45 protein-coding genes and 4 pseudogenes are annotated in these 50,037 nt (G+C 67.1%); 37 read left to right on the forward strand and 12 right to left on the reverse strand.

What is annotated here, in order from left to right:
* The coding region (locus tag ACFE77_RS07845; protein WP_375421078.1) for an SDR family oxidoreductase at positions 1–869 on the forward strand (869 nt) is incomplete at its 5' end.
* Here the strand turns inward: ACFE77_RS07845 and ACFE77_RS07850 are convergent.
* Together ACFE77_RS07850 and ACFE77_RS07855 are read right to left on the reverse strand one after the other, a co-directional pair.
* Positions 823–1,959: a GDSL-type esterase/lipase family protein gene (locus tag ACFE77_RS07850; RefSeq protein ID WP_375421079.1), complete on the reverse strand. Its 1,137-nt coding sequence runs from the start codon at positions 1,957–1,959 to the stop codon at positions 823–825. The two genes, ACFE77_RS07845 and ACFE77_RS07850, sit on opposite strands and share 47 nt — an antisense overlap.
* Entirely contained in the window at positions 1,956–2,975 is a 1,020-nt protein-coding gene (locus ACFE77_RS07855) for a glycosyl hydrolase (protein WP_375421080.1), read from the reverse strand. Before ACFE77_RS07855 ends, ACFE77_RS07850 begins: the two co-directional genes overlap by 4 nt.
* A 139-nt stretch (positions 2,976–3,114) precedes the next feature.
* Here ACFE77_RS07855 and ACFE77_RS07860 point away from each other — a divergent pair, with 139 nt between their 5' ends.
* Together ACFE77_RS07860 and ACFE77_RS07865 are read left to right on the forward strand one after the other, a co-directional pair.
* Positions 3,115–3,315, forward strand: a complete 201-nt coding sequence (locus tag ACFE77_RS07860; RefSeq protein ID WP_375421081.1) for a hypothetical protein — start codon at positions 3,115–3,117, stop codon at positions 3,313–3,315.
* 107 nt (positions 3,316–3,422) lie between these two features.
* Complete coding sequence (locus tag ACFE77_RS07865) at positions 3,423–3,590, forward strand: hypothetical protein (protein WP_375421082.1); 168 nt, start codon at positions 3,423–3,425, stop codon at positions 3,588–3,590.
* A gap of 10 nt (positions 3,591–3,600) precedes the next feature.
* Here ACFE77_RS07865 and ACFE77_RS07870 read toward each other — a convergent pair whose 3' ends face one another.
* Together ACFE77_RS07870 and ACFE77_RS07875 are read right to left on the reverse strand one after the other, a co-directional pair.
* A complete protein-coding gene (locus ACFE77_RS07870; protein WP_375421083.1) occupies positions 3,601–5,736 on the reverse strand; it encodes a M3 family metallopeptidase in 2,136 nt (711 codons plus the stop codon).
* Between the two features lie 82 nt (positions 5,737–5,818).
* The gene (locus tag ACFE77_RS07875; protein WP_375421084.1) at positions 5,819–6,151 is read right to left on the reverse strand and encodes a hypothetical protein; all 333 of its coding nucleotides are present in this window, start codon (positions 6,149–6,151) and stop codon (positions 5,819–5,821) included.
* Positions 6,152–6,202: 51 nt separating this feature from the next.
* Here ACFE77_RS07875 and ACFE77_RS07880 point away from each other — a divergent pair, with 51 nt between their 5' ends.
* The gene (locus ACFE77_RS07880; protein WP_375421085.1) at positions 6,203–6,535 is read left to right on the forward strand and encodes a hypothetical protein; all 333 of its coding nucleotides are present in this window, start codon (positions 6,203–6,205) and stop codon (positions 6,533–6,535) included.
* 52 nt (positions 6,536–6,587) lie between these two features.
* On the opposite strand, the gene ACFE77_RS07885 is transcribed toward ACFE77_RS07880, so the two are convergent.
* The gene (locus ACFE77_RS07885; RefSeq protein ID WP_375421086.1) at positions 6,588–9,023 is read right to left on the reverse strand and encodes a TonB-dependent receptor; all 2,436 of its coding nucleotides are present in this window, start codon (positions 9,021–9,023) and stop codon (positions 6,588–6,590) included.
* Between the two features lie 204 nt (positions 9,024–9,227).
* On the opposite strand from ACFE77_RS07885, the gene ACFE77_RS07890 reads away from it, so the two are divergent.
* Genes ACFE77_RS07890 through ACFE77_RS07905 form a run of 4 tightly spaced genes read left to right on the forward strand, consistent with a single transcriptional unit; the run spans position 9,228 to position 10,850 of the window.
* A complete protein-coding gene (locus ACFE77_RS07890) occupies positions 9,228–9,473 on the forward strand; it encodes a glutaredoxin domain-containing protein (protein WP_375421087.1) in 246 nt (81 codons plus the stop codon).
* Positions 9,470–10,006 (forward strand): TspO/MBR family protein, encoded by a 537-nt coding sequence (locus tag ACFE77_RS07895; RefSeq protein ID WP_375421088.1) that lies wholly within the window; start codon positions 9,470–9,472, stop codon positions 10,004–10,006. Before ACFE77_RS07890 ends, ACFE77_RS07895 begins: the two co-directional genes overlap by 4 nt.
* Positions 10,003–10,365 (forward strand): thiol-disulfide oxidoreductase DCC family protein, encoded by a 363-nt coding sequence (locus ACFE77_RS07900; protein WP_375421089.1) that lies wholly within the window; start codon positions 10,003–10,005, stop codon positions 10,363–10,365. Before ACFE77_RS07895 ends, ACFE77_RS07900 begins: the two co-directional genes overlap by 4 nt.
* On the forward strand, positions 10,362–10,850 hold the full coding sequence (locus ACFE77_RS07905; protein ID WP_375421090.1) for a DUF427 domain-containing protein: 489 nt from the start codon (positions 10,362–10,364) through the stop codon (positions 10,848–10,850). The genes ACFE77_RS07900 and ACFE77_RS07905 overlap by 4 nt, the downstream gene beginning before the upstream one ends.
* A gap of 52 nt (positions 10,851–10,902) precedes the next feature.
* Here ACFE77_RS07905 and ACFE77_RS07910 read toward each other — a convergent pair whose 3' ends face one another.
* On the reverse strand, positions 10,903–11,451 hold the full coding sequence (locus ACFE77_RS07910; protein ID WP_375421091.1) for a hypothetical protein: 549 nt from the start codon (positions 11,449–11,451) through the stop codon (positions 10,903–10,905).
* Positions 11,452–11,574: 123 nt separating this feature from the next.
* On the opposite strand from ACFE77_RS07910, the gene ACFE77_RS07915 reads away from it, so the two are divergent.
* Complete coding sequence (locus ACFE77_RS07915; RefSeq protein ID WP_375421092.1) at positions 11,575–12,240, forward strand: response regulator; 666 nt, start codon at positions 11,575–11,577, stop codon at positions 12,238–12,240.
* Positions 12,237–13,598 carry a sensor histidine kinase gene (locus tag ACFE77_RS07920; RefSeq protein ID WP_375421093.1) on the forward strand — a complete coding sequence of 454 codons (1,362 nt, stop codon included), beginning with the start codon at positions 12,237–12,239 and terminating at the stop codon, positions 13,596–13,598. The genes ACFE77_RS07915 and ACFE77_RS07920 overlap by 4 nt, the downstream gene beginning before the upstream one ends.
* Here the strand turns inward: ACFE77_RS07920 and ACFE77_RS07925 are convergent.
* Positions 13,595–14,005, reverse strand: coding sequence for a hypothetical protein (locus ACFE77_RS07925; RefSeq protein WP_375421094.1), 411 nt, complete (start codon positions 14,003–14,005; stop codon positions 13,595–13,597). The two genes, ACFE77_RS07920 and ACFE77_RS07925, sit on opposite strands and share 4 nt — an antisense overlap.
* 168 nt (positions 14,006–14,173) lie before the next feature.
* Between ACFE77_RS07925 and ACFE77_RS07930 the strand changes: the two genes are divergently transcribed.
* The 4 genes from ACFE77_RS07930 (at position 14,174) to ACFE77_RS07945 (ending at position 19,177) form a co-directional block, all read left to right on the forward strand.
* Positions 14,174–14,365, forward strand: coding sequence for a hypothetical protein (locus tag ACFE77_RS07930; RefSeq protein WP_375421095.1), 192 nt, complete (start codon positions 14,174–14,176; stop codon positions 14,363–14,365).
* Between the two features lie 189 nt (positions 14,366–14,554).
* Positions 14,555–17,161, forward strand: a complete 2,607-nt coding sequence (locus ACFE77_RS07935; RefSeq protein ID WP_375421096.1) for a PAS domain-containing protein — start codon at positions 14,555–14,557, stop codon at positions 17,159–17,161.
* Between the two features lie 94 nt (positions 17,162–17,255).
* Positions 17,256–18,542: a glycoside hydrolase family 130 protein gene (locus ACFE77_RS07940; RefSeq protein WP_375421097.1), complete on the forward strand. Its 1,287-nt coding sequence runs from the start codon at positions 17,256–17,258 to the stop codon at positions 18,540–18,542.
* Between the two features lie 44 nt (positions 18,543–18,586).
* A complete protein-coding gene (locus ACFE77_RS07945; RefSeq protein ID WP_375421098.1) occupies positions 18,587–19,177 on the forward strand; it encodes an NADPH-dependent FMN reductase in 591 nt (196 codons plus the stop codon).
* A gap of 19 nt (positions 19,178–19,196) precedes the next feature.
* Here the strand turns inward: ACFE77_RS07945 and ACFE77_RS07950 are convergent, their stop codons facing one another.
* Positions 19,197–21,014, reverse strand: a complete 1,818-nt coding sequence (locus tag ACFE77_RS07950; protein WP_375421099.1) for a DUF885 family protein — start codon at positions 21,012–21,014, stop codon at positions 19,197–19,199.
* Between the two features lie 181 nt (positions 21,015–21,195).
* On the opposite strand from ACFE77_RS07950, the gene ACFE77_RS07955 reads away from it, so the two are divergent.
* From ACFE77_RS07955 to ACFE77_RS08035, 17 genes and pseudogenes are all read left to right on the forward strand, one after another.
* Positions 21,196–21,684, forward strand: a complete 489-nt coding sequence (locus tag ACFE77_RS07955; protein WP_375421100.1) for a pyridoxamine 5'-phosphate oxidase family protein — start codon at positions 21,196–21,198, stop codon at positions 21,682–21,684.
* Positions 21,685–21,745: 61 nt separating this feature from the next.
* On the forward strand, positions 21,746–22,138 hold the full coding sequence (locus tag ACFE77_RS07960; protein ID WP_375421101.1) for a hypothetical protein: 393 nt from the start codon (positions 21,746–21,748) through the stop codon (positions 22,136–22,138).
* A 178-nt stretch (positions 22,139–22,316) separates the two neighbouring features.
* Positions 22,317–23,981, forward strand: coding sequence for an MFS transporter (locus tag ACFE77_RS07965; RefSeq protein WP_375421102.1), 1,665 nt, complete (start codon positions 22,317–22,319; stop codon positions 23,979–23,981).
* Positions 23,978–25,150 carry an HlyD family secretion protein gene (locus ACFE77_RS07970; RefSeq protein ID WP_375421103.1) on the forward strand — a complete coding sequence of 391 codons (1,173 nt, stop codon included), beginning with the start codon at positions 23,978–23,980 and terminating at the stop codon, positions 25,148–25,150. Before ACFE77_RS07965 ends, ACFE77_RS07970 begins: the two co-directional genes overlap by 4 nt.
* A 5-nt stretch (positions 25,151–25,155) precedes the next feature.
* Positions 25,156–26,541 carry an efflux transporter outer membrane subunit gene (locus tag ACFE77_RS07975; protein ID WP_375421122.1) on the forward strand — a complete coding sequence of 462 codons (1,386 nt, stop codon included), beginning with the start codon at positions 25,156–25,158 and terminating at the stop codon, positions 26,539–26,541.
* A gap of 210 nt (positions 26,542–26,751) precedes the next feature.
* Positions 26,752–27,378 (forward strand): annotated as a pseudogene (locus ACFE77_RS07980) (trypsin-like serine peptidase); the annotation flags it as partial.
* Between the two features lie 492 nt (positions 27,379–27,870).
* Positions 27,871–27,978: pseudogene (locus ACFE77_RS07985) on the forward strand (PEPxxWA-CTERM sorting domain-containing protein); the annotation flags it as partial.
* Positions 27,979–28,324: 346 nt separating this feature from the next.
* Positions 28,325–28,834, forward strand: a pseudogene (locus tag ACFE77_RS07990) (trypsin-like serine peptidase); the annotation flags it as partial.
* Between the two features lie 492 nt (positions 28,835–29,326).
* A pseudogene (locus ACFE77_RS07995) lies at positions 29,327–29,431 on the forward strand (PEPxxWA-CTERM sorting domain-containing protein); the annotation flags it as partial.
* 216 nt (positions 29,432–29,647) lie between these two features.
* Positions 29,648–30,892, forward strand: a complete 1,245-nt coding sequence (locus ACFE77_RS08000; protein WP_375421104.1) for a PEPxxWA-CTERM sorting domain-containing protein — start codon at positions 29,648–29,650, stop codon at positions 30,890–30,892.
* A 120-nt stretch (positions 30,893–31,012) separates the two neighbouring features.
* Entirely contained in the window at positions 31,013–31,456 is a 444-nt protein-coding gene (locus ACFE77_RS08005; protein WP_375421105.1) for a c-type cytochrome, read from the forward strand.
* A complete protein-coding gene (gene coxB, locus ACFE77_RS08010; RefSeq protein WP_375421106.1) occupies positions 31,453–32,481 on the forward strand; it encodes a cytochrome c oxidase subunit II in 1,029 nt (342 codons plus the stop codon). Before ACFE77_RS08005 ends, coxB begins: the two co-directional genes overlap by 4 nt.
* The gene (locus tag ACFE77_RS08015; protein ID WP_375421107.1) at positions 32,478–34,385 is read left to right on the forward strand and encodes a cbb3-type cytochrome c oxidase subunit I; all 1,908 of its coding nucleotides are present in this window, start codon (positions 32,478–32,480) and stop codon (positions 34,383–34,385) included. The genes coxB and ACFE77_RS08015 overlap by 4 nt, the downstream gene beginning before the upstream one ends.
* Complete coding sequence (locus ACFE77_RS08020) at positions 34,382–34,999, forward strand: heme-copper oxidase subunit III (RefSeq protein ID WP_375421108.1); 618 nt, start codon at positions 34,382–34,384, stop codon at positions 34,997–34,999. Before ACFE77_RS08015 ends, ACFE77_RS08020 begins: the two co-directional genes overlap by 4 nt.
* Complete coding sequence (locus ACFE77_RS08025) at positions 34,996–35,337, forward strand: hypothetical protein (RefSeq protein WP_375421109.1); 342 nt, start codon at positions 34,996–34,998, stop codon at positions 35,335–35,337. The genes ACFE77_RS08020 and ACFE77_RS08025 overlap by 4 nt, the downstream gene beginning before the upstream one ends.
* Positions 35,325–36,233, forward strand: coding sequence for a cytochrome c oxidase assembly protein (locus ACFE77_RS08030; RefSeq protein WP_375421110.1), 909 nt, complete (start codon positions 35,325–35,327; stop codon positions 36,231–36,233). Before ACFE77_RS08025 ends, ACFE77_RS08030 begins: the two co-directional genes overlap by 13 nt.
* Positions 36,223–36,633 carry a c-type cytochrome gene (locus ACFE77_RS08035; protein WP_375421111.1) on the forward strand — a complete coding sequence of 137 codons (411 nt, stop codon included), beginning with the start codon at positions 36,223–36,225 and terminating at the stop codon, positions 36,631–36,633. Before ACFE77_RS08030 ends, ACFE77_RS08035 begins: the two co-directional genes overlap by 11 nt.
* On the opposite strand, the gene ACFE77_RS08040 is transcribed toward ACFE77_RS08035, so the two are convergent.
* From ACFE77_RS08040 to ACFE77_RS08050, 3 genes are read right to left on the reverse strand one after another with little or no spacing between them, the layout of a single operon-like run.
* Positions 36,630–37,688, reverse strand: a complete 1,059-nt coding sequence (locus ACFE77_RS08040; RefSeq protein WP_375421112.1) for a hypothetical protein — start codon at positions 37,686–37,688, stop codon at positions 36,630–36,632. The two genes, ACFE77_RS08035 and ACFE77_RS08040, sit on opposite strands and share 4 nt — an antisense overlap.
* The gene (locus ACFE77_RS08045) at positions 37,681–39,342 is read right to left on the reverse strand and encodes a glycoside hydrolase family 43 protein (RefSeq protein ID WP_375421113.1); all 1,662 of its coding nucleotides are present in this window, start codon (positions 39,340–39,342) and stop codon (positions 37,681–37,683) included. The genes ACFE77_RS08040 and ACFE77_RS08045 overlap by 8 nt, the downstream gene beginning before the upstream one ends.
* On the reverse strand, positions 39,339–40,580 hold the full coding sequence (locus tag ACFE77_RS08050; protein ID WP_375421114.1) for an MFS transporter: 1,242 nt from the start codon (positions 40,578–40,580) through the stop codon (positions 39,339–39,341). Before ACFE77_RS08050 ends, ACFE77_RS08045 begins: the two co-directional genes overlap by 4 nt.
* A 212-nt stretch (positions 40,581–40,792) precedes the next feature.
* Between ACFE77_RS08050 and ACFE77_RS08055 the strand changes: the two genes are divergently transcribed.
* From ACFE77_RS08055 to ACFE77_RS08065, 3 genes are all read left to right on the forward strand, one after another.
* Entirely contained in the window at positions 40,793–41,824 is a 1,032-nt protein-coding gene (locus ACFE77_RS08055) for a LacI family DNA-binding transcriptional regulator (protein WP_375421115.1), read from the forward strand.
* Between the two features lie 134 nt (positions 41,825–41,958).
* Positions 41,959–45,021: a TonB-dependent receptor plug domain-containing protein gene (locus tag ACFE77_RS08060; protein ID WP_375421116.1), complete on the forward strand. Its 3,063-nt coding sequence runs from the start codon at positions 41,959–41,961 to the stop codon at positions 45,019–45,021.
* 179 nt (positions 45,022–45,200) lie between these two features.
* Positions 45,201–45,446 (forward strand): hypothetical protein, encoded by a 246-nt coding sequence (locus ACFE77_RS08065; RefSeq protein WP_375421117.1) that lies wholly within the window; start codon positions 45,201–45,203, stop codon positions 45,444–45,446.
* Positions 45,447–45,473: 27 nt separating this feature from the next.
* Here the strand turns inward: ACFE77_RS08065 and ACFE77_RS08070 are convergent, their stop codons facing one another.
* Positions 45,474–47,804: an FdhF/YdeP family oxidoreductase gene (locus ACFE77_RS08070; RefSeq protein ID WP_375421118.1), complete on the reverse strand. Its 2,331-nt coding sequence runs from the start codon at positions 47,802–47,804 to the stop codon at positions 45,474–45,476.
* A gap of 124 nt (positions 47,805–47,928) precedes the next feature.
* Between ACFE77_RS08070 and ACFE77_RS08075 the strand changes: the two genes are divergently transcribed.
* The 3 genes from ACFE77_RS08075 to ACFE77_RS08085 all read left to right on the forward strand — a co-directional run.
* Positions 47,929–48,189 (forward strand): hypothetical protein, encoded by a 261-nt coding sequence (locus ACFE77_RS08075; RefSeq protein WP_375421119.1) that lies wholly within the window; start codon positions 47,929–47,931, stop codon positions 48,187–48,189.
* A gap of 83 nt (positions 48,190–48,272) precedes the next feature.
* The gene (cyoA, locus tag ACFE77_RS08080) at positions 48,273–49,193 is read left to right on the forward strand and encodes a ubiquinol oxidase subunit II (RefSeq protein WP_375421120.1); all 921 of its coding nucleotides are present in this window, start codon (positions 48,273–48,275) and stop codon (positions 49,191–49,193) included.
* A 2-nt stretch (positions 49,194–49,195) separates the two neighbouring features.
* Positions 49,196–50,037, forward strand: an 842-nt coding sequence (locus ACFE77_RS08085) for a cbb3-type cytochrome c oxidase subunit I (RefSeq protein WP_375421121.1), incomplete at its 3' end; no start/stop codon positions are given.

Genomic DNA, 50,037 nt, shown 5'->3' on the forward strand with positions numbered 1-50,037 from the left:
ACGCGGTGTTCATCACCACCTGGCTGCGGCAGGACAGCGAGGCGGAGAACATCCGCGTCAATTCGGCGATGGTCCGCAACCTGCTCGACGCGTTGCGCCCCAGTGGCAGCACGCGGCACGTCGCGCTGGTCACGGGTCTCAAACATTATCTCGGGCCGTTCGAGGCGTACGGCAAAGGCGCGCTGCCGCAGACACCGTTCCGTGAGGATCAGCCGCGGCTCGACATCGAGAACTTATATTACGCGCAGGAGGACGAGGTCTTCGCCGCGGCCGAGCGCGACGGGTTCGGATGGAGCGTCCACCGGCCGCATACCGTGATCGGCAAGGCGGTCGGCAACGCGATGAATATGGGCACCACGCTCGCGGTGTTCGCCACGCTCTGCCGAGAGACCGGCCAGCCGTTCCGCTTCCCGGGGTCCGCCGCGCAATGGGAGGGGCTGACCGACATGACCGACGCGTCGCTGCTCGCCGAGCATCTCCTCTGGGCTGCGACGACGCCGACGGCGCGCAACGAGGCGTTCAACGTCGTCAACGGCGACGTCTTCCGCTGGAGCTGGATGTGGGGCCGGATCGCGGCGTGGTTCGGGGTCGAACCCGCACCCTTCGACGGCGAGGTACGGCCGCTGGAAACCCAGATGCAGGGCGCCGAGCCGATCTGGCGGGCGATCGCCGAGCGCGAGCGGCTCGTCGAGCCCGATCTCGCCCGGCTGGCATCGGCCTGGCACACCGATGCCGATCTCGGACGCCCGATCGAAGTGGTGACCGATATGAGCGAGAGCCGGCGGCTCGGCTTCACCGCCTACCAGCCGACCGACGACGCCTTTATCGACCTGTTCGAGCGGCTCCGCGCCGACCGGCTGATCCCCTGACCGCGGCGGCGCCGCGCCGCCACAGCCCGGCGTGCGTGTCGATATACGCGGCGATCGTCTGCGCGATCCGCTCGTCATCCACAACCGACGGATGTGAGTTGCAGCCGGACAGCGCGAGGCCGGTGACCGGCGCGAAGACGATGTTCTTCATCCCCTCCCCGCGCAGCCGATCGACCGTGCGGCGCGCTTCCGCGGCGATCTCGCCACCCGCCATGTCGGTCGCCCAGACCAGCACATGCGCGGCGGGATCGCGGGCACGCAGGCGGCGCAGGAAGGCGGCATAGCTCGCCTCGAAATCGGCATGCAGCGCGGCGCGCGTCCGCCACTTCTCGCCGGCGTGCAGGGGCGTGGTGAAGTCGTTGGTGCCGAGCGCGACGACATAGATTTGCGGGTGCCAGCCGCGATCCGCGGCACGCTCGGCCTTGTCGAACAGGACGAAGGGATAGGCTTCGGGCAGGGTGTCGGCCGCGAACCCGTTATAGTTGCGCACCACGCCGCGACCCGAGATCGCGTTGACGCGGTAATCGGCATCGTAGCGCCGCCCGGTGATGCCCGCGATGCCCTGCGACGTGTCGGTGGTCGACCAGACCTCCGCCTGGGTGCACTCGCGCTTGGGCGAGGTGTTGCCGTAGCCGACGGTGTGCGAATCGCCGATGAACTCGATCTGCCGCGCACGGGCCGGCGTCGGCCGAGCCGCTGCGGCGTAGAACCCGCCGAACACGGTCGGCGCGGCCTGGCTCTCGCTCGCCACTTCGACCCGCAGCCGGTGGGGTCCGCTCGCCAGATCGCCGATCCGGTAGAGGCCGGGCCGTGGCTTGACGAGCGTCGTCACGGTCCGGCCGTCGACCAACACGTGCAGCGTCGCGTCGCCGGGCCCGACCTTCATCAGCGCCTCGCGGCTCTTGAAGGACGCCTCGAAATAGCTGCCGGGCCATTGGCGCCGCAGCCCGTCCGCCGACGCTGCCACCCTGCCCCCGACATGCAGCGGCAGCGGCCTTGCGGTGCCGACCCCGGACGTCACAGGGGTGACGGTGACCACGGGCGCCGCAGCGGTGAGGCCGAGCGCGATCAGTATCGCGATGCTCCTCATGCCTTCAGCCATGCGGGGAGTTCGTCCTTGGTGACGTAGCGATCCGACGCGAAATACTGCTTGAGCAGTTCCGGCGTGTTCTGGTCGCGGCCGGTCAGCCAGCGGGTGTGCCAGGTCATGAACCACAGCCAGTCCGCCTTGGGACCCAGCAGCGCAGGATCGGGCACCGGCCCGTTTTCGTGCAGGCAGATCGGCACGCTGTCGCCGACGATCGCCTTCACCTGCGCGAACATCGGCGCGAGATTGCCGTGATCCTTGGCATAGATGTCCGCCCCCGCGATATCGACCGTCTCGCGGCCGGGATACCAGGCGGCGTCGACATTCTGCCCCGCCCAGCCCAGCACCCACACCAGGTTGTCGAGGCGATGAACCCGCGTGTAGCGATCGTACATCAGCGCCCACAGCGCCTTCAGCGCGTCGGGCCCATGCTTGCCCCACCAGAACCAGTCGCCGCTGAATTCGTGGAAGGGACGCCACAGCACCGGTACGCGGCGGTCGCGCAGCACCGCCAACAAGCCGGCGATATGATCCATGTCGCGCATCATCGCGACGTTGGCGGGCGTTCCGGGCTTCAGCGCGGCGGCGACGTCGAAGTCCTTCTTGGAATTCTCGTACCCGGTGCCGATGTCGGGTGCGCCCCAATGCCAGCAGATGCTGACGATCCCGCCCGATCGCGACCAGGCCGTGGCGCGTTCGTTCACCGCCAGTTCGTCCTTCGGCTCGATATAATCGAACCCGACCAGCGCGGGCTGCTCGCCGGTCACGCGCTGGAGATAGTCGAGCTCCATCCGCGAGCCCTGCGGCGTGAAGTTCTGCTCCTGCTGCCCGGTCAGCGTCTTGCTGCGGTACAGGCTCCACAGATAGGCATAGAGACGCCGCGCCTCCGGGCTCGCGCGGGGGTTGCTCAGCGTGCGCGCGGCCGGGCTTTCGAGCGGACGCGCGCCGAGTTGTGCGGGCAGCGCCAACGTCGCCGCGGCCCCTGCCATCCCGGTGATCGTGTCTCGTCTCGTCAGCATCCTGATCGTCCCGCTACGTGTCGTATGCCCGCTGTCATAGGCCGGGCGGCTGAAACCTGTCGACGGTTATGCGTTCGGCATCAATTGTTTGCACCCAATCGCACGCCTTGCCCGTTGTTATGTAATCGGGAGATTATCGATGTCTGCATCTGCGATCGAACAGCCACCCCAGGTCGAGGCCGTCGAGGGCATGGTGCTCGTCGACAGCCGGGACGGTATCGCCTTCACCATGACGGGCGAGGCAGCCGTCGAGCTGTCGGAACGGCTGAGCGAGATCGGATTGCGCGCGATCGGGCAGCGCAAGCAGATCGAATGGAAACTGGACAGCCACCGAATTTAAGTTCGACGCGTCACACTAATCTAGCGCAATACGAAAAGCGTCCAAGTTATACGTGGATCAAAGCACGCCCGTGCCGCCCGGCTAGTTCTTCACAGGGGAGAACGACCATGAACGAGTCGAACACGGGCAGCTACTTCGCACGGCGCGAGCAGAAGGAACGTGAACAGGCCGCTCGCGCGACCGATCCGCGTGCCGCCGCGATCCACAACGATCTTGCCGATAACTACGCGAGGCTTGCGCGGCAGCAGATGCGACCGCGGCTAAGCATCGTCTGATCTTGGCGGCTCACCCGGTCGGGAAGCCGCGCTTTTCCAGCAGCGCCTTCACGTCCGGAGCACGGCCGCGGAACTGCCGATATGCCTCGGCGCGGTCGGACGAATTGCCCGGCGCGAGGATGTATTTGCGCAGCTTGGCGGCGACCACCGGATCGTACGGGTTGCCGGCCTCGGTGAACGCCGCGCCGGTGTCCGCGGCCATCGTGTCCGACCACAGATAGCTGTAATAGCCCGCGGAATAGGCGTCGCTCGAGAACAGGTGATTGAACTGCGGCAGCCGGTGGCGCATCGCCAGTTCCCGCGGCATTCCGATCTCCGTCAACGTTTCACGCTCGAACTTGTCGGGATCGATGACGCCGTCGGGGATCAGGTGCATCTTCATGTCGACGATCGCGGAGGATAGATATTCCGCGGTCTGGTAGCCCTGGTTGAACTTCGCCGCGGCCTCGACCTTCTTCAGCAGCGCCGCCGGCATCGGCGCGCCGGTCTTGTAGTGCTTGGCGAAGCGATCGAGCACCGGCCGGGTCAGCACCCAATATTCGTTCACCTGGCTCGGATATTCCACATAGTCGCGCGGCGTGTTCCCGAGCCCGGGATACTTGACCTCGGACAGCAGCGCGTGGAGCGCGTGACCGAATTCATGGAACAGCGTCTGCGCGTCGTCGAGCGAGATCAGCACCGGCTCGCCGGGCGCGCCGCGAACGAAGTTGTTGTTGTTCGAACTCAGCACGGTCTTCTTGCCGTCGAACGTCTCGTGGCTGCGATACGCATTCGCCCACGCACCCGACCGCTTCCCGCCGCTGGCGAAATCGTCGCGATAGAACAGCCCGCGGAACGCGCCGGTCGCCTTGTCCTTCACCTCCCACACGCGGACGTCGGGATTGAAGGTCGGCACCTTGCCGGTGATCTCGGTGAAGGTGATGCCGTAGAGCTGCTCGGCAGACCAATAGGAGGCCTGGATCATGTTGTTTAGCTCGAAGTACGGCTTCAGCTCGTTCTGATCGAGGTCGTACTTCGCCTTGCGGACCTTCTCCGCATAATAGAGGTAATCCCAGGGCTCGACGGTGATCGGCGTGCCCTCCTTGGCGGCGATCGCCTGCATGTCGACGACTTCCTCGCGGACGCGCGCGACGGTCGGCTTCCAGACCCGCAGCATCAGGTCCATCGCCTTGGCGGGATCCTTTGCCATGGTGTCCGACATCCGCCAGTTTGCGTGCGTGGCATAGCCGAGCAACCGCGCACGATCGGCACGCAGCTTCATGATAGCGGCGATGTCGGCATTGGTGTCGTTGGCGTCGCCATTGTCGCCGCGGTTCTTGAACGCTTTCCACACCTTTTCACGCAACGCCCGATCCGACGCGAAGGTCAGGAGCGGATCGACGCTGGAGCGGGTATTGACGATCACCCACTTGCCCGCCAGCCCGCGCTTGTCCGCCGCAGCCTTCGCCGACGCCTTCTGACTGTCGGAGAGACCAGCCATCTGCGCGTCGCTGTCGACGACGATGAAGGTGTTCTCATCGGCGAGCACCTTGGCCGAAAAGCCGGTGAACAGCGACGCCAGCTGCTGGTTGTATTGGCCGAGCTGCGCCTTCTGCGTCGCGTCGAGCTGTGCACCCTGGCGCACGAAGCTGTCATAGATCCGCTCGGTCAGCCGCGCCTGATCGGGGGCGAGTTTCGCACGACCGGTATAGACCGCCTTGATCCGCGCGAAGAGCGGCTTGTCGAAGGTGATCTCGTCGTTCGCCGCCGCGAGCTTGGGCGACCATTCCTTGTCGAGCGCCTGATAGGCCGGCGTGGTCACGTTCGAGGTCATCACCCCGAACAGCGTGCTGACCCGCTGCAGGTCACGGCCAGCGCGCTGCATCGCGACGATGGTGTTGTCGAAGCTGGGGGCGGCAGGATTGGCGCTGATCCTCGCGTAATCGGCGCGGCGCAGCGCGATGGCTTGCGTGAAGGCGGCCGGGAACTGCTCGGGCTTCACCTGGTCCCAGGGCGGCACCCCGCCATAGGGCCCCTTCCATGGCGCGATCGCAGGGTTGGCGGCGTCGGCGGTCGTCGTGGCGGCGGCGTTGCCCTGCGCGGTCACGCTTACGACAGGCAGGAGGAGGCCGACCGCGGCGGCGGTGGCGAGGAACATGATGCGCATGGAGGCTCCGACATCGGGTGCATGGTTGCCGCCTTGGTAGAAGCTCGATGCGACTTTGCAAACGGCCTTGGCCGCGCCTGCGTCAGCCGATCGGCACGCGGCGCAGATCGGCCGAGCCGAGATGCCAGCGCAATTGCGCGGGGGTGGCCCCGTCGACATCGTTGACCCGGCGGACGACATAGCTGCCCACGAACCGCTGCCGCGTGCCGTCGTCGAGCGTCGCGTCGACGGTGACGGGCACCGGCTGGTAGATCGATCCGGCCCCGGCATCACCCGGTTCGAGCCGCCCGATCGTCACACGGGTCGAGCGGGTATGCGCGAAGCCCCTGACGAACGCGGCGTAAGTCTTTCCCGGCCGGCCGTCGTCGCCCCATGACGTCCAGGCGGTGGCATAATCGCGGGCGTTGATCGCCAATAATAGCGGCGGACCAGCTCGGCCGCCGCCGCCGGGCTCTTGGGAGCGGGCGTGCAACCCATGCCCTCGAACAATGCACAGCTGCGCGCGATCTCTCCCTCGATCATCGCGCAGCTGTTCGCCGCATTGCACGGGGGATGCGTCGCCGGCGAAACGTTGCGGCAGATCGTCACCCGCTTGGCCGCCGAGGCCGCGCCGATCTCCGCCGCGCACGACAACGTGCGCGGCGGTACCGTCGGCGGCCGTGCGACGCTCGTCGGGGCTGGCGACGCCGCCGCCCGAACGTCGGTCGCGGACTGCGGCGTCGGACCGCACGCGCTTGTCGCCACCACTGCGGCGACAAGCCAGATCCTGCTCGGTCGTGTCTTCATGCCCGCATCATAGAGCATTTCGACCTGTACCCACGATGATCGCGCCGATTACGATAGCGCGGCCGTCAGAAGCCGACGCTGATCGTGCCGAACACCTGACGCGGCGCCACCGGAAACTGGTTGAAGGTGCCCGACGCGGCGCCGATGCTCAGCGTCGAGGCCGCGCGCTTGTTGGTGATGTTGGTGACGTTGAGGCTGACGTTGGCGGTACGCAGGATGCCACCATCCTCCAGCGGGATCCGCGCGCCGAGGCGGCCCGACATCGTGAAATAAGCCGGCACCGACAGATCGTTGGTGTAGGTCGCGTAACGCTTGCCGATATAGTCGCCGACGAGCTGGGCGTCGAAGATCCCGTAATTGGCGCTGGCGACGAACTTGTTGAGCCAGTCGGGCGATCCGGGCACGTTCTTGCCCGCGGTGGCGACGGTGGCGGTGCCCGTCGCGTAATTGTCCTGATAGCGCGAACGGTTGTACGACACCGCGTCGTAGAACGAGAAGTGCGACCCGAAGCGCAGCGTGCCCGCGATATCGACGCCATCGGTTTTCACCCCGCCGACATTGGCGAGCAACGCCGCGCCGCTGACGATCGAGGCGATCACCGGCGTCGGGCTGGTCCCGAGCAGGCGATTGCTGAAATCGACATGGTAGGCGCTGATCTGGCCGTCGAAGCCGGTGATCGGGCCAAACTGGACGGTGCGGCGGGTGCGCAGGCCGGCTTCGTAGGTCCAGCTGGTCTCCGGCTTCACGTCGCGCTTGAACAGGTCGAACGCTGCCTGGCTGCCGAGCGCGAACGGCGAGAGGCCGGCAGCGGCGCTGGTCTGGAACTGGCGGATATTCTGCTGCGCGTTGGCGAAGATCTCCTCGCTGTCGGTGACGTTCCACAGCGCGCCGATCTGGGGCAGGAAGTATTTGTGGGTGTTGATCGCGCCGACCGGCAGCGCGACCGATCCGGCGAAGGATCCCGGGATCGGCTGCACCGGCACGCGCTGCCGCGCATTCTGGAAGGTCGACTTGAAGCCCGCGGTCACCGCCAGCGTCGGCAGGACCTGCCAGTTGTCCTGGATGTGGGTCTGGTATTCGTCGACGCGGATCTCGCTGTGATATTGGGTGATCAGCGGGGTGAGGTTCTCGCGCGGGCGCTGATACGGGGTCGACGGATCGTTGATCGGCAGCGGATACCAGCGACGATACGCCGCCGAGCTCTGATGTTCGTACCAGGCGCCGAATTCGATCTTGTGGTTGCCGAGATCGAGCTGGACGCTCGACACCAGCCCGCCACGGTCGATCCGATATTCGGTGGTGCGCGTCGCGAAGCCCGAGCCACCGAACACCTGGCTCAACCGCGCGAGATTGGCGGGCGAGGTCGGGCTGCCACCGGTGCCGGGAAAGTAGAAGGAGAAGAGCTGCGGCAGGCCGGCGACGTCGATCGGCCCCGCGACCACGCCGACGCCGTCGTCGTGATGATAATAGGCCTGGTTGCTGAGCGTGACCTTGTCGTCGACCCGCCAGTCGTACTTGGCGTAGCCGAGATAGTCGGTGCGCTGCGCGTCGCTGTAATAGTTGCGGTAGTTGGGCCCGGCCGCGCGGTACGCACCCGACGACAGATAGCGCAGCGCACCCCCGAAATCGGGATAGAGGAACGGCCGCGCATAGGGTGCGGTGGCGCGGTTCGCGACGGTGATGACGGTGGCGTCCTCGTTGGGCTCGATCTTGTCGGAGAATGCCGCGTAGAGCGTCAGCTTGCCGTTGCTATCGTCATGGACGAACTTCGCATTGGCCTGATAGCCGCCCTGGATGCCGTTGAAGTCCCAAGCCTTCGCCTTCTGGCGCAGGCCCGCGATGTAGAACGAGTTGCCGTTGCCGAAAGTGCCGGTGTCCAGCCGCGCGAACAGCCGCGAGGTGGAATAGCTGCCGAGCGTCTGCTGGACTTCGCCGCCCGCCTCGCTGCGCGGGTCGCTGGAGAAGGTGTCGATGGTGCCGCCGAGATTGCTGGTCGATGCGGTGCCGAGATCGCCCGCACCGCTCGCCAGCGTCACCCGCGAAACGTTCTCCGAGATGATCGCACGCTGCGGCGAGAGGCCGTTGTAATTGCCATATTGTTGGTCGCCGAGCGGCACGCCGTCCAGCGTGTAGCCGAGCTGCTGCGCGTTGAAGCCGTGGATGAACAGCGAGATATTCTGTTCGTTGTTGCCCCATGGATCCGCCGTCAGGAAGGTCACGCCGGGCAGCGTCTGCAACGCCTTCAACGGGCTGACGCCGGGCAGGATCTTCTGGATCTCGATCCCGGTCACCTGGGTGACCGACCGCGTGGCGGTGCCGGTGACGACGATATCGCTCTGGGTGTCGTCGCCATCGGCCGCCGCGACGGGCGCGGCGCGATCGGCGTCCGGCACGGCAACGTCGGACGGCCCCGCCTGGGCGTAGGCGGGTGCGGCATGCGACAAGGACAGAGCGGCGGCGCCGGACAACAGGCCGGCGAACAGCTTGGAGCGCGAATTCATGTGATTTCCCCTGACCGGCGCTCTCGATGAGCGTCCATGACCAGGCTCTGCTAGGCACCCGATGCTACTCGCCGGTGACAGCGAGGTTTCAATTCGAAGACAGCGCGATCGCACGACGACGAACACCGCCGACACGAGGAACGCTCGCTGCGCTGCTTCGCTATAGCGTCACCGGACCCGTCGTCCGCAGTGAGGATCGTGATCATGCCCGACGAGAAGAGCGCCACCTTGTACCGGATGATCCTGCCGGATCATGTCTGCCCGTTCGGTGTTCGCGCCAAGGAAATGCTCGAACGGCACGGCTATGCCGTCGACGACCGCGTGCTGCGGTCGCGCGAGGAGGTCGACGCGTTCGAGCAACAGGAAGGCGTCGCGACGACGCCGCAGGTGTTCATCGACGGCGAACGGATCGGCGGCAGCGACGATCTCGAACGCTATCTGGCGGCATGAGCACGCCTGTTCCGATAGCATCGCCGGGAATGTCGCGCGGGCTGGCTTTGGCGGCGGTCGCGGGTGTGCTTGGCGCGAGCGCGTTGCTCGGGCGGCGCAACGCCCCGGACCCGTCGCACCCCGGCATCCGCCGCTGGTACAAGCGGCTCGACAAGCCGAGCTACACGCCGCCGGATGCGGTGTTCGGCGCGGTCTGGCCGGTCTTGGAAAGCGGACTGGCGGTTGGCGGCTACCGGTTGCTTCGCAAGCCGGCCGATGCGCCGCGCAACCTCGCGGTCGGATTGTGGCTGCTCAACACCGCGATGATCGGCGGCTGGACCGAATTGTTCTTCCGCAAGCGTGAGCTCGGACCGAGCGCGCTTGCGTCGGGCGCGATGATCGCGAGCGGCGGCGGCTATGTCGCTGCCGCCGCCCGTGTCGATCGCACCGCCGCCGCGGTCGGCGTGCCGTTCGTCGCCTGGCTGGGCTTCGCGACGCTGCTGGCGGAGCGGATCTGGGAACGCAATCGCGCGCCGAACTACGCGACGACGTGAGCGGACTGACGGTCTGGCACGACGGATCGTGCCCGCTCTGCCGACGCGAGATCGCGCTGATGCGCCGGCTCGATCGCGTCGGGGCGATCGAGTTCATCGACGCGAGCGAAGCGGAATCGACCTGCCCCGCAGATCGCGACGCGCTGCTCGCTCGATTCCATGCGCGCGAGGACGGCCGGATGCTGTCGGGCGCGGCAGCGTTCGCGGCGATGTGGCGCGCGATCCCGTCGCTGCGCCCACTGGGCCTCGCCGCGCGCAATCCGCTGGTGCTGGCGGTCCTGGAACGTAGCTATCGCCTGTTCCTGCGGGTGCGACCGTCGCTTCAAGTGGTCGCGCGCAAGCTGGAGCGGAACGCGTGACGCCGGAGGTTGCCGAGCCGGGCCAGGAGAGCGTGTGGGATTACCCGCGTCCCGCGATCGCCGAGCCTGCGCGCCGCCGCGTACGCATCGAACACCGTGGCGTCGTGCTCGCCGATACCCGCGACGCGGTCCGCACGCTGGAGACCAGCCACCCGCCGAGCTACTACCTGCCGCCGGCGGACATCCTGATGTCGGCGCTCCGGCGGTCCGATCGCACCTCGTTCTGCGAGTGGAAGGGACACGCGATCTATTACGACGTGGAGATCGCGGGCGAGGTGTTCCGCGACGTGGCGTGGAGCTATCCGACGCCAAGCGCGGCATTCATGATCCTGCGCGATCACATCGCGTTCTACGCCGCGCCGTTCGACGCTTGCCTCGTCGATGGCGAACGGGTGAGCCCCCAGCCCGGCGGCTTCTATGGCGGCTGGATCACCGCCGATATCGCCGGTCCGTTCAAGGGCATTCCCGGCAGCCGCTTCTGGTAGCCGGCTGAAGAGGGCAAGGCGCGCCACCGGCCCGCCCTATCCTTTCCTCACCTCATTGCGCAGCAGAGGGCGGTGCAGCGGCGCCACGCGGCGCGGGCATAGGCGGTGGGCCATCGCGGCCGGGCCCATGATCGTCGCCAAGCGGGTCTCCGGAACCGTGGCGCCCCTGCCGAGGCCCGCCGAGCGGGCCCAGCGCGGTGATCTTGTTGCCCGGCGCGACCAGGAACGCCGCATGAACCACGCCGCGGTCGAAGCGGCCTTGCACGGTGACCGGCTCCCCGATCGTCACGAGCTTGCCGTCCTCGCCCTCGCGCCCGGTTTCGACCAGTGCCCGCCCGCTGGCATCGGCCATGATGAAATTGTTGCCGTAGATTTCGGCGACGCGACCGCGGATCGTGACGATCTCGTCGGAGGCCAGCGCACGGATCGCGATCGGCTGGACCGGCGCCATCGTCACCTGCGGGCGGCTCTCTGCCATCACCACGGCGCCTGCCGCGCCGCCGAGGGCGAGCAATCCTGCACCGACGAGCGCGAACTTGCCGCGGCGGCCGATCGGCAGCGGGCGACGGGCGGTTTCGGGATGGTTGATGCTATCGGTCATTGACGATTTCCTCTTGGTGTCGATGCGGTGCCTTCTACAGCGCGGCGCCACCGCCTCTCTGAACCGCGCCGTTCAGCTTGCATTGGGGATCGGCGGATAGGTTGCCGGCGAAGGGACGGGTGATTGCGGATTTTGCTGGTCGAGGACGATGCGACGCTCGCCGACGGCATCGCGCGCGCGTTGCGCGGCGAAAGCTTCGCGGTCGATGTTGCGAACAACGGCGAAGACGGCGCGCATCTCGGCGCGACCGAGCGGTACGATGTCGCGGTGCTCGATCTCGGTCTGCCCAAGAAGGACGGGGTGACGGTGCTTCGCGAATGGCGCGCGGCGGGCGTGCCGCTGCCGGTGCTTATCTTGACCGCGCGCGACGGCTGGTCGGAGAAGGTCGCGGGGTTCAAGGCGGGCGCCGACGATTACCTCACCAAGCCGTTCCGCGTCGAGGAACTGATCATGCGGTTGCGCGCGCTGGTCCGCCGCGCAGCGGGCCATGCCGGATCGGTCGTGATCTGCGGCCGCCTGGCATTCGACGCGCACCTGGGAACGTTCGAACTCGACGGACTGCCGCTGAAGCTGACCGCGCTCGAATGGCGCGTGCTGTCGGCGCTGATGCTCCGCCCGGAGGTGGTGATCGAGCGCGGCGAGCTGATCGAGCGGGTCTATGAAGGCGATGCCGAGGTCGATTCGAACTCGGTCGAGGTGATCATCGGGCGGCTCCGCAAGAAGATCGGCGCGACGATGATCGAGACCTTGCGCGGGCGCGGCTACCGCGTCACCGCGGGGGCGGCATGACGATAGTGCCGCGGTCGCTGTTCGGGCGGCTCCTGGCGCTGTCGACGCTGACCACGCTCGCGGCGTTGCTGTTCGCTGCGATCGGCATCGGTCATGTGCTGGAACGCTTCGTAATCCGCGGGCTGGATCAGCAGCTCGACGCCGAATTGTCGATGCTGGCGCGGGCGGTGCGACCCGACGGCACGCTCGACCGGACACGCATCGTCGACCTGCCCGTTTTTGCCGATCGCGCTTCGGGCTGGGGTTGGCGGGTCCGGGGCGCCGCAGGATCCTGGACCGGCGGCGACGCGATCGTGCTGCGGGAGCCATTTCCGGGGCGAAATCGAGAAGGCGCCGATCATCGCCACGCGCGTCCCGAACCGCGCGACGGCGTCGCCTCATCGGGCGAGCCGGTCCATCGCCGCGAGATGATCGTCGCGACCGATGCGGGGCCGGTGACGCTAGTTGCCAGCGGGCCGCGCCGAGTCGCGCTGGCGCCGCTACGCGAGGCGATGACACCGCTGCTCGTGTCGCTGGCGTTGCTCGGCGCCGCGCTGGCGTTGGCCACCGGCGTGCAGCTGCGCGTCGGGTTGCGACCGCTGCGCGCGATCAGCGCCGCGCTGGCGGACGTGCGGGCTGGACGCGCGCGGCACATCCCGGCCGACCAGCCGTTCGAACTCGCGCCGCTCGCGCACGAACTCAACGCGTTGATCGATCAGAACGAGGCCGGGCTCGCGCACGCGCGCCGCCATGTCGCCAATCTGGCGCACGGGCTGAAGACGCCGCTTGCCGCGCTCGGCGTCAGGTTGGCGGAAAGCGGAAGCGATCCGGACGGGAGCCTCAGCGCGATGGTTGCGCAGATCGATCGCAGCATTCGGCATCATCTCGGGCGCGCCCGCGCCGCTACGCCAGGCGTTTCGACGCGAGCCAGCACGCGGGTAGGCACGGCGGTCGATGGCCTGATCACGGCGATGCACCGGATCCATGCCGACGCGGCGATCGCGGTGACAGTGGATGTGTGGCCGGACGCCATGGTGACGGTCGACGCGCAGGACGTGGACGAGATGCTGGGCAACCTGCTCGACAATGCGTGGCGCCACGCACGCTCCGCGATCGCGATCGGCGTCGCAGCCATAGGCACCGCGATTGAAGTCCGGATCGACGACGACGGAACCGGCATTCCTGCTTCAGCGCGTGATGATGCATTGGCACCGGGTCGCCGTCTGGACGAGCGCGGCGAAGGCTATGGCTTCGGCTTATCGATCACCCGCGAGCTCGCCGAGCTGAACGGCGGTTCGCTCGCGCTGGCGACGTCTTCGATACTCGGTGGCCTGTCCGTGACGCTGCTCCTGCCAGGCGACCTGCGCCGCGATCGCTAGAGCTTCGCTGCGTTCGCGTCCGCCCATTTCTTGCCCGCATCGCCGCCCCAGAGAAGCCAGGCGATGAATCCGGCGGATGGGTCCTCATCCGAATCCCACTGATGCGCCGCGCCTTCCTTGTCGACGGCATGCCGCGCGAAATAGCTGTGCATCGATTTGACGTCGGCTTCGTCGAGTTCGGCGCCGTCGACGAGTTGCTCTGCGCGGCGCACCCCGACATCGGTGCCGCCACGGCCGAACTTCTCGCGCAGCTTCAGGCCGCGCTTGGCGGCCGCGGCCATTTCCTTGTTGGGTTTGAAGGTCGCTTCGGCCACTTTAATCTCCATCATCGATCGTTGCTGCCAACGGACTCGATCGACGAAGGTTTCCCCGTCCACGCAGGCCGGAAAAAGCGGCGCCCGCCGCAATACGCAACACGCGACGGGCGCCAGTACTAGGACGATCCGGTTGCAGTCGGATCGCATGGTCCCGCTAACCCCCCAAGCATTAACGCGAAGTGCCAAGATCGTTCATCCTGCGTTGCATTAGTCTGATTTCGCACCAAGCCAGCAAGCACAGCATGCTAAGGTCTGCCGATGTTCTTCGACTCCACGCTATGGCCACCGGCGCCCGATGGATCCGGTCCACCTGCCCGACCGCCGGCCAAGCTGACGCCGCGGGAGGAACGGTTGATGATGCGGATCATCGGCTGGTTGTTGCTGGTGCTGTTCATCGGGCCGTTCGCGGGATCATCGGTAATCGTGGCCGCGATGGCGCTCGTTCGATAGGCTAGCGGCGCGTCGCGACAACGCTCCGATCTTCGCAAACCTTCGCAGAACCAAGCTTGCTCGTCGGCGAAACTAGTCGATGTATTCGTCTACCTGTTTTCTTTCTGTCGCATGCGTGCAACCAGTGCGTGAGCGTTAAGATCGGCGAAGAACGAGCGGCGCGATCGACACCTAGATCCGAGCTCTCAGATGCGACCATTCGACCCGGCCGACCCTTCCGCAACGCTCGACTTTCTGTCGGGTGGCGGCGTCATGGGCGAGCTGATGCGCACGCACGATTGGCGAACGTCGGTGCTCGGCGATCCGACGGATTGGCCGCAATCGCTGCGATCGGTCGTCGGACTTCTCCTCAATTCGCGCTTTCCGATGTTCGTGGCGTGGGGCGCCGAACTCGGCGTGGTCTACAACGATGCCTATGCGCAGATCCTCGGCGCCAAGCACCCGCAGTCATTGGGCGCGCGCTTCCAGAATATCTGGGCGGAGATCTGGTCCGACATCTCACCGCTGGTCGACGCGGCGCTGGCCGGTGAGGCGATCTATCGTCGCGACCTGCCGCTGCTGATGCGGCGCAACGGTGACGACGAACAGACCTGGTTCACCTTCAGCTATTCACCGGTGCGGGACGAGAGCGGGCGGGTGGCAGGCATGTTCTGCGCCTGCACCGAAAGCACGTCGGAGGTGCTGGCGGTGCGTCGGCGCGACGTGTTGCTGGAGCTGGACCAGCGGCTTGGCGACGTGTCGACTCCGACCGAACTGGCGTTCGCGGCGTCCGAACTGCTCGGCGAGGCGCTCGGCGCGGTGCGGGTCGGCTATGGGATGATGAACCCGGGGGCGGGCACGATCACGGTAGATCGCGACTGGACCGCGCCGGGTTTCGCGAGTGCCGCCGGCGTCCACAGTTTCGACGATTACGGCAGCTACATCGACGAGCTCCGCGAGGGGCAGGCGGTCGCCTGCGCCGATGCGAACACGGATACACGGACTAGCGGATCGCGCGCCGCGTTCGCGGCTTTAGGGGTGCGTGCGTTCCTCGACATCCCGGTCGTCGAGCAGGGCCGCACCACCGCGCAACTGTTCGTGCACTCGGCCACGCCCCGGCGCTGGACCGACGAGGAGATCGCGTTCGTCCGCGCGTTTGCCGAACGCACCCGCGCCGCGATCGCGCGACGAACCGCGGAGCAGGGGCTGCACGTGAGCGAGGCGCTGTCGCGGATGCGCGCCGACGAGCTGATCGCGATCTACGATGCCGCGCCGGTCGGCCTTTGCGTGTTCGATCGCGAGATGCGCTTCGTCCGGATCAACGATCGGCTCGCGGAGATCAACGGCCGTCCTGCCGCCGATCATATCGGCCGCACGGTTCGCGAAATCGTTCCCGATCTCGACGAGCAGGCGCTCCAGGCGATGCAGCGCGTGCTGCAAGGCGAGGCACTGCACAATGTCGAGTTCGCGGGCACTACCCCGGCGCAACCCGGCGTGGTCCGGACGTGGCGGGAAAGCTGGCTGCCGCTGCGCGATGCCGCAGGCGAGGTCGTCGGCATCACGGTGTCGGCCGAGGAGATCACCGAAGCGAAGCGCGCCGAAGAGGCGTTGCACGAGCTGAACGCGACGCTCGAAACGCGGATCGCGCAGGCGATCCTCGAGCGCGAGCAGGTCGAAGCCGCGTTGCGTCAGGCGCAGAAGATGGAGGCGATGGGCCAGCTGACCGGCGGGGTCGCGCATGATTTCAACAATCTGCTCACCCCGATCGTCGGCTCGCTCGACATGCTCCAGCGCAAGGGGTTGGGCGACGACCGCGAGCGCCGGCTGATCGACGGCGCGCTGCAATCCGCAGAACGCGCCAAATTGCTGGTGCAGCGCCTGCTCGCCTTCGCGCGTCGCCAGCCGCTCCAGCCTAAACCGGTGGACGTCAGCGCGCTGATCGGCGGCATGGCCGACCTGATCGCCAGCACGTCCGGCCCGAAGACCAAGGTGATCGTCGATATCGCCGCCGACATCCCGACCGCGGTCGCCGACGCGAACCAGCTCGAAATGGCGATCCTCAACCTGGCGGTGAACGCACGCGACGCGATGATCGAGGGCGGCCGGCTGACGATCGCAGCACGCGCCGATACGGCGGACGCAGCGAACGGGGTCGGGCTCGCGCCCGGCCGCTATGTCCGGCTGTCGGTCGCGGACACCGGGGTCGGCATGGATGAGGAGACCGCCAGGTGCGCGGTGGAGCCATTCTATTCGACCAAGGGGATCGGGCGCGGAACCGGGCTCGGCCTGTCGATGGTGCACGGTCTTGCGGCGCAACTGGGCGGGGCGCTCGCGATCGACAGCAAGCCGGGCGTCGGCACGCGGATCGACCTGTGGCTGCCGACCACCGGCGAGCGTGTGGAGGGTGCGCCCGATGTCGTCGTCGCACCGATGAAGGTGCGCGCGGGGACCGCGCTGCTCGTCGACGACGAGGATCTGGTGCGCGCGAGCACCGCCGACATGCTCGCCGACCTCGGCTATGCGGTGGTCGAGGCAAGTTGTGCCGAAGATGCGCTGCGGCTGGTCGACAACGGGCTGGCATTCGACCTGCTGGTCACCGATCATTTGATGCCGGGGCTGAACGGCACCGACTTCGTCCACAAGGTGCGCGAGCGCTACCCGGCGACGCGCGCGTTGATCATCTCGGGCTACGCCGAGGTGCAGGGGGTCGCGCCCGACCTGCCCCGGCTGGTCAAGCCGTTTCGGCAGGCCGACCTGATGGCCAAGCTAGGCGAGATGGATCTGCCCGATGTCGTTCCGATGGCGGCGTTCGACTGATCGCCGCCTGGGCAACGCACGGTTTACCATGCCTCCTTGCAACGGACGCAGTGACCGCCCGTTATGCGCCGGGGCAACGAACCAAGGATAGCGAATGACCGAGCGCGCGCATGTCGATTTCTACGATGTCGTCCTGAAGCCCGATCCCTCGCGTACCGTCGTCCGCCCCTTCGAACCCGGCTATCCGCGCGGCTTCGATCAGGGCCGGACGCGCACGTCGGAAACGATCGAGATGATCATGGGGCTCGACGCGGAGGAGCTCGAGCGGCAGCTGACCGGGGTCACCGCCTCGTTGGACGAGCACCACCGCGAAGTCGACGTGACGCTGCAACGCCGGTTCGAACAGATCGCGCCGCAAATGCCGGCGGGGCTGACCCCCTCCCCCGAGCAGCAGCGGCTGATCGGTGCGTACTTCAGCCAGGAATATGCCTATGAGGCCGCGGCGCTGTTCAACCCCAGCGCGGTGCCGCATCCGGACCAGAGCGGCGTCCCGGCGGGCGCGGTGCGCTTCGTGCTGTCCTTGCGCGGGGTCGGCGAAGGCCATGTGTCGTCGGTGACGTTCCGGACCGGCGTCTGGGTGCCGGGCGGCGACCTGACGATCGACGATCCCGGCACGACATCCGTCCCGCCGGTGATCGCGAAGGGGAGCGGATCGGACGATGCGGTGCGGCTCGATTGCGGCGGATCACGCAGCATATCGGAGACGGTGTTGTTCCCGATCCTGCCGAGCCAGCGCCAGGGCATTGAGGACATGCGCCTCGTCCGCTTCGTCGACGACGACGGCAGCGTCGCCTATCACGGCACCTATACCGCGTTTAGCGGTGCCGAGGCACGGTCCGAACTGCTGACCACGACCGACTTCGCCCGCTTCCAGATGCGCGCGCTGACCGGCGACGTCGCCAGCGCGAAGGGCATGGCGATCTTCCCGCGGCGGATCGACGGGCGTTACGTGACGCTGGGGCGGCAGGACAACAAGAACATCTGGCTCAACGTGTCCGACGACCTGCTGCACTGGGACGGCGGCGCCAAGTTGATCGAGCCGCGCTTCCCCTGGGAGTTCGTGCAGATGGGCAATTGCGGATCGCCGATCGAGATCGACGAGGGCTGGCTGGTGCTCACCCACGGGGTCGGCACGGTGCGCAACTACTGCATCGGCGCCTGCCTGCTCGACAAGCAGGACCCGTCCAAGCTGTTGGCGCGAACGCCGCGCCCGGTGCTCGCGCCGAGCCCGCACGAGCGCGACGGCTATGTGCCCAACGTCGTCTATAGCTGCGGGGCGCTCGTCCAGCAGCGGACGATGCTGCTGCCCTATGCGGTCGCGGACAGCTTCTCCGCGTTCGGGACGCTGTCGGTCGACGATCTGCTCGCCTGCATGGACTAGCTCCGCGCTCGCCCCTTCCCGCACTGCTGCCCCTGGAGTCACCAATGGCCGACCGCATCCTCGTCTTCTACGGATCGTACCGCCGCGATCGGCAGGGCATCCGACTGGCCCGCTACCTGGTGAGCGCGTTCGCCGAGCGGGGCGCCGATGTCGAGCTGATCGACGCCAGGGAGTTCGACCTCCCGATGCTCGACCGCATGTACAAGGAATATCCCGCCGGCGAGGCGCCCGCCGCGCTGGAGGAACTCGCGGGCAAGATCCGCGGTGCGCACGCGTTCGTGTTCGTCGCGGGCGAGTATAATTGGGGCGTCCAGCCCGGCCTCAAGAATCTGACCGATCATTTCCTGGAGGAGTGGTTCTGGCGGCCCGCGGCGATCGCGAGCTATTCGGCGGGGCGCGTCGGCGGCGCGCGGGCGGGGCTCGCCTGGCACGGCACGCTGTCGGAGATGGGGATGGTGGTGATCTCCAGCTCGATCCTGGTCGGCGGCATCAGCCACGCGATCGACGCCGACGCGCGGCCGACCGGCGACGGCGGCGCAGCGCTCGAGAAGAGCTTTCCGCGCTTCGCCGACGACCTGGCGTGGTGGACCGAGGCTGCCCGCATCCAGCGCGAGCGACGCCCCGTCCCCTATTAACCAGCCCGCCCCGCGCGGGTCAGACCGCGCGGGCGCGCTCCTCGACGATCCGTTCGAGCATCGACAGCGGCATCGCACCCGATTCCAGCACGTCGTGGAAATGCTTGAGGTCGAACCGCGAACCCGCGATGCGGCGGGCATTGTCGCGCGCGCGCAGCCACGCCGCGTGGCCGATCTTGTAGCTGCAGGCCTGACCGGGCGAGACGCAATACCGCTCGATCTCGCGCTGCGACCTGCCGGGCGCGAAGCCCACGGTGTCGACCATGTAGCGGGTCGCCTGATCATGGGTCCACCGCTTGGTGTGGATGCCGGTGTCCACCACCAGCCGCGCGGCACGGAACAGGAATGACTGCAGATACCCCGCGCGCTCCACCGGCGAGGCGTAGCCGCCGAGCTCGTCCGCCAGCTGTTCGGCATAGAGCGCCCAGCCCTCCAGATACGCATTGAAGAACGCGATCTTGCGCAGCGTGTGGGTCGGCGCGCGCTGCGCGGTGGAGATCTGGAGATGATGCCCCGGCACGCCTTCATGATAGGTCAGGCTAGGCAACGTGTATTTCGGCCAGTCGTGGACGCTCTTGAGGTTGATCCAGTAGATCGCCGCACGCGATCCATCGAGCGGCGCGCGGAAATAATAGCCGTTCGGGGCACCATCCTGGATCTCAGGCGCGACGCGGCGGATCTCGAGCGGCGCGTTGGGCGGATTGGTGAAGGCCTGAGGCAGCTTCGTCTGCATCGAACGGACGCCGGCGTTGAGACTCGCAAGCAGTTCGGTACGGCCCGCATCGGTGTTCGCGAACAGCTGCGCCGGCTGACGGTTGAGCTGGTCGAGCCGCGCGCCGACGCTGCCCTGGGTCAGCCCCTGGCTGCGCAGGATCGGGTCGAGCTGCGCGGACAGCTCCGCGACCTGTTGCAGCCCCATGCGGTGCACCTCGTCGGGCGACAAGGTGGTGGTCGTCGCCTGCGCCAGCGCCGCGGCGTAGATCGCCTCGCCGTCCGGGATCGCCCAGACCCCTGCGGCGCTGCGCGCAGTCGGGCGCAAGGTCTTCACGAAGGCGATCTGGCGGTCGAGCGCGGGATAGACCTGCGCCTCGACGATGCGCGCGGCGCGCGTGCCCCAATCGCCCGCGAGACCCGCGGCAGTCGCCCGGCTGGTGAGCGACTGGACCAACTGGTTGTCCGCCGCCGCGGGCGCGCGCAGCTTCGCCATCTGGCCGAGTGCGAGATCGAGCGAGAAATCGGGCGCGACCTGCCCCTTCGCGGCCGCGCGGCGCTGCCCGGCAGTTTCGTTATCGAGCTGCTGGCCCATCAGCGACAGCCGATCGAGATACGCCTCGGCGTCCGCAACGGTCTTCACCGGGTGCGTGGAATCGAGGAAGTCGGGCAGCGCGAAATAGACGCCGTCCTGCTGGGTGATCAGATACGGCCCCTGCGGCGACGACACGCCGAAGCGCGACGGCCCGACCATCTTGGAATCGATGTTGTAGAGCACGACCTCGCGGTCGATCCGCGCCTGGGCGGACAGCGTCGCGGGATCGATCCCGGCGACCTTGGCGCGGGCGGCGCGGTTCTGCGCGAGATCCGCGGCGATCGCGCCTTCGCTATTGTCGTCGAGCTTGCGCCGCAGATCGGCGTTCGCGCCGGTATCCAGCCCCAGCGATGTGGCCAGTTCCGGTGCGGACCGCACGTCCTGCGCGAGCACCTGATCGAAGGCGGCGGTCAGGCGGGCATCGCCGGGCGACGGCGCGGCTTTCGCCGCTTGAGCCAGGGCGGCCCGCTCGCCGGTGAGGGTCAGCCCGGCGGCGGCGACGCCCGACATGAGGAAAAGCCGACGATCCATGCGCTCGATCCTTGCTAGCGACGTTACGCGCCACGTCTGGCGAGGTCGGCGCGGCGGTGCAACCCCGCTTGCCTCACCGCCGCCTAGGTACGCGATCATATCATACGTTAGCCTGGCGCCGCTTGGAACAGCGACCGCCACCGGCCGTTCTGCCCCGACTACCGCAACCAGGAGACGAGCGATGCCGAGCGACCAGGAAATCGAAGCCAAGTTCTGGAAAGCCCTGCGATCGGACCGCACGATCATGCTCGGGCTCGACGGCGTCGAGGACGGCCACGCCCGCCCGATGACCGCGCTGGTCGACGGCGACGAGAACCACGGGCCGCTCTACGTCTTCGCGTCGAAGGACAACACGTTGATCGACCTGCTCGCGCGGAACGATCGCGCGATCGCGACCTTCGTGTCGAAGGGGCACGACATCTGGGCGACGATCCATGGATCGCTGTCGGTGCACAACGACCGCGCCACGATCGACCGGCTGTGGAACCCTTATGTCGCTGCCTGGTACGAAGGCGGCAAGGACGATCCCAAGCTCGCGCTGCTCCGGCTCGACACCGAAAGGGCCGAGATCTGGCTCGACGGCTCTAGCCTGGTCGCCGGGGTGAAGGCGCTGCTCGGGGTCGATCCCAAGAAGGACTACCGCGACAACATCGCCGAAGTGACGCTCTGACCTCTTGCCACCGCTCCTGACCGCTAAGCCGCGGTTCAGGAGCGGCGAGGTATCCGGACCCATGCTCAAGACCTTGCTCCTCGCGGCAACGTTGGTTGCCACCCCCGCCCTGGCCGCTCCGCGCGACGATCCGGACACGCAGTTGCGCAAGGCGCTCGCGGGTCGCGATGCCGGCAAGCCGGTCAACTGCATCAGCCTGCCATCGACTAATTCGAGCCGGATCATCGAGGGCAGGGCGATCATCTACGGCAGCGGCGGCCGGCTCTACGTCAACGAACCGCGATCGGGCGCGGAGTCGCTCGACGACGACGACATCCTGGTCACGCGCGTGACCGGATCGCAGCTGTGCAGCATCGACACGATCGACCTTGTTGACCGCGCATCACGGATACAGCGCGGGTTCGTCGTATTGGGCGAGTTCGTGCCTTACACCAGGGCGGCGAAAGCCAAGTAGCGCTCTATTTCCTCCTCCGCCGCTAGGGGGAGGTGGCCGCGTACAGCGCTGACGAAGGGGCGGTAGGCGGTCAGCCCCGCCTTTGCGGCCCCGCCTTCGCTTAGTGAGCGGCCCCTTACCCCGCTCTGTGAGCGAGGATCACGTGCCACTTATCGGCAAGCCACGCGTATAAACGCCGATGCTGGTCGCCCGCCTCAAGCAGTTCTTCGTCGAGGAACATTGGACGTTCGCCGAACACGAGCGTCCCGCGCTGCCTGGGTCCCCGGCATCGCCCGAGCATCCCGTCGCGCGCCGCACCGCCTACGCCGCGATCGGAACGTTGCTCGGGATCACCGGCGGCCTCGGCACCGCGCTCGTCTCGGTCAACACCACTGCGCTGCAAGGGTCGCTCGGGCTCGATCCCGCGGAGATCGCGTGGCTGCCGACCGCCTATGTGATGACCAACGTGTCGGTGAACCTGCTGCTGATCAAATTTCGGCAGCAATATGGGCTGCGACCGTTCGCGATGATCTTCCTGGGGTTGTACGCGGCGCTGACGCTGGCGCATCTGTTCGTGCATGGCTTCGGCTCCGCGATCGCGGTGCGGGCCGCCAGCGGCATGGCGGGCGCGGCGGTGTCGAGCCTGGCACTCTATTACATCATGCAGGCATTGCCCGCGAAATGGCGGTTGAAGGCCGTGGCGATCGGTATCGGCATTCCGCAATGTGCGACGCCGCTGGCGCGGCTGTTCTCGCCCGATCTGCTCGCCGCGTCCGAATGGCGCACGCTATACCTGTTCGAACTCGGGCTGGCGGTGCTGTGCTTCGCCGCGGTCAGCCTGCTGCGTCTGCCGCCGACCGAGCGCCGTGCGGCGTTCGAGCCGCTCGACTTCGTCACGTTCACGCTCTTTGCAGGTGCGCTCGCGCTGATCGCGGCGGTGCTCGGCCAAGGGCGGATCCTGTGGTGGACCGAGGCGGCGTGGATCGGTTGGGCGCTGGTTATCGCAATCCCGATGCTGATGGCGGCGCTGGTGATCGAGCATGGCCGCGCCAATCCGCTGCTCAACACGCGGTGGCTCGGCAGCGCCGATATCGTGCGCTTCACGATCGTCACGATCATGGCGCGGGTGGTGCTGTCCGAACAAACCTATGCCGCGGTCGGCCTGCTGAACGTGCTGGGGCAGAACAACGATCAATTGCGGCCACTGTTCGCGATCATCCTGCTCACCTCGATCGCCGGCGTGGCGGCGAGCGCGATCACGCTGAACGTCCAGAAGCTCGCACATCCGGTTATGCTGTCGATCGGCCTCGTCGCGATCGCCGCCTATTTGGACTCGCATTCGACCAGCCTCACCCGCGCGCCCGAACTCTACCTCACCCAGGCGCTGATCGCGTTCGCGGCGACCTTCTTTCTCGGGCCGTCGCTGCTGTTCGGGATGACCAGGGCACTGCAGGCCGGGTCGGGCCATATCATCAGCTTCATCGCGCTGTTCGGCGTGATCAACTCGATCGGTGGGCTGGGCGGATCGGCAATGCTCGGCACCTATCAGAGCATCCGCGAGAAGGCGCACAGCGCGGCGATCGTGCAGACGATCGATCCCACCAACCCGATCGTGACCCAGCGGCTCGGCGCGGGGAGCGCCGCGGTCGGCCGTGTCGTCGGCGACCCGGCGCTACGGACCGCGGAGGGCGGCGCGCTGCTGTCACAGACCGCGACGCGCGAGGCCAACGTACTGGCTTTCAACGATGTTTTCCGCCTCATTGCCCTTCTTGCCGCAGCGACCACCGCCTATCTGCTCTTCCTCCTGATCCGCAGGGGCTGGCGCGAACGGCGCAGCGCCGCCGCCGCTGGAGTGCCCGCATGACCGACACGACCGTCTCGCCCGCTCCCGTCGCCACGGTCGCCGCGACGTCCCCGGTCGCCGCGACGCCGGCGACCGAGGAGCGGCTGGCCGAGGCAGCGCCGTCGCCGCCGGCCGCCTCGGGCTGGCGCCCGCCCGCGGTCGGCCGCAGTGCACTGATCGTGGTGATGGTGCTGACGATCGCGGGTGTCGCCGCGGTGCTCGCGGCGTGGCAATTGCCCCCGTTTAACACCGCGCAGCAGCAGACCGACAATGCCTATGTGCGCGGCCGCACGACGGTGATCAGCCCGCAGGTCAGCGGCTATGTCGCGCGGGTGCTGGTCCGCGACTTCGACACCGTCGCGCCCGGCCAGCCGCTGGTGGCGATCGACGACCGCATCTACCGACAGCGGATCGATCAAGCCGCGGCGCAGGTCTCCGCGCAGCAGGCTACGCTCGCCAACACCGCGCAGACCGCGCGATCGCGGACCGCATCGCTGGCGGTGCAGGACGCCGCGGTGGCGAACGCGCGTGCGCAGCTGATGCGCGCGCAGGCCGACATGAACCGCGTGAACGACCTGGTCACCGACGGATCGGTGTCGCTGCGCGAGCGCGACCAGACGCTGGCGGCGCTGCGCCAGGCGCAGGCCCAAGTTCTGCAGGCGCAGGCTGCGCGAGAGATCGCGCGGCAGGACATCCGCACCGTGCAGGTGGGGCGCGGCGGACAGCAGGCCGCGGTGTCGGGTGCGGAGGCGGCGCGGCGGCTGGCGGAGATCGACTTGGCCAATACCGTGATCCGCGCGCCGGAGGGCGGTCGGCTGAGCGAGATCGGGGTCCGCGTCGGGCAATATGTCACCGCGGGATCGCAGCTGATGTTCCTGGTGCCCGCCGAGACCTGGGTGATCGCCAACTTCAAGGAAGCGCAGACCGCACGGATGGCGGTTGGCCAGCCCGCGAGCTTCACGGTGGATGCGCTCGCCAACGAACGGTTGACCGGGCGGGTCGAGCGGATCTCGCCCGCGGCCGGATCCGAATTTGCGGTGCTGAAGCCCGACAACGCGACCGGCAACTTCACCAAGGTGCCGCAGCGGATCGCGGTGCGGATCCGCATCGATCCGGGCCAGCCGCTTGCGCAGCGATTGCGGCCGGGCATGTCGGTGCAGGCGCGGGTCGACACCGCAGCGGCGCAATGATCGACGTGCGGCGATCGGCAGCGATGGTCGCGCTCCTGCTGGCGTCGGCCTGCGCAGGGCCGCGTCCCGCGCCGCCCGCCGCCGCGGGTGTGACGCCGCCAGCCGGTTGGCGAACTTCGCTCGCCGCGGGCCAGCCGGTGAGCACCGACTGGTGGCGGTCGTTCGGCGATCCGGTCCTCACCATGCTGATCGAACGGGCGCTTGCAAGCAACGTCGACATCGCCGTCGCCGCCGCACGCGTCGAGGAGGCCCGCGCGACCGAACGTCAGGCACGCGCGCAACTCTCGCCGCAGATCGGCGGCGCCTTGCCGACCTCGGACGGTCGCGCGCTCAACCCGTTCGGCCTCGCCACGACCAACCTCGCGAGCCAACCCGCGCTGACCGCCAGCTACGATCTCGACCTGTTCGGGCGTCTCCGCCTGGCGAGCGAGGCGGCGCGCGCGCAGACCCTCGCCACCGCCGCCGCCCGCGATACGGTGCGCCTCGGTATCGTCGGCAGCGTCGCCAGCGGCTACATCACCCTGCGCGCGCTCGACGCGCGGCTGCTGGTCGCGCGCGAGACGCTGGCGGCGCGTGCGGAGGCGCTGCGGATCGCGCGGCGGCGGGCGGAGACCGGCTATACCTCGATGCTCGAACTGCATCAGGCGGAGGGCGAATATCGCGCCACCGAGCAGCTCGTGCCACAGGCGCAACTGGCGATCGCGCGGCAGGAGGACGCGATCGCGGTGCTCGTCGGCGCGAACCCGGGCCCGGTCGCGCGCGGCGCCGCACTCGCCGTGATCGCCGCACCGCCGATCCCTGCGGGATTGCCCGCCGATCTGCTGCGGCGGCGCCCGGACATCGCGCAAGCCGAACGGACCCTCGTCGCGGCGGATCGATCGCTCGACAGCGCACGCGCGGCATTCCTCCCCAATCTGAGCCTTACCGGGTCGGCGGGGCTGGTGCTGTCGACCGCGCTGTCGAACCCGGTCGGCGTCTTCTCGCTCGGCGGCAGCGTGCTCGCACCGTTGTTCGACGGCGGGAGACTGCGGGCGCAGGCCGATGCGGCGGCGGCGCGGCGCGATCAGGCGGCGTTTGGTTATCGACGCGCGGCGCTGAACGCGTTCCGCGAGGTCGACGACAGCCTCGCCGGCGTGATGCGCACGGGGGAACAGGAGACCGCACTCGCCGGCCAGCGCGACGCACTCGCGGCGGCGCTGCGCAACGCGGCGAACCGCTACCGCGCAGGCTATTCCTCCTATCTAGACCAGCTCGACACCCAGCGCGGCCTGCTCACGGCCGAACTCGCGCTGGTGCAGGCACGCGCGGACCGACTGAACGCCTATGTCGAGTTGTACCAGGCGCTCGGCGGCGGGTGGTCGCCTACCCAGATCGACGCAGCGCGACGCTGAGCTTCGCGGGTCGAAGCCCGATCGAAGGGCACCGGATCGATGATCGCTTCGGGCTGAGCCCCGTCTCCTGATAAACGAGCGAGTCTAGCCAAGTAATCATCTGACACCCAAGCCTGATCTATTGACTCCTATCAGGTTAATGCGTCATTCACCAATGATGACACGGGAAACAAGTCCAGTCGTATGGGGGTTTGCATGCATATCAAGTCGATGATCACTTTGATTGTTCTTGTAGCAGCGTATAGTTCGCCTGCCTATGCTTTGGGTAGCGTTCAATCCATCGCCGGCCCCAATGGCGCGAAATGGACCGCGAAGAGCAAGATCATCGGCCAGACCTCGACCGGCACGAATCCGTCGATCGATGATCCGAACACGACCCCCGGCGGCGGCGACCCGATTTATTTCGCGCCGAACAACAAGGGATACAGCGGCGTCGTCGGCCTGCTGGTAACAATCGAAGGGAACTTCACCTTCACCTGCTCGGGGACGCTGGTCGGCAATCGCTCGGTCGTCACCGCCGGCCACTGCGTCAGCACCGGCGGCGGCATCAAGGCGCCGGAGGTCATCCGCACTCAGGTCTTCTTCCAGGACGACACCAGCAGCAACCTGGACGAACGGGTATTCGGCATCCCCACCGGCAACCTTCCGGCCGGGGTCACGATGATCGACGTCTCCAACTATGCGGTCAGTTCAGGCTTCACCGGCGCGACGATCGATCAGAACGACATCGCGGTACTCACCCTCGCACAAGTCGCACCCGCCTATGCGCAGCGCTACGAGATCTACACCGAAGACCTGACTGGCAAGCAGTTCGACGTTACCGGCTATGGCACGCGGTCCAGCGTCGGTGGAGCGGAGGGGGAGACGCCCCCGTATGACTCGGCGGCGGGTTACCGTCGTCAAGGCGCCAATGTTTATGATTTCGCCTGGGGCGACGAGGCATTCGACGGCTTCTACACCGGTCAGGGGCCGGATGACGATTGGTATCTCGGCCCGGCCCAGATCGAATATTCCTTCGTGGCGGACTTCGATAACGGTCTACCCGCACAAGACGCATCCTGCTTGTTCGCCCAGGAGGCGGGTCTCAGCGCCGCCGAAGCGGATGGGCGCGGTTTCTGCACCCTCGGTGTTGGTGCCCGCGAAGCAGGCATCGCCGGCGGCGACTCGGGTGGCGGCGCGTTCATCGACGGCCGGCTGGCGTCGGTGACCTCCTACTCCCTGGGCTCTTCCGAACCCGATATGGGCGATCTCGGGGGTTATCCCAATTCCGGCTATGGTGAGTTCAGCGGTTACGTGCCGATCTTCATTCATGCCGACTTCATCCGCAACGCGATCGCCGCGGTGCCGGAACCGGCCACCTGGGCCCAGATGCTGCTCGGCTTCGGGCTGATCGGTGTCGTCACCCGCCGCCGCCGGCGGTCGGTCGCGCTCGCCTGAGGACAACAGGGTTCTCCCGCTCGGGCGGACGCACTGGTCTTCGATCAGTTCGCTCACCCTCACCCTTCCGCGGCTTTGCTGCCCCCTCTCTCCCGCCGGGAGGGAAAGACGCCGAAGGTGGCGCAGGGTGAGGATGAGTTCGGTGATCCGAAGAGGACCCAAGATCGACTTCAACTTTCCAACCGTCACGAACGGCGTCTGGATGAACAGGGGGGTTAGCATGCACAGCAAATCACTGGTCGCTTCGGCGATTCTCATGGCGGTTTATACCGCACCGGCTGACGCTACGGTCAGGATCCAGTCGGGATTCGGCTCCAACGGCATGAAGTGGACCGCCACCAGCTACATGGTTGGTACGACCTCGACCGGCGAGACTCCGTCGGAAGGCTCGCCCAGCACGACGCCCGGCGGCGGCAATCCGATCTACCTGGCGCCGAACCGTGCCGGCTACAGCGGCGTCGTCGGTCTGCTGATCACCCTCGAAGATGGCCGCACCGGCTCCTGTTCGGGCACGTTGGTCGGCAATCGTTCGGTCGTCACGGCGGGCCACTGCGTCAGCATGATGGACGGTGTGAAGTGGGACGCGATCGCCCGCACCCAGGTCATCTTCCAGGACGATGCCAGTAGCGAACGGGACGAGCGGTTCTATGATGAGTTCACCGGCGTCATCACCCCCGGACTGACCGCGATCGACGTCTCGAACTATACGATCAATCCGAATTATACCGGCGCGGCCATTGATCAGAACGATATTGCGGTGTTGACCCTCGCTGAAGTCGCGCCGGCTTATGCCCAGCGATACGAGATCTATACCGAAGACCTGACCGGCAAGCAGTTCAACCTGACCGGGTACGGCTTGCGGTCCAGCGTCGGCGGCGCAGAAGGCACGTCGGCCGCAGCCGAATCATCCGATGGGTTTCGTCGCCAAGGTGGCAATGTGTTCGACTTTGCCTGGGGTGATGAAGCATTCAGCGGCATCTTCACCGATCGGGACGCCGGGGGCTTCAATTACTTCGGCTTGGCCGAGATCGAATATTCGTTCGTGGCGGATTTCGACAACGGCTTGGCGGCGCAAGATGGATCCTGCTTGACCGCCCACAACTACGGAGGCGTCAGCATGGCCGATGCCGACGCGCGAGGCTTCTGCACCCTCGGCCTCGGAGTTCGTGAAGTAAACCCCGCCTCCGGTGATTCTGGCGGCGGCGGGTTCATCGACGGCCGTCTCGCCTCGGTGACCTCCTACGGCCTCGTCGTCGACAGCGATTTCGGGGGCGCTAACAATTCCGGGTTCGGTGATCTCGCCGGCTACGTACCGATCTTCATCCACGCCGATTTCATCCGCAATGCGATCGCCGCGGTTCCGGAACCGGCAACCTGGGCGCAGATGCTGCTCGGCTTCGGCATGATCGGTGTAGCTACCCGCCGCCGCCGACGGTCGGTCCTCCCCGCCTGACCCGCCCAATTCGACGCGAAGGTTCCGAGAACAGGCACAACCTCACCCCGCTTCGGCGGGGTGGGTGACCCTGCCGAAGCGTCGGCGCTGTGGTCAGGAGCGTACGAGTGAAGACTGGACCATTCGGGTCAAGCGACCGGGCTGGTGCTTCGACATGGACCGCCACGGACGGTCCAACCGTCACTGCCGACGTCCAGAACCAAAAAGGGGATCAGCGTGCACATCAAGTTGCTCATCACTTCGATCGCGCTTGCAGCGGTACATGCTTCGCCAGCCTGTGCATTGGGAAGCAGTCGATCCGGCATCGGACCTAATGGCCTGAAGTGGACCGCGACCTCCAACATCATCGGCCACAGCTCGACCGGGACATCACCGGTGCAGACCGATCCGAACACCAGGCCAGGTGGCGGCGACCCGATCTATCTGGCACCGAACAGCAACGGGTATAGCGGCGTCGTCGGCCTGCTGATCACTGTCAACGACGATGATTTCTACACCTGTTCGGGCACGCTAGTCGGCAACCGTTCCGTTGTCACCGCCGGGCACTGCGTCAGCTATGGCGGCGGCGTGAAGGCGCATGATATCACCCGCACCCAGGTCTTCTTTCAGGACGATGCCAGCAGCGCTGGGGACGAGCGGGCCTTCGGCATCCCGATCGGAAACCTGCCGCCCGGCGTGACGATGATCGACGTCGCCAACTATACCGTCAATCCGGCATACACTGGCGAGACCGCCGATCAGAACGATATCGCCGTGTTGACCCTCGCCGACTTCGCACCAGCCTACGCCAAGCGATACGAGGTCTATACCGATGACATCAAAGGCAAAGAGTTCAACGTGACCGGCTATGGCGTGCGGTCGAGCGGCGGCGGTGCGGTGGGCGATTCGGGTCCCTACGGCACGAGGTCGGGTTACCGCCGCCAGGGCGACAATGTCTATGATTTCGCCTGGGGTGACGGTACGTTCGACGGCTTCTTCACTGATCAGCCCGAGGACGGCGACTGGTATCTCGGTGGAGCCCAAGTCGAATATTCTTATCTGGCGGATTTCGACAACGGCTTGGGCGCGCAAGACTCATCCTGCGTGATCGCCCGGGCGGCTGGTCTCAGCGGAGCCGCCGCGGACGGGCTCGGTTTCTGCACCCTCGGGCTCGGTGATCTCGAAGTGAACCCTGCCGGCGGCGATTCAGGTGGCGGGGCGTTCATCGACGGCAAGCTCGCGTCGGTGACCTCCTACGGCATGAACTTCACGCTGGAGGGCTATGGCGATTTCGACGGTCAGCCCGACAACGGCTATGGCGAACTCACCGGGTACGTGCCGACCTTCCTCCATGCCGACTTCATCCGCAATGCGATCGCGGCTGTGCCGGAACCCGCGACCTGGGCGCAGATGCTGCTCGGCTTCGGCCTGATCGGCGTCGCCACCCGCCGCCGCCCGAGACCGGCCTGCGCACTGGCATGATCGACCGTCGGCGGTTCTTCGGGAGATTACCTTAGGTTAATATGGTCGTGGATTGACTGGCGGCAGCGGGCGGTCGATTTCCGGGTCGTGGCCAGATCGTTTCCAAGGTTGGCGCTCGCGTTGGCGCTCGTCGCTCCAGCCACGGGGTGCAGCAAGGAGGCGCGCACGCTCGGCCCCGATCTTCCGGCCACTGCGCCCAACGGGCCCGCTGATCCGCGGGCTGCGAAATACGAGGGCAATGTCTATCAGGTCGCGCAGGGCGACCGCTATTTCACCTGGTATGGCTGCGGGGGCTGCCACGGGTCGGGCGCGCAGGGTGCTGCGAACCTCGGCGACCAGCGATGGGCGCATGGCGGCGCGCTGGACCAGGTCTACGCCTTCATCGCGCGCGGCCACCGCGGCAAGCTTTCGGCCTATGGCGACCGGATCCCCGCCGAGCAGCTGTGGCAGCTCACTGCCTATGTCCGCAGCCTACCCCGGCTCGCGCCGGAACGGCGGCGGCGGCAGGATCTCGATCAGATCGGCGAGGCACAGGGCCGTATCTGGGCGGGGCCGGTGCAGTGAGGCTCTCCCCTGCCCTGGCCCCTGCCCTGGCGCTACCCGTCGCGCTGACGCTCGCGGCGTGCGCCGGTCGCCAGTCCCCGCTCGCGCCGGCGGGCGAGCAGGCGTCGAGCATCGCCTCGCTGTTCTGGCTGATGATGGCGGTGTGTGGCTTCATGTATCTGCTCGTGCTGATGTTTCTCGCCGCGGGACTATGGCGGTCGTGGCGCAGGCGTGAAGCGCAAGGCGACGACAGGCCGGAGATCGACCCGGCCGATCGCGCGCTGACGCGGACGCTGGTGATCTGGGGCGGGCTGGTCGTCGCGGGGCTGACGCTGCTGATCACCGGCAGCTTCCTCGCCGATCGCAGCATCGCGCAGGCCCGTTCGCGACAGGCACTCGAGGTCCGCGTCACCGGGCATCAATGGTGGTGGCGAATTCAGTATCGCGACGAGGCGACGGGCGGCTGGATCGAAACCGCCAACGAGCTTCATCTGCCCGCCGGACGGACCACGCGCGTGACGCTGGGCTCCGCCGACGTGGTGCATAGTTTCTGGGTGCCGAACATCGCGCAGAAGCTGGACGTCGTGCCGGGCTTGCAGAACGTGGTGGATCTCAGCCCGACGCGTACCGGGTGGTTCCGCGGCCAATGCGCCGAGTTCTGCGGGGCGCAGCACGCGCACATGGCGTTCGACGTGAAGGTCGACACGCCCGCCGAGTTCGACCGGTGGCTCGCCGGACAGGCCCGCCCTGCGCCTGTTCCGGCAGACGCTGTCACCGCGCGCGGCATGCGGATCGTCACCACCGGCACCTGCGCGATGTGCCATGCGGTGCGAGGCACCCGCGCGGTCGGCAAGCCCGGCCCCGACCTCACGCATATCGGGTCGCGCCGGTCGATCGCAGCGGGGACGCTGCCGATGAGCCGCGGCGGGTTGCAGGGGTGGATCGTGCAGCCACAGGCGGTGAAGCCGGGCACGATGATGCCGGCGATGCCGCTTTCCCCCGCCGATGCGGACGCGGCGTCGCGCTATCTCGCGAGCCTGCGATGACCGAGCCGCTGCTCACGCCGGCGATGCGCGCCCAACGCCTCGCGCAGACCTGGGGCGACGCTCCCGGCATCTGGGGCTTCCTCACTACCGTCGATCACAAGCGGATCGCCGCGCGCTACATCCTCACCGTCGTCGTGCTGCTGTTCCTCGCGGGGCTGCTGGCGCTCGACATGCGCTTGCAGCTCAGCCGGCCCGACATGAACCGCATGGGTCCGCAGCTCTACAACGAGAGCTTCACGCTGCACGGATCGACGATGCTGTTCCTGGTGTCGGTGCCGGTGATGGAGGCGATGGCGATCTGGCTGGTGCCGCTGATGCTGGGCCAGCGCGCGCTCGCCTTCCCGCGGCTCGCGGCGTTCAGCTACTGGCTCTATCTCGGTGGGGTGCTGATGCTGTGGGTGCCTCACGCGCTCGGCATCACGCCCGATCTCGGCTGGTTCGAATATCCGCCGCTGTCGGGCCCGGCCTATTCGCCCGGCCACCGCGCGGACATCTGGGCGCAGATGATCACCTTCACCGAGGTCGCGGCGCTGTCCGCCTCGGTCAATATCGTCGTCACGATCCTGAAGATGCGGCCGCCGGGGATGACGCTGCCGCGGATGCCGCTATTCATCTGGGCGATGCTGGTGGGGTCGCTGATGACGATCTTCGCCCTGCCCGCGGTGATGCTGGTGACGAGCATGCTGATCGCGGACCGGATGGTCGCCACCCAATTCTTCGTGCCCGGCGCCGGGGGCGACGTGGTGCTGTTCCAGCACCTGTTCTGGTGGTTCGGTCATCCCGAGGTCTATATCATCTTCCTGCCCGCGACCGGCTTCGTGTCGATGATCGTCGAGACCTTCTCGCGCCGGACGATCTTCGGCCATACCGCGATGGTGCTGTCGATGATGGGCATCGCCGCGCTCGCGTTCGGGCTGTGGGTCCATCACATGTTCGCGGTCGGGCTGCCGCGGCTGGGCAATGATTTCTACACCGCGGCGAGCATGGCGGTGGCGCTGCCGGCGGGGATCCAGGTGTTCTGCTGGATCGCGACGCTGTGGAGCGGACGGCCGCGGTTCGACACGCCGTTGCTGTGGGTGATCGGGTTCATCACGACCTTCGTGATCGGCGGGCTGTCGGGGATCATGACCGCGTCGGCGCCGCTCGACCAGCAACTGACCGACACCTATTTCGTGGTCGCGCACTTCCACTTCGTGCTGGTCGGCGGCGCGATGTTCCCGCTCTTCGGGGCGTTCAGCTATTGGTATCCCAAGGCGACCGGGCGGTTGATGTCCGAATTCTGGGGCAAGATCAGTTTCTGGCTGATCGTCGGCGGCTTCAACCTCGGCTTCTTCCCGATGCACATCCTCGGCCTGCAAGGCATGCCCCGCCGGGTCTACACCTATCCGGAGACGACCGGCTGGGGCACGCTCAACATGGTCGCGACGGTCGGATCGACGATCGCGGTCGCGGGCGGGCTGGTGTTCGTCGCCAACGCGGTGTGGAGCTTTTACCGGGGCGAGCGCGCCGGGGCGGATCCTTGGGGCGGATCGACGCTGGAATGGGCGACCACGTCGCCGCCGCCCGCGCATAATTTCGATCATACGCCGGTGGTCGACAGTCTCACCCCGATCTGGACCGGCAAGGGCGCGCTGCCGGTGATGGACGGGCTCGCGATCGATCGCCGCCAGATCCTGGTGACCTCGCTGGTCGATGCCGAGCCCGAATACCGCCACAAGAGCCCGCTGCCCGCCATCTCTCCGTTATTGGCGGCGCTTGCGGTGACGGCGCTGTTCATCGGCAGCATCTTCACGCCCTGGGCCCTCGTTTGGGGCGCGGTCCCGATCGGCGTCACCCTCACCATCTGGTTCTGGCCGCAGCGCGAGCGTGCGGACACCGGTCCGCTCAGGAAGCGCGCGCGATGACCGACGTCCTGCCCGGGCGGGTCGTCGGCGACCTGTCGCATCTGCCCGAAAGCGCGATGGGCGCGCGCAACATCGTCTGGTGGGGCAATATCGGCTTCATGGCGATCGAGGGGACCGCCTTTGTGCTCGCGGCCGGGACCTATCTCTACCTGATGAGCCAGAGCCCGGCCTGGCCGCCGCACGGAAACCGCGCGCCCGACCTGCTATGGGGCGGCATCTTCACCGCGGGACTGTTGCTCAGCGCGATACCCAATGCCTGGGTGATGCGCGCCACCCGCCGCAAGGATGCGAAGGCGGTACGCCGCAGCACGTTGCTGATGAGCGTGATCGGTGCCGCGCTGTTGATCCCGCGCGGCTTCGAATTGGCGCACCTCAACGTCGACTGGTATCACGACGCCTACGGATCGGTGCTGTGGATGCTGATGATCCTCCACACCAGCCACATCATCACCGACTGGGGCGACACCTGCGTCCAGGCGCTGTGGCTGTACACCCACCGGATCGGCGACGACCAGTTCGCGGACGTCGAGGACAATTCGAACTACTGGACCTTCGTCGTGCTCAGTTGGCTGCCGATCGCGGCTTTGGTCTATCTCGCACCGAGGATGGGATGAGCGAGGCGCCTCCGCTCTCCCGCGGCGCGCGCATTCGGCCGTGGCTGGCGCTGCTGCTGCCGCCCCTCGCCTGGTATGTATTCGAAGTCGGGCTCGCCAGCGTGCTGAAGGTGTCGTGCGCGCCGGTCGGGGCGTGGCTCGGCGTGACGTGGGGCGTGGCGAGCATCATCGTCTGCGCGGTCGCCGCCGCGCTGGCGTCGCGCGATGCGCGTGCCGGCGAGCGCACGGTGTCGCGCCCGTGGCTCGCGTGGGTGGCGTTGCTGCTATCGGGCATCTTCGCGCTGGCGATCTGCTTCCAGACGCTCGGGGTCCTGATCGTGCCGCCATGCGTGCGCTGACCCGCATTGCCGCGCTCGGTGCGCTGGCGCTTGCCGCGCCCGCCTTCGCGCATGCGGGTCACGATCATCGCGAGCCACCCGGCTGGACCTGGGATCCGTGGATCACGCTGCCGCTGCTGCTGTCCGCGCTCACCTTCGGGCTCGGCTGGCATCGGCTCTACGCGCGGTCCGCGAAGGGCCGATCGCGACTGCGGACGCGGGCCTGGTTGTTCGCGGTTGGCTGGCTGGCGATGGCGATCGCCCTGGTGTCGCCGCTGCACGAAGCGGGAGAGCGATCCTTCTCGGCGCACATGGTCGAGCACGAGTTATTGATGCTGCTCGCCGCGCCGCTGATCGTGCTCGCCGAACCGCTCGCGGCCATGCTCTGGGCATTTCCCGCGAACGCGCGTCGCGCGATCGGCGCCGCCGCCGCCAGCACGCCAGTGACCGCTATTTTCACTACGCTGACCGGCGCGATCGTGGCGACGATCGTCCAGGCCGCGGCGCTGTGGATCTGGCACATGCCCGCCCTGTTCGACCTCGCGCTCGCGAACGAAGGCTGGCACGCCGCACAGCATCTCTCCTTCGTGCTGAGCGCGCTGCTGTTTTGGACCGCGATGCTCGGGCGTCACGGGGCGGGCGCGAGCAGCACGGGTGCGCGCGCGCTCGCGGCGCTGTGTCTGCTCGCCACCTCGATCGTCACCGGCGCGCTGGGCGCGCTGATGGCGTTCTCCGACAGCCCCTGGTACGCGGGCTATGCGCGGCTGGCACGCGCGCCGTTCGGGCTCACCCCGGCCGAGGACCAGCAGGTCGCGGGGCTGGTCATGTGGATCCCCGGCGGCATGGTCCACGCGATCGCCGCGCTGCTGCTGTTCCGCACCCTGATCACGCCGCGAAGAACCGCCGATGCCCTATAGCCTGCGCTTCGCCCTGCTGCTGGTCGCACTGTCGATCGTCGCCGCGATCGCGTCGGGGATCGTGATCTACGGCCAGGATTACGCGCAGACGCGGACCACCGCCGAGCAGCTCACGCTCGGCCACGTCGATGCGGGGAAGACCGCGATCGGCCGATATGGCTGCGGCGCGTGCCACAAGATCCCCGGCATCCGCGGCGCGGTGGGCGAGGTCGGGCCGTCGCTCGCCGGGATCGCCACCCGGTCCGAGATCGCGGGCGTGCTCGTCAACGATCCGCCCAACCTCATCCGCTGGCTTCGCCATCCGCAACAGATCGTGCCGGGCAACGGCATGCCGGACCAGGGCATCACCGATCGCGAAGCGCGCGACATCGCCGCTTATCTGTACACGGTGAGGCGTTAGGTCCGGCGCTTGCGGTCCGTGTCCTGCCCGTCCATCTCGATCTGAAGCCGGTCGGCCAGCGCGGCCAAGGCCGCCGCATAGGTGGTTCGGCGTTTCGCGAAACGGCGTCGTGCGGCGTCCGCGTCGTTCATCAGATCGAACCCGGCGACAGCAAGCCGATGGCGATCCTCGTCGAACCGATCGTCGGCGCGCGTGTCGGTGCCTGCCGTGACGCGGAACTGATCGCCGACGTCGGTAACGAGACGAGCACCCGTCCGCAGGAAGAAGTGAGCGCCTGCCCGCGCGCCGGGCGGGGCATCGACGACCGCCGCGTCGAGCAGTGCGGCAGCGTCGAGCACCGCGCCCAGTGCCGCCAGCCATTCGCACCGGCTATCGTTCGAGCGGAAGAAGACCAGGATGGGGAAGGCCCGGTGGCTGATCGCGACTTCGGCCGCCCATTGTTCCCAGGCGTCGAAGAAGGCGCCGAGCCGCTCGACCACCCCCTCGCTCGCGAAGGTTTCGAGGATCGCGATGCCGGTCGGCGGCAGCGGCACATGCGCCTCGAGCCGCAGCACCATCGCCTCCCGACGGCCGAGGCCGCTCTGTAGCGAGATCAGGAACGTCGCGACCACGGTGACGATCGCGAGCCCGCTGATCGAACAGACCAGCACCATCAACCGGGTGAGCGAGTTCGAAACCTCGTTGTTGATCCCGAGCGTCGAGAAGGCCGAGCCGGAGGCGTAGATCGCGTCTCCCAGGGTCTTGAAGCGCGGTGCGAAGTCGGCGCGGTCGGCCCAGAACAGCAGGCCGAAGCCGATGATCAGCAATGTCGCCCAGATCACCAGCAGCAGGACCAGCATCAGCGGCGCGAGGCTCGCCCGCATCGTCTGACGGAGCTGTCGGTCGCCGATCCGGCTCGACGCAGCTTGCCAGCCCGCGAACAGCGTCATGGTGAGGAGCGGACCGACCCGCAGCCACCGTGCGCTCGCCCGCGGCACGAGCAGCGATCGGAAGATGTCGAGTGCGACGACCGCGACGATCAAGCCGCCGAGCAGGCCGATCGCCAGATCAGGCACGGATCGTCAGCTCTGCCTGCTGCGCGGCCACGCTCTCATCCTCCGCCTGGCGTTCGGCATAGGTGAAGTGCGCGAAGTCGGCAGGTAGCCCCGTGCCGGCCATGTCCTGGCACGCCATGCCGACGAAATTACCGGTGAAATTGGGCAGACCGGGCAAGGTCGCCTCATCGGACAGGATGCTGGCATCGAACGTCTCGTCCAGCCAGCACCAGTCGCCCGCACCTTGCAGCCTGTACGCGAACCGCAGCGCCTCGTTGTCGACATCCACCCGTAGCTCGACGATGCCCGGGCCGATCGCCACCGGATCGGTCAGGACGCTGCTGCCGAGTTCCTGCGGATAGGCGGACAGGACCTGGATCTGCCGCCCGCCTGCGCCGTCCGCGGTGACGTGCAGGAAGTGGAACTTGGTGCTGTTGTAATAGCAAACCAGCCCCGCCGCCTGCTGGTAGTTGGCGGGCGCGAAATCCAACGCGGTGTCTGCGGTGAAGCGGAAAGCCTGCTGCCGACGCGCGACCAGCGCCTGGCAGAACTCGCTGCCGATCGACTCGCGGCCGTGAAGCCGGAGGTGGCCAGGCCGTTCCGACAGGCTGAACAGATGCTCGGGATAGGGCGTGCGCAGCCATTGCAACGCCGCGGGCAGATGCGGTGCGTCGAACGCGTGGCGCTCGGCGACGTCACCCGCGGCCGCGGGCACGCGCGGGCCGTCGATCTCGAGCGACGGATCGCCGCTGCCGTCGAGCGTTCGCAGCCAGCCATCCTCGCCCCAGCGCATCGGCTGAATCGCGGTCTCGCGGCCCATGATGCAGCGGTCGCTCTTGGGCAGCGGGCGACCGCACAGATACACCATCCAGGTCTCGCCCGACGGCGTGTCGACCAGATCGCCATGCCCCGTTCTGGCGAGCCCCGCCTGATCCTTGCCGCGGGTGGTCAGCACGGTGCCGTCGGGATGGACTTCGTACGGGCCCAGCAGGTTGTGCGACCGTGCCATGACCACCGCGTGGTCGCGCCCGGTGCCGCCCTCCGCGACCATCAGGTGATACCAGCCGTCGCGCTTGTACAAGTGCGGGCCTTCGGTGAAACCGAGCGAGGTGCCCTCGAACACGACGTGGCGATCGCTGATCAGGCGACCGGTTTCGAGGTTCATTTCCTGCACGACGATGCCGGCGAAGCGGCGTTGCCCCGGCCGATGATCCCACAGCATGTTGAGCAGCCAGCTGCGTCCGTCGTCGTCATGAAACAGCGCCGGGTCGAAGCCGCTGCTGTTGAGGTGCACGGGATCCGACCAGTCGCCGTCTATCCTGTCGCTCCACACCCAGTAATTGTGGAAATCGCGCAGCGACATGCCCGACTGGCCGTCCGCGGTCGTCCGTCCGTACCGCTTCACGTCGGTGAAGATCAGGTGGAACCGGCCTTGGGCGTAGGTCAGGTCGGGCGCCCAGACACCGCACGAATCGGGGTTGCCGCGCATGTCTAGCTGGCTGGCGCGCTCCAGCGGCCGTTTGATCAGCGTCCAGTTCGCGAGGTCGCGCGAATGGTGGATCTGCACGCCGGGAAACCATTCGAAGGTCGACGTCGCGACATAATAATCGAGCCCGACGCGCACGATCGACGGATCGGGGTTGAAGCCGCGAAGGATGGGATTGCGGATTGTCATGCGGCCTTACGTATCATCGTCCAGAGTAAAGCCGCGCCGACCAGATCGAGCAGCCCGAGCAGGATAAAAAACGGTTGGTAGCCGACCTCATCGACGAACCTGCCGAGCACCAGCGTGAAGATCAGCACCCCGAGGTTTGCCGCGGTGCCGCCGATGCCGGTCGCGGTGGCGACCTGATCCTGCGGGAAGAGGTCCGACGACATGGTGATCACGGTGACGGACAGCGTCTGATGCGCGAACCCGCCGAGGCACAGCAGCGCGATCGCGACGACGGGGCTGGAGGCGCCGCCGACAAACATCATCCCGGTCATCATCACCGCGCCGAGGGTGAAGGCGACGCGACGCGCATCGATCAGGTGCATCCCCCGGCGCTGCAAAGCTGCCGCGACCGCGGGGCCGAACAGGCAACCCAGATCGGCCGCGAGGAACGGCAGCCATGCGAACAGCGCGATCTGGGTGAGGTCGAAATGCCGGACCTGGACGAGGTAGAGCGGCATCCACAGCGACAGCATGCCCCACACCGGGTCGGCAAGGAAACGGGCCGACGCGATCGCCCAGAGGTCACGGCGAGCCAGCAGTTCCTTAACTGGGGGGCGTGGACGGTGCTTGGCGAGCGCGCCTTCCTGGCCCGTCAGGATCAAGGCGCGTTCGGCGTCACCCAGCGCGCGGTGCCGGCGCGGCGCGGCGTACCAGAATAGCCAAGCGACCAGCCATACCAGCCCCAGCATCCCTGCGACGAAGAACGCCGCCCGCCAATCGTGATTGAGGATCGCCCAAGCGACCAGCGGCGGGGCGAACACCGCGCCGAGCGATGCGCCGATATTGTAGATGCCGCCCGCCGTGCCGCGCTCGCGGGCGGGGAACCACTCCGCCACCACCTTCATGCCCGCAGGCTGCGCTGATCCCTCGACCAGCCCCAGCGCGCCGCGCAACCCGGCGAACGCCAGCCACCCGGTCGCCAGGCCATGCGCCATCGTCAGCAACGACCAGACGGCGACGAACAGGCCGAAGCCGAGCTTCAAGCCGATCACGTCGAGCACATAGCCGCACACCGGCTGCAGCATCACGCCCAGTTGGAAAGCGCCCGTGATCCACGAATATTCGGCCGAGGAGATATGCTGTTCGGCCATGATCGTCGGCGCCGCGACACCAAGCACGCTGCGGGTCAGATAGTTGATGATCATCGCGCCGACGAACAGGCCGATGATCGTCCACCGGACGTAAGGAAACTGCTTCACCTGCCCCCGGCGCCATTGTTATCGTTACCATCGATCTGGCATCTTTTGTGGATCAGAGCAACGCCGTGCGGCACGAGCAAGCTCATCAGCGGCAAAGAGCGTGCGATTTTGCTCATTTCGGATCGATGCTAACGTTACCTGACGTTCATGCCGGCTTGCGTTGCAATGTCGATCATCTAGCACAGGTACCGGGGCAGCAGGGGGAGCATAGCGTGGCCAGGAGCGGCAGACGCGCGCGTGGCGCGACGATCATCGATGTCGCCGCGCATGCCGGGGTATCGCCGATGACGGTATCGCGCGTGATCAACGGCCGCCCGGGCGTGCGCCCGGCGTCGCAGGCCGCGGTGCTCGCGGCGATCGATGCGCTCGCCTACACCCCGAACGCCGCCGCGCGCAGCCTGGTCACCTCGAGCGAGCTGAAGATCGGGGTGATCTATTCCAATCCCAGCGCCGCGTTCATGAGCGAGTTCCTGACCGGCGTGTTCGAGGAAGCGTCCGCGCGCGGCGCACGGCTGATCCTGTTGAAGGGAGCCGAGGGCAAGCCGCCGCCGGACGCCGCGGTCGAGGATCTCGTCGCCTCGGGCGTCTCGGGCCTGATCCTCACGCCACCGCTCGGCGAGTCGCCGGCGCTGCTGCGGGTGCTGCGCAAGGCCGGGCTGCCGATGGCGGCGGTCGGTGCCTATGGATCGGAGGACGCGATCTGCGTGCGGATCGACGATCGCCAGGCTGCCTACGAGACCACGCGCCACCTGCTCGACCTGGGACATCGCCGCATCGGCTTCATCGTCGGCAACCCCGACCAGACCGCGACCGCCGAGCGTATGGCGGGCTTCTACGCTGCGGTGCGCGAGGTGGAGGCGGTCGAGGCAAGCATCGCACAGGGCGATTTCAGCTATGCGTCGGGCTTGGCCGCGGGCGAACTGTTGCTGAGCAAGACGCCGCCGCCCACCGCGATCCTCGCGAGCAACGACGACATGGCGGCCGCCGTGGTGTCGGTCGCGCATCGCCGCCACCTCGACGTGCCACGCGAGCTAAACGTCGCGGGCTTCGACGACACGACCGCAGCGGTGATGCTCTGGCCGCCGCTGACGACGGTTCATCAGCCGGTGCGCGCGCTCGCGGCCGAAGCGCTGCGGTTGCTGGTCGCGGAGATCGGCTCGCAGGCGAAGGGCCCGCGCCCGACCCAGGATCACGTGCTCCCGCATACCCTGATCCAGCGCCAGTCGACCGCTCCCTGCACCTGACAACCGGTGGCGCGCAAGTTCGCCGACTTACGACCATAGTCGTATATGGTAACGATACCAATCTCGCTAGAACGGCCGGGTAACAATGGCGGCCGAGCCGATGAACGGCGGACCGCGTACAGCAGGGATGACGGATGATGGGCATGGCGACGGGCGACCAGAGCAGTCTGCGGGTTCTACGCAGGAGCGCGACCAGTCTGGCCGTGCTGGCAACGGCCTTGGCCGCGACCTCCGCGATCGCGCAGACCGCGACGCCAACGCCAACGCCCGAGGTTCCCGCCTCGACGCGCTCGGCCGATCCCGCAGCGCCCGATCAGGCGATCCAGCCGCAGACCACCGTTGATGGCGTGGTGGGCGACAATCAGCCGGCGGCGTCGAACGGCCCGGAGATCATCGTCACCGGATCGCGCATCACCTCCAGCGGCTTCAACGCGCCGACGCCGACGACCGTAATCGGCGAAGACCAGATCCTGAAAAACGCGCAGCCCAACATCTTCAATGCGATCGCGCAGTTGCCGTCGCTGCAAGGATCCACCGGCGCCGCGACCGGCACGTTCAGCACGTCGAGCGGTACGCAGGGCCTCAGCTCCTTCTCGCTGCGCGGCCTCGGCCCGATCCGCACGCTTACCTTGCTCGACGGCCAGCGCGTCGTCGGCGCGAACGTTACCGGCGTGCCCGACATCAGCATGTTCCCGCAGTTGCTGGTCAAGCGCGTCGACGTCGTCACCGGCGGTGCATCGGCCTCCTATGGCTCGGATGCGGTCGGCGGCGTCGTCAACTTCATCACCGACACCCGCTTCACCGGCTTCCGCGCCAACGTCCAGGGCGGCATCACCAACTATGGCGACGACCAGCAGGCGCTGGTCCAGGCGGCGTTCGGCACGGCCCTGCTCAACGACCGCCTGCACGTGATCGTCAGCGGCGAATACGACCACGAGGACGGCGTGGGCCCGGGCGATTTCGGCACCGATCTGGCCAAGGGCCGCGACTGGTATCGCGCGACCACCCTGCTCAACACCGGGCAGACCAACAACGGGCTGCCGCAGTTCAACTACCGCGATTTCGCGCAGCCGTATCAATATTCGCGCTTCGGCCTGATCAACAACGGTCCGCTCCAGGGCATCGCGTTCGACCAGAACGGCGCACCGTTCAACTTCAACTATGGCTCGAACGGGCAACCGACCGGCACTGGTGGCGTCACCAACTGCTTCCCCGGCAACAGCTTCTGCGTCGGCGGCGATCTGTCGGGCGCGCCCGGATCGGGTGCCTCGCTGAAATCCGCGCTGGAACGCCTCAACGGCTTCACCCGCGTCGGCTTCGACTTCGCGGAGAACAACGAGGCCTATGTCACCGTCAATCTGGCGCAGGTGAAGACCAACAACCAGCCGAGCCCGGGGTACAACCGTCCCAATCTGACGGTGCAGTGCGCGAATCCGTTCCTGCCCCAGCTGGTCCGCGACCGGTGCACGACCGCCGGCATTACCCAGTTCAACTTCGGCACCAGCAACGCCAACTTCCCGGATCCGCGGGTCTTCACCGACCGCCGCCAGTATCGCTTCGTCGCCGGGCTGAAGGGCCGGTTCGAGGTGGCGGGCACGCCATGGACCTATGACGCCTATTACGAGCACGGCACCACCAAGGCGGCGATCGACGTCGAGAACACCGTCCTGCAGAACCGCTATGTCGCCGCGGCCAATGCGATCACGCTCAACGGTGCGATCGTCTGCGCCGACGCGGCGGCGCGCGCGGCGGGATGCCAGCCGATCAACATCTTCGGCGGCACTCCGCCCTCGTCCGCGGCGCTCGCCTATGTGACCCCGGTCAACGGTCCGCTCCAGCGCACCACGCTGAAGCAGGATGTCGCCAGCCTCAACTTCTCGGGCGAACCGCTGAACCTCTGGGCGGGGCCGCTCGCGGTCGCGTTCGGCGGCGAGTATCGGCGCGAATATTACCGAGTCAACGGCGACCCTTACGGCGCCGGCGTCACCCCGCAGAGCCCGAACAGCGCCGCCTACCCGGCCGATCCGTTGCTCAACTCCACGCTCGGCAGCAACTGGGCGGCGGGCAATTACAAGAACGGCCGCGGCAAGTACGAGGTCTATGAAGGCTTCATCGAGCTCAACCTGCCATTGTTCGACGGCGCCGGAATCGGGCGCGCCAACCTCAACGGCGCGGGCCGCGTGACGAACTACAGCACCTCGGGCACCGTCTGGGCCTGGAAGGTCGGCGGCACCTGGGACACGCCGCTCTCCGGCGTCCGCCTGCGCGCGGTCACCTCACGCGACGTTCGCGCGCCGAACCTGTCAGAGCTGTTCGCGGCGCCGACGGTCACGACGCTGCCGAACTTCGCCAACCCGTTCCCACCCGCGGGCGGCGTGCAGGCGTTCCAGAACACCGTCGGCAACCCGAACCTGAAGCCGGAGATCGCGCGCAACACCGAAGTCGGCATCGTGCTGTCGCACCCGTCGTGGCTGCCGGGCCTCGGCCTGTCGTTCGACTACTACAACATCAAGATCAACGGCGTCGTCTCGACCTTGTCGGCGGACCAGATCGTGCGGTTCTGTTTCGAAGGCAATCAGTCGTTCTGCGGCGGCTTCGAACTCAACAGCCCGGTCCAGGGCGGCAATTTCATCAACGTCCAGCCGTTCAACCTTGCATCGTGGAAGACCGACGGCTTCGACATCGAGGCGAGCTACCAGTGGAAGACGCCGCTGGGCCTGCCCGGCAACTTCACCGTCCGCGCGCTCGGCACGCACGTCAGGAAGTTCCTGGTTTCCGCCGGCATCGCGGGCGTCGCCACGGTGGATCAGGCGGGCGCCAACAACGGCAACACGCCGGACTGGAAATGGCTGGCGACGCAGAGCTACGACAACGACCTGTTCAGCATCAACCTGCAGGAGCGGTGGTTCTCGGACGGTACGTTCGGCAATCAATATGTCGTCTGCTCGACCGGTTGCCCGGCATCGACCGGCAACAATCCGACGATCGATTTCAACCGGATGAAGGGTGCCTTCTACTTCGATCTCGGCGGATCGGTGAACGTGACCAAGGCGGTCAGCCTGTTCTTCAAGGTGGACAATCTGCTGGACCACGATCCCGAGCCGTCGCCTCAGACCAACACCGGTCTCGACGTGAACCCGGCCTTGTACGACACCCTCGGCCGCTTCTACCGCATCGGCATGCGCGCACGGTTCTAACGACCGACACGAGCATGGTTTGGAACCCGGCGCGCTCGCGAGAGCGTCAGCCGGGTTCTGCCGTTAGGCCGGACCGCCTGCGAGCCTGCTCGTGATGGCAGCGGTGCGAGCCATCGCAAGATCGTGATAATGTACGTTAACGCGCTGAAACTAGGCGTTAATCGCTGCGTTTTTCGGGCATGACGATGTACTTCCTCCGCACATGCGATCGCGCCGGCCAGGTCCTCAGCAACAGGTGTGTCGAGGCGCGGGACGTCTATGGCGCACTCGCCAGAGCGAACCAGCACCTCCAGGCATTTGTGCTGGGATCGGGGCAGCAGCAGGTGGATCCGCTCGGCCGCATCGACGTCGCCGACCGCAACGGCCACACCGTCGCGCGACTGGTATGCGCCGAGGCGATCGCGACCTCGGGGAAGGCGCAGTAAGCGTCGTCCCCGGCGTTCGCGCCGCCCCTACCCGGTCGCGTATTCCATCTGCGGCTCCAGCACGCCGCCCGGTTCGCCGTGGATCGTCACGGGGATCGCCTTGGCGGCCGGAGTCTTGCTGCCGGCCGCATAGTGCCAGATCGGCATCAGCACGTTGCATTCGGGATAATAGCCGCCGATGCAGCCGATCGGGATATCGTAGGCGACGACGATCATGCCGGGCAGCCGGCGATCGACGCCGTCGTTCGCGACCGTCTTCAGCGTCACCGCCTGCCCGACCATCAAGCCGAGCCGGTCGATGTCGGACCGGTTCATCAGCACCACCTTGCGCGTGTTGTTGATGCCGCGGAACCTGTCGTCATAGCCGTAGACGGTAGTGTTGAACTGGTCGTTGCTGCGCAACGTCATCAGTCGGAACACGTCCTTGCCGACCTCAGGCATGTCGGCGTCCTCGTCCAGCGACTTGGGCGTCACGAAATTGGCCTTGCCGGTCTCGGTACGCCATTCGCGGCGCTTGACGGGCAGGTCGCGCTGGAAGCCGCCCGGCTCCCACATCCGCCGTTCATAGTCCCAGAAGGAGTCAGGCAGCGTCTCGCCGATTTCCTTCCGGATCTCGGCATAATCGGTCATGTAATCGTCCCAGCGCACCCGCGGATTCGGCTTGAACACCTGCTTGGCCAATTCGCAGATTAGGCGGATCTCGCCGATCAGGTGCGGCGACGCCGGGGTGCGCAGGCCGCGGTTACCGTGGACGCAGGCCGACGTGTCCTCCATCGACAGCACCTGCTGGCCGGCGGCGGTCTCGTCGATCTCCAGCCGGCCGATGACCGGTAGGATGTAGCTGATCTCGCCAGGCAGTAGCGCGCTGCGGTTGAGCTTGGTGATGACGTTGACGGTCAGCCGGATTCGCCGCCACGCCGGCTCCATCTGGCCGTGATCGGGGATCGCGCGGACGAAGTTGCCGCCAAGCATGAAGAAGGCGCGGACATCGCCCTTCAGCACCGCCTCGCAGGCCTCGACCGTGTTGTAGCCGGGCTCGCGCGGCGGTTCGAACCCGAACTGCTCGCCGAGCCGATCGAGCGGGAACAGCTCGGGCTTTTCGGTGACGCCCATCGTCCGCTGGCCCTGCACGTTGCTATGCCCGCGGACCGGGCAGATGCCTGCCCCGGACCGCCCCATGTTGCCGCGCATCAGCAACAGGTTGAGCAGCATCTGGACGGTTTCCACCCCGGCGTGATGCTGGGTCAGGCCCATGCCGTAGATGCCGATCGCCGCCTTTGCCTGGCTATAGACCTTGGCGGTCGATTCCAGATCCTCGCGGCGCAGGCCGGAATGGCGTTCGAGCACCGCCCAGTCCTGCGCGCGCAGCCACGCCTCAAAGGCATCGAAGCCGTGGGTATGTTCGGCGATGAACGCCTCGTCGAGGATCGCTGGGCCGCCGGCGGCGCGCGACTCGTCGTGCAGCGCCAGCACGGACTTGCAGATCCCCGCCAGCGCGGCGAGATCGCCGCCGTTCTTGACCTGATGATATTGCGAGCTGATCCGGGTTTCCTTGCCGGTCAGCATCTCGGTCGGCGATTGCGGATTCACGAAGCGTTCGAGGCCGCGTTCGCGCAGCGGATTATAGGTGATGATCGGCACGCCGCGCTCGCTCGCTTCCTGCAAGGGATGAAGCATGCGCGGCGAATTGCTACCGGGGTTCTGCCCGAAGAACATGATACAATCGGACCTCGCGAAGTCGGCGAGATCGACGGTGCCGACCGGCTGCCCGATGCTGGCGGGCAGCGCCACCGAGGTCGTCTCGTGACACATGTTCGAACTGTCCGGCAGGTTGTTGTTGCCATAGAGCCGCGCGAACAACTGGTAGAGATAGCTCGCCTCGTTCGACAACCGGCCCGAGCTGTAGAACACCGTCCCCTTCTGCTTGTCCTCGACCGCGCGCAGTTCCCGCGCGATCTCCTGCACCGCCTGCCCCCACGAGACAGGCACATATTTGTCGCTCTCTGCATCGTAGCGGAGCGGCTGCGTCAGCCGGCCGGGCTGTTCGAGATGATAGTCGTCCCACTCGCGCAGTTCGCTGACGGTGTGTTCGGCGAAGAACGCCGGGGTGCAGCGATGTGCCGTCAGCTCCCACGCGACCGCCTTCACGCCGTTTTCGCAGAATTCGAACGGCAACGGCGTGGCCGGCTTCACCCAGGCGCAGCTGTTGCACTGGTAGCCGTCGACCTTGTTGTGCCGGCTGAGCGCGATCGAGGCGCTGCCGAGCACGCCCTCACGCCGCAGGATGTTGCCGACCGAGCGGGCGGAGCCCCAGCCGCCGGAGGGCAGGCGATACGGCTTGTAGGTGGGTCGTTTCACAGGGCGCGCTCCAGCTTAAGCTTCGACAATATGGCAACAATCGCCCCCCGCCGACGTTGTCGCGAAGCCAGCGGGCGGCGTCTTTGACCTTGGTTAGGTCGAGCTGATTTTGAGGAGCTTGGGTATGACCGTCGGACGAGATTACATGCTGAAGGAACAGTCCGGACCCTCGGCGCCCAAGCTTTTTCTCGACACCAAGGTCGTTCCGTTCGCGGCGAACGTCGCGGGTCGCGTCGAGGTCGGGTTGGACCGCGCGGCCAACACCGTCGGGGTCGGACCGTCGGCGATCGTGGCGGGGGTCGCGGGCGGGTTGATGCTGTCGCTCGTCGCCCTGCTGCGCAGCCGTCGCGTGGTTGCCGAACGGACTTTAACGCTGCCGACCTGACGCCCGGCCTTTTCGTCCGGGTTAGCAACATAGGCGAAGGTAACGCCCTGATTGCGCTCCTAAAGGCGTCCGCGGAGGTTCTGATGGGTCGAATGCCAGCCCGTACGCACGCCCGGATCGGCATGGCGACGGGGATCCTGCTAGCGAGCGCGCTCGTCGGGTGCGCGCCGGCGAGCATCCTGGCACCCGAGGGGCCGATCGCTGCTGCGAACCGCACGATCCTGCTCAATTCGCTGACGATCATGCTTGCGATCGTGATCCCGACGATCATCGCGACCTTGGTATTCGCGTGGTGGTTCCGCGCCGACAACACCAAGGCCCGCTACCGCCCCGACTTTGTCTATTCGGGGCGAATCGAGATGATCGTGTGGTCGATCCCGATCCTCGTCATCCTGTTCCTGGGCGCGATCATCTGGGTCGGCAGCCACGACCTCGACCCGCGCCGACCGATCGCATCCAAGGCGCCGCCGCTCGAGGTGCAGGTGGTGTCGCTCGATTGGAAATGGCTGTTCATCTATCCACAGCAGGGCGTGGCCTCGGTAAACGCGCTGGTCCTGCCGGTCGGCGTGCCGGTGCGTTTCCGGCTGACCTCGGCGAGCGTCATGAACAGCTTCTTCGTGCCGCGGCTCGGCTCTCAGATCTACACGATGAACGGCATGGAGACGCAGCTGCACCTGCGCGCGGACAAGGTCGGGCAGGTCTATGGCCAATCGTCGATGTATAGCGGCGACGGCTTTTCTGACATGAACTTCGCGGTGCGCACGGTGCCGGTACGGGATTTCGGCGCCTGGGCGGGCACGGCGCGCGCGGCCGGGCCGATCCTCGATGCGCGAGGCTATGTCCAACTCGCCCGGCAGAGCCAGGACGTGCGCGCGTACAGTTACCGCGCGGTCGAGCCCGGCCTGTTCGAAGCCATCGTCAGCCAGCGGTTCAAACCCGCGGCCGGGCCGAAAGAGGGTCGCGGCGGCGATGCTCATGTCTCGCCCGGCACCCCGGAGATCTGAACATGCTTGGCAAGCTCGACTGGTCGGCGATCCCGTTCGACCAGCCCATCCCGCTGGTCGCCGCGGGCGTCGTGACGCTGGTCATCCTCACCACGCTTGGCTGGGTGACGAAGCGCGGTTACTGGCCGTATCTGTGGCACGAGTGGATCACGAGCGTCGATCACAAGCGGATCGGCATCATGTACACGATGCTCGCGCTGGCGATGCTGATCCGCGGGTTCGTCGACGCGATCATGATGCGCACCCAGCAATCGGTCGCGGTGGGCGGGTCGCAGGGCTATCTGCCGCCCGAACATTACGACCAGCTGTTTTCCGCCCACGGCACGATCATGATCTTCTTCGGCGCGATGCCGTTCGTAATCGGGCTGATGAACTTCGTCGTGCCACTGCAGCTCGGCGTCCGCGACGTCGCCTTTCCGACGCTGAATTCAGTGAGCTTCTGGCTGACCGCCGCGGGCGCGCTGCTGGTCAATGTCAGCCTCGTCATCGGCGAGTTCGCACGCACGGGGTGGCTGCCCTACGCACCGCTCAGCGAGACGCCCTATTCGCCCGGCGTCGGCGTCGATTACTACCTGTGGGCGATCCAGATATCGGGCGTGGGCACGCTGATGTCGGGAGTCAATCTGGTCACGACGATCCTGAAGATGCGCGCACCGGGCATGTCGTACCTGCGTATGCCGATGTTCTGCTGGACCGCGCTCGGCTCGAACATGCTGATCGTCGCCGCCTTCCCGATCCTCACCGCGACGCTCGCGATGCTGACGCTCGACCGGTACATGGGCTTCCACTTCTTCACCAACGATGCCGGCGGCAACATGATGATGTTCATGAACCTCATCTGGGC

The sequence above is a fragment of the uncultured Sphingomonas sp. genome, assembly GCF_964243315.1.
In the GTDB taxonomy this organism is placed as follows: Bacteria; Pseudomonadota; Alphaproteobacteria; order Sphingomonadales; family Sphingomonadaceae; genus Sphingomonas.

Bases quoted from the DNA above. Each gene is read 5' to 3' on its own strand.
- ACFE77_RS07850 (WP_375421079.1), bottom strand. From the start codon at position 1,959: ATGAGGAGCATCGCGATACTGATCGCGCTCGGCCTCACCGCTGCGGCG.
- ACFE77_RS07855 (WP_375421080.1), bottom strand. From the start codon at position 2,975: ATGCTGACGAGACGAGACACGATCACCGGGATGGCAGGGGCCGCGGCG.
- ACFE77_RS07860 (WP_375421081.1), top strand. From the start codon at position 3,115: ATGTCTGCATCTGCGATCGAACAGCCACCCCAGGTCGAGGCCGTCGAG.
- ACFE77_RS07865 (WP_375421082.1), top strand. From the start codon at position 3,423: ATGAACGAGTCGAACACGGGCAGCTACTTCGCACGGCGCGAGCAGAAG.
- ACFE77_RS07870 (WP_375421083.1), bottom strand. From the start codon at position 5,736: ATGCGCATCATGTTCCTCGCCACCGCCGCCGCGGTCGGCCTCCTCCTG.
- ACFE77_RS07885 (WP_375421086.1), bottom strand. From the start codon at position 9,023: ATGAATTCGCGCTCCAAGCTGTTCGCCGGCCTGTTGTCCGGCGCCGCC.
- ACFE77_RS07890 (WP_375421087.1), top strand. From the start codon at position 9,228: ATGCCCGACGAGAAGAGCGCCACCTTGTACCGGATGATCCTGCCGGAT.
- ACFE77_RS07895 (WP_375421088.1), top strand. From the start codon at position 9,470: ATGAGCACGCCTGTTCCGATAGCATCGCCGGGAATGTCGCGCGGGCTG.
- ACFE77_RS07910 (WP_375421091.1), bottom strand. From the start codon at position 11,451: ATGACCGATAGCATCAACCATCCCGAAACCGCCCGTCGCCCGCTGCCG.
- ACFE77_RS07920 (WP_375421093.1), top strand. From the start codon at position 12,237: ATGACGATAGTGCCGCGGTCGCTGTTCGGGCGGCTCCTGGCGCTGTCG.
- ACFE77_RS07930 (WP_375421095.1), top strand. From the start codon at position 14,174: ATGTTCTTCGACTCCACGCTATGGCCACCGGCGCCCGATGGATCCGGT.
- ACFE77_RS07935 (WP_375421096.1), top strand. From the start codon at position 14,555: ATGCGACCATTCGACCCGGCCGACCCTTCCGCAACGCTCGACTTTCTG.
- ACFE77_RS07940 (WP_375421097.1), top strand. From the start codon at position 17,256: ATGACCGAGCGCGCGCATGTCGATTTCTACGATGTCGTCCTGAAGCCC.
- ACFE77_RS07945 (WP_375421098.1), top strand. From the start codon at position 18,587: ATGGCCGACCGCATCCTCGTCTTCTACGGATCGTACCGCCGCGATCGG.
- ACFE77_RS07950 (WP_375421099.1), bottom strand. From the start codon at position 21,014: ATGGATCGTCGGCTTTTCCTCATGTCGGGCGTCGCCGCCGCCGGGCTG.
- ACFE77_RS07955 (WP_375421100.1), top strand. From the start codon at position 21,196: ATGCCGAGCGACCAGGAAATCGAAGCCAAGTTCTGGAAAGCCCTGCGA.
- ACFE77_RS07960 (WP_375421101.1), top strand. From the start codon at position 21,746: ATGCTCAAGACCTTGCTCCTCGCGGCAACGTTGGTTGCCACCCCCGCC.
- ACFE77_RS07965 (WP_375421102.1), top strand. From the start codon at position 22,317: ATGCTGGTCGCCCGCCTCAAGCAGTTCTTCGTCGAGGAACATTGGACG.
- ACFE77_RS07970 (WP_375421103.1), top strand. From the start codon at position 23,978: ATGACCGACACGACCGTCTCGCCCGCTCCCGTCGCCACGGTCGCCGCG.
- ACFE77_RS08015 (WP_375421107.1), top strand. From the start codon at position 32,478: ATGACCGAGCCGCTGCTCACGCCGGCGATGCGCGCCCAACGCCTCGCG.
- ACFE77_RS08020 (WP_375421108.1), top strand. From the start codon at position 34,382: ATGACCGACGTCCTGCCCGGGCGGGTCGTCGGCGACCTGTCGCATCTG.
- ACFE77_RS08025 (WP_375421109.1), top strand. From the start codon at position 34,996: ATGAGCGAGGCGCCTCCGCTCTCCCGCGGCGCGCGCATTCGGCCGTGG.
- ACFE77_RS08030 (WP_375421110.1), top strand. From the start codon at position 35,325: ATGCGTGCGCTGACCCGCATTGCCGCGCTCGGTGCGCTGGCGCTTGCC.
- ACFE77_RS08035 (WP_375421111.1), top strand. From the start codon at position 36,223: ATGCCCTATAGCCTGCGCTTCGCCCTGCTGCTGGTCGCACTGTCGATC.
- ACFE77_RS08045 (WP_375421113.1), bottom strand. From the start codon at position 39,342: ATGACAATCCGCAATCCCATCCTTCGCGGCTTCAACCCCGATCCGTCG.
- ACFE77_RS08060 (WP_375421116.1), top strand. From the start codon at position 41,959: ATGATGGGCATGGCGACGGGCGACCAGAGCAGTCTGCGGGTTCTACGC.
- ACFE77_RS08065 (WP_375421117.1), top strand. From the start codon at position 45,201: ATGACGATGTACTTCCTCCGCACATGCGATCGCGCCGGCCAGGTCCTC.
- ACFE77_RS08075 (WP_375421119.1), top strand. From the start codon at position 47,929: ATGACCGTCGGACGAGATTACATGCTGAAGGAACAGTCCGGACCCTCG.
- cyoA (WP_375421120.1), top strand. From the start codon at position 48,273: ATGGGTCGAATGCCAGCCCGTACGCACGCCCGGATCGGCATGGCGACG.